This is a genomic window from Bradyrhizobium sp. BRP20, assembly GCF_020194215.1.
In the GTDB taxonomy this organism is placed as follows: domain Bacteria; phylum Pseudomonadota; class Alphaproteobacteria; order Rhizobiales; family Xanthobacteraceae; genus Bradyrhizobium; species Bradyrhizobium yuanmingense.
Map to the genome: position 1 here is coordinate 1 of NZ_JADYVY010000019.1, position 57,671 is coordinate 57,671.

Consider the following 57,671-nt stretch of genomic DNA (forward strand, 5'->3'; position numbering starts at 1 on the left):
CCGCTGTCCAGGATGCCATCGGCACCGGCGTAGCCGGCGCGAAGCGTCCTGGACAGCGGTGAGCACTGCGCTACTCTGTTGCATTAAGGCATGAAACCTCTTGACCAAGGCTAGGAGGTCCTACGGCACCGCGGATCAATTCACCCGCCGATCCTTCCCCGCCCAATACGGCTCGCGCAGCTGCCGCCGCAGGATCTTGCCTGACGGATTCCGCGGCAGCGCAGGCAGGAATTCCACGCTCTTCGGCGTCTTGTAGCCGGCGATGCGCGTCCGGGTGAAGTTGATGATCTCGGTGGCAGTCGCCTGCTTGCCCGGCTTCATCACCACGATCGCCTTCACGGCTTCGCCCCATTTGTCGTCAGGCACGCCGATCACGGCGGCTTCCGCGACATCGGGGTGGTCGCACAGAGCGCTCTCGACCTCGGCCGGATAGATGTTCTCGCCGCCGGAGATGATCATGTCCTTGATGCGGTCATGGATGTAGAGATAGCCGTCCTCGTCCATGTAGCCGGCATCGCCGGTGCGCAGCCAGCCGTCGCTGCGCAGCGTAGATGCGGTCGCCTCCGGCAGGTTCCAGTAGCCGGCCATGTTGGAGCCCGAGCGCGTTGCGATTTCGCCGACCTGCCGCGGCGGCAGCGGCTTGCCGTCCGGATCCAGGATCGCGATCTCGACGCCCGGCAGCGCCTTGCCGGCCGAGCGCATCCGCTCCAGCCCCTCGACGTGATCCTCCGGCGGCAGCGCGACGATGGTGCCGGTGGTCTCGGTCATGCCGTAGAGCTGCACGAAGCCGCATTTGAAGACCTCGATGCATTCCTTCAGCAGCGCTGCGGGAATCGGCGAGGCGCCGTACAGCATGTATTTCAGCCGCGAGAAGTCGACCGTCCTGGCGCGTGGCTGCCGCACCACGAACTGCATCGCCGCCGGCACCATGAATAGTTTCGTGATGGCGGACTGCTCGAAGAAATCCAAAACCTTGGTCGGGTCGAACTCGCGTGCGATCACCCCGCGGGCGCCGTGATAAAGTCCCATCACGCCCCAGCCGGAGCCACCGATATGGAACACCGGCATGGCCACCAGGGAGACGTCATCGGTCGACCACCGGTTCCACTCCGGCTTGTCCTCGGCATTGCCGGATTGCACCAGGTTGAGGAAGTTGGCATGCGACAACATCGCGCCCTTCGGCTTGCCCGTCGTGCCCGACGTGTAGAGCTGGATCGCGATGTCCGTGGTGTCGATCGGCACCTTCGGATCATCGCCGCTCTGCGCATCGCGCCATGCCGTAAAATCCGGCCATTCCGGCGCGCCGCCCTCGGTGGTGATGACGGTGCGCACGCTTGGTATCTGCTCCCTGATCTGGCGCACTTGAGTGATGAACTCCGGCCCGGCGAACAGCACCGGCGCCTTGCAATCTGAGACGATGAAGGCGACCTCGGGCCCTGCTAGCCGCCAGTTCACCGGCGCCATCACGACGCCTGTCTTCATCGCCCCCATCAGGAGCTCGAAATAGATGTCGCTGTTTTTGCCGAGATAGGCGATGCGGTCGCCCTTCTTTACGCCCATTGCGAGGAGCGCGTTCGCGACCTTGTTGGTCTTGATGTCGAACTCGGCGAAGCTGGTGGTGCGGCCCTCGAATTCATAGGCGATGGCGCTGCCGCGGCTCTTTGCACGCTCGCGCACCATGTCGGCGAGGTTCGCCAGTTTCTGTATGGACATGTTTCTCCCGCAGGCGTTTGTTTTTATGCCCGGGAGTGTGGCGTCATCCGCCGGTGAAGACAAGATGGGCTCCGCTGTCGTCCCGGACAAGCGCGCGCCTCAAGCGCGCGCAGATCCGGACCCATAGCCACAGGAAGTTGTTTGGCGAAGACACGCAGTTACCTGTCTCGCGCCACGACTGCTCCCTGTGGTTATGGGTCCCCGCCCCCGTGCGCTTTGCGCACTAGGCGGGGACGACAACTGGGGGCGTGGTGAAAACGTCAGCCCCTTACATGTCCGCGCATTTGCAATGCGCCGTCATCCCCGCTTCGCGCGGTCCTTCTCGTTCTGCGCCATGATGCTCTCGCGCGCGGTCTTCCAGTCGTCGTCGCTCCAGTCGCGGAGCTGGTAGAAGTTGCCGCCCATGGCGAGCGCCTGGGCGCCGTCCATGGCGATGGTCTCGCCGTTGATCCAGTCGCAGCCGCCGGAGATCAGGAACACCGCGACGTTCTGCAGTTCCTCCATGGTGCCGACCCGGCCCATCGGGTTCATCGCCCTGGTGCGCGCGCCGGCTTCGTCACCGGGCTTGATGCGCTTGCTCATGCCTTCGGTCGGGATCTCGCCCGGCGCGATGGTGTTGAGGCGGATGCCGTAGCGGCCCCATTCGGTCGCAAGCGACATCGTCATGGCATGGATCGCCGACTTGCTCATCGCCGACGGCACCACGTAGGGCGAGCCGTTGCGCACCCAGGTCACGGTAATCGAGACCACGTTGCCGGGTTGCTTGTCCGCGATCCAGCGCTTGCCGACCGCATGTGTCACGTAGAACGTGCCGTGCATGACGATGTTGGCGACCGCATCGAAGCCGCGCGGCGAGAGCTCCTCGGTCCGAGAGATGAAATTGCCCGCGGCATTGTTGATGAGGTCGGTGAGGGGGCCATCGCGGAAGATGCTCTCGATCATCTCCTCGACCGCAAGCGCGTTGCGGATGTCGACGCCGTGGCTGGTGACGCGGCCGCCATACAGATCCATCAGCTCGGTTGCGGTCTCGTCGCACACGATCTTGCGCCGACCGCAAATGTGCACCTCGGCGCCGAGCTGGAGAAAGCGCGCCGCCATCGATTTGCCGAGACCGGTGCCGCCGCCGGTCACGAGAATGCGTCGGCCGGCCAGAAGATTTTCCTTGAACATGGCTGTTTCCCCCGTAGGGATTGTCAGTTAATTGGTCGATTGACTAAATCCGGCCGCCGGCGTCCTGTAAAGCGGCACTGAACAAGAACAGGCAGGAACTAGGGGAGAATTCGTCCATGGAAGATCGCGTCTCGATCTCGATCTCGGAAGGCGTCGCCGATGTGCGCCTGGTGCGCGCCGACAAGATGAACGCGCTGGATCAGCCCATGTTCGAGGCCCTCGTCGCCGCAACCGACCGGCTGTCGAAGGCGAAGGGCGTGCGCGCCGTCGTGCTCTCGGGCGAAGGCCGCGCCTTCTGCGCCGGGCTGGACATGGGGCGTTTTGCCGCCATGAAGGAGAAGGGTGGCAACGGAATTCCGGGTGGCGAAAATCGCGATCTCACGGTGCGCACCTATGGCAAGGCCAACTTCGCGCAACAGGCGGTGTGGGGCTGGCGCCAGCTACCGATGCCTGTGATCGCGGCCGTGCACGGCGTCGCCTTCGGTGGCGGCTTCCAGCTCTCGCTCGGCGCCGACATGCGCTTTCTCAGCTCGGATGCGCGCATGTCGATCATGGAGATCAAATGGGGCCTCGTCCCCGACATGGCGGGCACGCCGATCCTGGCCTCGCTGGTACGCGACGACATCCTGCGCGATCTCACCTACACCGGGCGCATCTTCTCCGCGCAAGAGGCGATGACCTACGGCCTCGCCACGCGCATCTGCGACGATCCGCGCGCTGCGGCGCTTGATGTCGCGCGCGAGATCGCAGGGAAAAGCCCCGATGCGATCCGCGCGGCCAAGCGGATGCTGAACAATCTCTCGGTCGATCCGGGCCCGGCGCTGCTCGCCGAATCCGTCGAGCAGCAGAAGCTGATCGGCAGCCCCAACCAGACCGAGGCCGTGCGCGCCAATCTGGAAAAGCGCGCGCCGAATTTTGCGGATTAGCTTTGGGTCATTCCGGGATGCGCCGTAGGCGCAGGCCCGGAATCCATCGAGCCGCATCGTTCGCTGTGAAATGGATTCCGGGTTCGATGCTGCGCATCGACCCGGAATGACGGCACAAACAACAACAAAGAAAAACAACAATGAACCAAACGCCCCCCTTCCTCGGCATCGTCTCCGGCGAGCGCCGCCGCTCTCACGCCGAGGTCACTGAGCGCGCCGACCGCATCGCCTCCGGCCTCGCCAAGATCGGCGTCCGCCAAGGCGATTGCGTCTGCATGCTGATGCGCAACGACATCGCCTTCCTGGAAGCCGCCTACGCCGCGATGCGGCTGGGCGCCTATGGCGTGCCGATCAACTGGCACTTCAAACCGGAGGAGATCACCTACATCCTGAAGGATTCCGGCACCGCCGTCCTGATCGCTCATGCCGACATGCTGCACGGTTTGCGCGATGCGATTCCTGAGGGAGTCACCGTGCTCAGCGTGCCGACGCCGCCGGAAATCCGCTCCAACTACAAGATCGATCCGGATCATCTGACGAAGCCGGACTTCGCGATCGACTTCGAAGTCTGGCTCGCGCAACACCCGCCCTATGACGGCCCGATCGTGCCGCAGCCCATGAACATGATCTACACGTCGGGCACGACAGGCCATCCCAAGGGCGTCCGCCGCAACGCGCCGACGCCGGAACAGCAGGCTGCCGGTGAGCGCATGCGTGCGATGATCTATGGGCTCAAGCCCGGCGCCCGCGCATTGCTGCCGGGGCCGCTCTATCATTCCGCGCCGAACTCGTTCGGCATCCGCGCCGGCAAGCTCGGCGGGGTGCTGGTGCTGATGCCGCGCTTCGAGGCGGAGGAATTTCTGCAGGCGATCGAGCACTACAAGATCGACACCATCTTCATGGTGCCGACCATGTTCATCCGCCTGATGAAGCTACCCGAGGAGGTGCGCAGGACGTACGACGTCTCCTCGCTCCGCCACGTCATCCACGCCGCCGCGCCGTGCCCGGCCGACGTCAAGCGCGCCATGATCGAATGGTGGGGGCCGGTGATCTACGAGTTCTACGGCTCGACCGAATCCAGCGCCGTGACCTTCGCGACCTCCGAGGATGCGCTGAAGAAGCCCGGCACCGTCGGCAAGATCTCGCCGGGCGCCGAGCTGCGCTTCGTCGGCGACGACGGACGCGTACTCGGCGTCGGCGAGATCGGCGAGATCTATTCGCGCATGGCCGAGATGGCCGATTTCACCTATCACAACAAGCCGGAGAAGCGCGCCGAGATCGACCGCGACGGCTTCATCACCTCCGGCGACGTCGGCTATATCGATGAAGACGGCTACGTCTTCATCTGCGACCGCAAGCCCGACATGGTGATATCAGGCGGCGTCAACATCTACCCGGCCGAGATCGAATCCGTGCTGCATGCGGTGCCCGGCGTGCATGATTGCGCCGTGTTCGGCATCCCCGACGCCGAGTTCGGCGAGGCGCTGATGGCGGTGGTGGAGCCGCAACCCGGGGGCACGCTCGCTGCTTCCGATGTCCGCGCCGCGCTGAAGGCGCATCTGGCCGACTACAAGGTGCCCAAGCACATCGAGATCCGCACCGGCCTGCCGCGCGAAGATTCCGGAAAAATCTTCAAGCGCCGCCTGCGCGATCCCTATTGGGAGCAGGCGGGGCGGAAGATCTAGCTACTTCGTAGCCCGGATGGAGCGAAGCGTAATCCGGGATCTCTCGCCGTGGAAAGATCATCCCGGATTACGCTTCGCTCCATCCGGGCTACGCCCTGCGCGCTGGAAGCGTCCTAGCACGGACAAATTCCGAGCCTATATGGATGGGATCATCCACCTCCGGATCGTCCCATGGCCCCCGTTTCCATCCTGCTCAACATCCTCTGGATCCTCATCGGCGGCGCCTGGATGGCGTTCGGCTGGCTGATCGCGGCCGTTGTCATGGCGATCACCATCATCGGCCTGCCCTGGGCGCGGGCGGCGTTCAACATCGCCGTCTACACGCTGCTGCCGTTCGGCTCCCGGGCGGTCAACCGCTACGATGTCACCGGCGTCGAGGATATCGGCACCGGCCCGCTCGGGGTTATCGGCAATATCATCTGGTTCGTGCTCGCCGGCTGGTGGCTCGCACTCGGTCACCTCCTGACCGCGCTCGTCCTCGCCGTCACCATCATCGGCATCCCGTTCGCCTGGGCCCATCTGAAGCTCGCCGGCATCGCGCTCTGGCCGATCGGCAAGGTGATCGTGCCGGCTTAGGACGTTGCCTCAACATCGGCGCTCGGCGGCAGAGCGGAGCCGTGTGGCGCCGTCGCGGACTCAATCGCGCGGGCTACTTCTTTTTTGGTGTCAACCAGTCCTCGTCTTCCAGGGACGGTGCTTGTTTCTGCTGTTCCAGGATTTTTCTGTACTCCTCCGGGATCACCTGGCTGCGAGATGCTTCATGCAGCGTATGTGGGAACCAGGTCGCAATGCCGGGGAAGGCAATCATCAGGCCAACGCAGATCACCTGCAGCACCATGAACTGGAACATGCCAGCGTAGATCGTTCCGAGGCTCCAGCCCTTGACCACCTGCTTGAGATAGTACGCTGACATGGCGACGGGCGGCGACAGGAAAGCGGTCTGCAGCACCACCGCAACCAACGCTCCGAACCATATGAGGTCGATGCCCATGCCTTTCACGACAGGATAGAAGATTGGCAGAAACACCAGGATGATGGCCGGCCACTCAAACGGCCACCCCAGCAGGAAAATGAGAAGGAGCACGACAATCAGCATGAGGCTCGGCGGCAACTGCAGGCCGAGCATCGTCTCGGTGATCCAGTTCGCTGAGCCAAGGCGGGCGAACACCGCACCGAAAATGTTCGACGTGACCGCCAGCAGGAGGACCATGCTCGACGTCGCCATCGTCGAGATCAGCGCCCGTTGCAGTCCGCTGAACGAGAACCTGCGATATGCGATGGCCAGGATCAGCGCGCCGACGCTGCCGATGCCGGCGGCCTCCGTCGGCGTCGCAAGCCCCCCGATGATCGAGCCGAGCGTCGCCGTGATGAGCCCGAGCAGCGGCAGCGTGCCGACGGCCACCTCGCGTGCAATGTATCCAGCGGAGTAGATCCGCTCATCCTTTGGCACTGGCGGCCCGAGCTTGGGATTGATGAAGGAGCGGCCCATCAGATAGATGATGTAGACGCCGGCCAGCAGAAAGCCCGGTCCGAAGGCTGCAGCATAGAGATCGGCGACCGAAACCCCGAGCACCGGCCCCATCACGATCAGCATGACCGACGGGGGAATGAGAATACCGAGCGTGCCGCCCGCCGTGATGGTGCCCGCTGAAAGCTTGGCATCATAGCCCGCCTTCGTCATGATTGGCGATGCCATGATGCCAAGAACGGTGACGGCTGCGCCGACGATGCCTGTCGCCATCGCGAACACGGTCGAGGTCAGGATGACGACGAGGAAGAGTGCGCCGCGCACCGGCGCAAGCAGCATGCGGAACGCCGTAAAAAGGCGCTCCATGAGTCCCGCCTGCTCGGTGATGAAGCCCATGAAGATGAACAGCGGTACGGCGGCGAGAAGTTCTTCCTTCATCATGCCGATGGTCTGGAAGTAACCAAGCTCGAAGACCGTCCCGCCCATGCCCCAGTAGCCGAACGAGAAGGCGAGAAACAGCAACGTGAACGAGATCGGCACACCGATGAAGATCGCGCCCAGCAGCACCAGCAGCATGATGAGGCCGATGAGCGCTTCTGCGGTCATATCTCGACTTTCTCCTTATGCTCCAGCTCGACGCCGGTGCGCGCCATGTAGATGCTTTTGATCAACTCGGACACGCCCTGGACCAGCAGCAGGAGGCAGGCGAGCGGCACGACGAATTTGAACGGCCACAGCACGGGCCGCCAGGGAGTCTGGTCCGAAGTCTCGTTGATCAGCCAGGCGTAGTGAAATTCGTTCCAGCTGATCAGGAACAGCATGATCAGGCTCGGGAAGAAGAAGACGACATAGGAGATCGTATCGATCCAGCCCTTCCTACGGATCGAGAACTTCTCCCAGAAGAAGTCGGTACGGATATGAGCACCCTTGTGCAGCGCGTAAGCGGCGCCAAGCATGAAGAGCGAGCCGTACAGCATGTAGGTTGCGTCGTAGGCCCATATGGTCGGCGCGTTGAACAGGTAACGCGCTCCAACCTCATAGGCGACGGCGAGAACCAGCGGCACCGAGAGCCACGAGATGATCGTGCCGGTCCGGTCGGTGAAGCCGTCGATCATCCTGATGATAGCCAGAAGCGCCGGTGGCTGCCCGCCTGTTATCTCAGCCATGCCTCGCCCCTTTCGCCGATCATTCGTGCGGCGCAAAGCAGGCCGCCTGCGTGCGAATTGAGGGCGGTCAAATCGGCCGCCCTCGGAGGAGTCCTATTTCTCGGTTGGGAAATAGTAGTTCGCCATGAAGGAGTATGGCGGGAAGTAAGACCTCTTGTACGGCACCACAGCGCTGGCATACGCCTTCTGCGAGTCGTGCACCTTCTTGAAGAACGGGTTCCTGGCGCCCTCGGCGGCCGCGATCTCGTCCCATTTCTTGATGAAGGCCAGCAGGATCTCCGTCGGCGTGCGGAGAATCTGTACGCCGTGCTTCTGCTGCATCTCAATCAGCGCATCGGCGTTCTGGCGCTGCCACTTGGTCCACCAGACGAGGAATGTCTCGTTGGCCGCCGACTTGATGATCTCCTGATGTTGCGGGCTGAGCTCCTTCCACACATCGCCGTTGATGACGAGCTCGCCGACCGTCACGTTCTCATGCAAGCCGGGTGAATAGTGATACTTCCAGACGTTGTGGAAGCCGAGCTGCATGTCCTCGATGCCGCCGACCCATTCGGCGCAATCGATCACGCCGCGTTGCGCGGAGGGAATGATTTCTCCGCCCGGCATGTTGACCACCGTGAAGCCGAGCGCCTGCCACACTTCGCCGGCCATGCCGGTCTGGCGGCATTTCATGCCCTTCATGTCCTCGACCGTCTGGATCGGCTTCTTGAACCAGCCGAACGCCTGCGGCCCTGCAGGCAGGATTGGAAACACGACGAGGTTGAGCTTGAGCTCCTTCTGATAAAACTCGTTGTAAAGCTCGAGGCCGCCGCCGTGATAGAGCCAACCCATCACGTCCATGAAGTCCATGCCGAAGGTGCCGCCGGGACCGCCGGTGAACAGGATCGCGGTCTTGTTCTTGCCGGTCCAGTAGCCGGCCCACGCATGCGCTCCGTCGAGCACCTTCTTGTTGGTTGCGTCCAGCACCTCGAACGCCGGCACGACCTGGCCGGCGGGCATCGCCTCGATCTTCAGCGCGCCGGCTGACAGCTTGTTCACTCGATCGACGAAATAGGTGAAGTTGTCATAGAGCGTGAGCGACGCCGGCCATGTGGCCTGCATCTTCAACACCTTCGTCTGCGCCATGACTGTTGTGGTGGATACGACAAACGCCGAAGCGATCAGGGCAACGGCGACCAGTCCCAGAAACATGCGTTTCATGAGCCATCTCCTCCCTTGGACAACGTGACCGCGGCGAACTATTCTCTTCGTTGTTCTTGGTCGCCAAGTCTTCAAACCACGTCTGTCATCATTCTGCCACCATCGCCGCAAGTTGTCATCTTGCTTTCTGGCGGTAGCAAGCGCTGGAATTGGACATGGTCGAGACGTCAGCTCTTTGACCCTTCGGCGACGAACCTCCATTCGTTTGTTACGCTGGCTGTCGGTGGCAAACCAGACGCCGGGGGCGCCTTTGGCTGCGGCGGGACGCGGCCAGGCGATGCGGCGCACACCATGCCTCGCGTTGCCCGACGGGCAAAACACGCCAATGCAGGTCAAGTGGCGGGAGTGCAAATATTCTGATTGACCGAATTCGCTGTTTCGGGTAAACCGCAGCACATCCCGGCTCGTCAAAGGGACGTTTCGCGATCGTCACGATACGTAGGCCAGGATGCGATGGACGCGGCAGCGCCGGCGCGTGACGGGATGGCAGGGCGGGCAAACCCGTGAGCCATCGCGATCCGCGGCACGACACGGTGTGGTCACAACGTTGCTTTTCGGCATTGGGGGCGAGCACGCGCGAGCTTCCGACAGTCCGGGAGAGACGTCCGCGGACGGCAAAAGCGTGTGGTCCTGACGCCCGGGGTCTGTGCGTCAAGGCTTGCGGTGGTGAAGCGGCCCGACCGGGTGCGCGCATCAGTGATCCGCAAGGCGACGGGGGCAATAGTGCATCGCTCCCCGGGGAGAGCGCGCCATAAGCCGTAAAACCATTGCGCAGGGAAGGCCGGGATGTTCCGGCATCACCTGTGGTCACCCCGCGTGCGTCTTGTCGCGTGCGGACCTTGGGTGCCGGCTGGCGCCCGGCCTTCCCTGCGCCCTTGCTTCTCGATGAGGGCGAAACGGAAAGCAAAACTTCGGGCGCCTGCGCCGCGAGACCGCGAAGGCATGCTTATTATACGACTAGCTATTTTCTCGTGCCCCGGACGCAGCGCAGTGCGCCGCGCCTTCGCGGCGTGGTGCGCTGCAGAGCCGGGGCCCATTGCGGCGATGTGCTCTGAGGCTCCTGGGTCCCCGCTCGGCGCAGCAACGCTCGAAGGCGTTGCTGCTTGTCCGGGACACGAGGTCGTCGCACTCCGATCCACGGTGCGTCGCCCCAACTTCATCTTGCACTGCGGTAGAAAAGTATCGCACACTCCGCCGGACCGGGCCGCCAAGGGCGCGAGCAGGGGAGCGAGCCATGTCCCTCCAGACCGTACCATCCGACAGCACTGAGCAGCGCCCCAACCGCCCTGAGGATGTCCAGGCGATGGAGGCCGATGCCCGGCTGCGGGACGATATCCGCCTGCTCGGGCGCATTCTGGGCGACACCGTGCGCGACCAGGAGGGCGCCGACGTGTTCGACCTGGTCGAGCGCATCAGGCAGACCTCGATCAGGTTCCACCGCGACGAGGACCGGCTCGCCCGCCGCGAGCTCGAGCAGATCCTCGACAGCATGTCGACCTCCGAGACGGTGCGGATCGTCCGCGCCTTCAGCTATTTCTCGCACCTTGCCAACATCGCCGAGGACCAGAACAACATCCGTCAGATGCGCGCGCGCGCTGCGGCCAAGAATGGCGGCTCCGGCGTGCTGGCGGAGACACTGGCGCACGCCAAGGCGGCGGGCATTGGTCCCGACCAGCTCCGCAACTTCTTCAAGACCGCGCTGGTCAGCCCGGTGTTGACCGCGCATCCGACCGAGGTCCGCCGCAAGAGCACCATGGACCGCGAGATGGAGATCGCAGCCCTGCTCGATCGCCGCGAGCGGGTTGCGCTGACCGCGGAGGAGGCGGCTGCCAGCGACGAGCAGCTCCGCCGCGAGGTGCTGACGCTGTGGCAGACCAACCTCTTGCGCCGGACCAAGCTCACCGTGCTGGATGAGGTCGCCAACGGCCTGTCGTTCTACGACTACACCTTCCTGCGCGAGGTGCCGCGGCTCATCAACGCGCTGGAGGATCGGCTGGAAGAGGGCGGCGAGCAGGCGGCCGGCGAGCTTGCCTCGTTCCTGCGCATGGGCAGCTGGATCGGCGGCGACCGCGACGGCAATCCCTTCGTCACCGCCGACGTGATGCGCGGCACGCTGCGGTTGCAGTCGAGCCGGGTGATGCAGTTCTATCTCAACGAGCTGCACGTGCTCGGCGCGGAGCTGTCGATCGCAGCCCATCTCGCCGACGTCTCCGAGGAGCTGCGCACCCTGGCGGAGCGCTCCCCGGACACCTCGCCGCATCGGAGCGGCGAGCCCTATCGCCTGGCCGTTTCAGGCATCTATGCCCGCCTCACCGCGACGGCCGAAAAGCTCGAAGTCGAGATCACGCGCCGGCCTGTCGGCAAAGCGGCGCCTTACGAGAGCGTCAGGGAGCTGCTGGCCGATCTCGACGTGCTGCATCGCTCGCTGATCTCCAACAACGCCCGCGTCATCGCCCGCGGCCGGCTGCGGCTCCTGCGCCGCGCGGTGGATTGCTTCGGCTTTCACCTGGCCCGGCTCGACATTCGCCAGAACTCGGCCGTCCACGAGCGCACCATCGCCGAGTTGATCGACGCCGCCAATCCCGGCATGTCCTATCTCGCGCTTGGCGAGGACGCTCGCATCTCGCTGCTGACCAACGAATTGCGATCGACGCGCGCGCTGGTCTCGCCCTTCGTCAAATACAGCGACGAGACGATGGGCGAGCTCAACGTGTTCCATGCCGCCGCGGAAGCGCATGCGAAATTCGGCTCGGACGCCATTCCTCAATGCATCATCTCGATGTGCAAGGGCATGTCGGACATGCTCGAGGTCGCCGTGCTCCTGAAGGAGGTCGGCCTCGTCCATCCCTCCGGCCGCAGCGCCATCAACATCGTGCCGCTGTTCGAGACCATCGAGGATTTGCAGGCTTCCAGCGGCATCATGGACCGCATGCTGTCGTTGCACGATTACCGCCGGCTCGTCGACAGCCGCGGCAGCGTGCAGGAGGTCATGCTTGGGTACTCCGACAGCAACAAGGACGGCGGCTTCGTCACCTCGGGCTGGGAGCTCTACAAGGCCGAGATCGGCCTCGTCGAAGTGTTCGAGCGGCACCACGTGCGCTTACGTCTGTTCCACGGCCGCGGCGGCTCCGTGGGGCGCGGCGGCGGGCCGAGCTATGACGCCATCATCGCGCAGCCCGGCGGCGCGGTGAACGGCCAGATCCGCATCACCGAGCAGGGCGAGATCATCTCGTCGAAGTATTCCAACACCGAGGTCGGCCGCAACAATCTGGAAATCCTCGCCGCGGCGACGCTGGAGGCAAGTCTGCTGCATCCGCGCCAGAGCGCGCCGCGCCGCGAATATCTGACCGCGATGGACGAACTCTCGAACCTCGCCTTCAAGGCCTATCGCGGCCTCGTCTACGAGACCGAAGGCTTCGTCGAGTACTTCTGGTCGTCCACCGTCATCAACGAGATCGCCACGCTCAACATCGGCAGCCGTCCGGCTTCGCGCAAAAAGACCCGCGCGATCGAGGATCTGCGCGCGATTCCCTGGGTGTTCTCGTGGGCGCAATGTCGCCTGATGCTGCCGGGCTGGTACGGCTTCGGCAGCGCGGTCGAGCAGTGGATCGCGGAGCATCCAGAGCAGGGCATGCCGTTCCTGAAAGAGCTCTACCAGGAATGGCCGTTCTTCCGCATGCTGCTGTCGAACATGGACATGGTGCTGGCCAAGAGCTCGATCGCGATCGCCTCGCGCTATGCCGAACTGGTGCCGGACGAAGCCTTGCGCGAAAAAATCTTTGGCCGCATCCGCCGCGAATGGCATTCCTGCATCGAGACGCTGCTCGACATCATGGGCCAGGACAGGCTGCTCCAGGGCAACCCGCTGCTGGAGCGCTCCGTGCGCCACCGCTTCCCCTATCTCGATCCGCTCAACCACGTGCAGGTCGAGCTCTTGAGAGAGCACCGCGCGCAGAACCCCGACGAGCAGGTGCTGCGCGGGATCCAGCTGACGATCAACGGGATTTCGGCGGGCTTGCGGAATACGGGGTAGGGCGAATTGCGAATGGCGAGTAGCGAATAGAAACCCTATTCGCCATTCGCCACTCCCTATTCGCGCAATCTCACACCGGATCCCAGGTGAAGATGTCGGCCGAACGATCGAGCTTGTAGAACGAGCCCTTCAGCGCCGGCATGCCGTGGTCCGCGATCGACTGCGGAGTCCAGCCTTCGTTCCGCTGCACCGAGCGGATCGGACGGTTCTGGCTGAACAGGAAGATCTCGTTCATGCGCACGCCAAAGATCTGGCCGGTGACGTCCTTGGCGGAATCGCCGAGCAGGTAGCCGCAGAGCGGCGCGATCTTCTCCGGGCCCATCTGCTTGATCTTCTCGACGCGCGCCTTCTCGGCGTCGGTCTCGGTCGGGATGGTGCCGATCATGCGGGTCCAGGCGAACGGCGAGACGCAGTTGGAGCGGACGTTGAAGCGGCCCATGTCGAGCGCGATCGACTTCGACAGCCCGACGATGCCGAGCTTGGCCGCCGCGTAATTGGCTTGGCCGAAATTGCCGATCAGGCCGGAGGTCGAGGTGAAGTGCACGAACGAGCCCGACTCCTGCTCGCGGAAGATGCGCGCTGCGGCGTGGCTGACGTAGAACGAGCCCATCAGATGCACCTTGATGACGGCTTCGAACGCTTCCACGCTCATCTTGTGGAAGATCATGTCGCGCAGGATGCCGGCATTGTTGACGACGCCGTCGAGCCGGCCGAAATGGTCGGTCGCGGTCTTCACGATCTTGCTGGCGGGAATAGCCTCCGCCACCGACTCGAAATTGGCGACCGCCGTGCCACCGCGCTTCTTGATCTCCTCGACGACCTCCTCGGCGGGCGCCGCGTTCGCGCCGGCGCCGTCGGCGGCTCCGCCGGGATCGTTGACGACGACCTTGGCGCCCTCGGCGGCGCACAGAAGCGCAATCTCGCGCCCGATGCCACGGCCTGCGCCGGTGACGATGATGACCTTGTCTTGCAGTGATTTGCTCATGTGGGTTCTCCGCTATGCGTTCCGGCGTTTCTTACCTCGCCCCGCTTGCGGGGAGAGGTCGGATCGCATCGAAGATGCGATCCGGGTGAGGGGGTACAGGTCTCGCGGCCATCTCATCCGTGGAGAGAGGCCCCTCACCCCAACCCTCTCCCCGTAAGAACCGGGAGAGGGAGAGGCGAGCGGCGCATTACCTCTCGTTCGTAAACACGATCGTGCCACTCGCCGCGAACATGCCGCCGACGCCGTGGCACACCGAAATCTTCGCGTTCGGCACCTGCGCCGGCGCGATCCCGCGCATCTGACGCACACTCTCCTGCAGCGCGTACATGCCGTACATGCCCGAATGCATGTAGGACAGGCCGCCGCCATTGGTGTTGAGCGGCAGTTTCCCGCCGGGACGCGTGTTGCCGTCGGCGATGAACTGGCCGGTTTCCTCGTAAGGCATGAAGCCGAGGTCGCCGAGTCCGAACAACGGCAGATGCGCGAAGGCGTCGTAGATCATGAGATGGTCGACATCCCCGTGCGCGATGCCGGCTTCCTTGAACGCCAGCGGCCCGGCGGTCTTGAACGCACGCGAGGAGTTGAACGTCTCCATCTGGCTGACCATCGGCGTCTCGACGCTCTCGCCGGTGCCCATGATGTAGACCGGCTTGCGCGGAAAATCCCTGGCGCGGTCGGCCGAGGTCAGGATCAGCGCGCCGCCGCCGTCGGTGACGAGGCAGCACTGCAGAAGCCGGAACGGATAGGCGATCATGCGCGAGTTGAGGACATCGTTGACCGTGATCGGCTCCTTCATCATCGCGCGCGGATTCTTCGCCGCCCATTCCCGCTGCACCACCGCAACCGAAGCCAGCTGCTCGTGGGTGATGCCGTAGGTCTTCATGAAGCGCAGCACGGGAATAGGGAACATGCTTGGCGGGCCGTAGACGCCGAAGGGAGCCTCGAACTGGCCGTTGAGGCTGTCGGCCGGCGTCGAGCGCGGCAGTTTGCCGATCATCGACTTGCCGCTCTCGGCATGGGTGATCAGCACGGTCTTGCAGAGACCCGCCTCGATCGCCGCCGCGGCGTGGCGGACATGCAGCATGAAGGAGCAGCCGCCGACCGAGGTGCCGTCCACCCAGGTTGGCTTGATGCCGAGATAGTGGCAGACCTGCTGCGGCGTTTCGACCGCGGTGGCAAAGCCGTCGATGTCGGACAGCTTCAGCCCGGCATCGGCAATGGCGTTGAGCGCGGCATCCGCGTGCAGCTGGAGCTGCGAGGCGTTGGGGATGACACCGAGCTCGGTGGTCTCGGCCGCGCCGACGACGGCAACCTGGTTCTTGCGCATGGCCTTACCCGTTCGCCGGGCGGAAGACGGGAAGGGTGATCTTGTCGTCGAGCTCCTGGAACGCGACCTCGAGCTTCATGTCGAGCTCGAGCGCCTCGGGGGTCTGCGGGCAGTCGATGATGTTGCTCATCATCCGCGGGCCCTCGTCGAGCTCGACCACCGCGATGGCGTAAGGCGGCGTGAAGCCCGGCGCGGCCGGACGATGGTTGATCACGTAGCTGTAGAGAAAGCCCTTGCCGCTGGCCTTGAAGATGCTGACCTTGCGCGAGGCGCAGGAGGGGCAGAACGGGCGCGGCGGGAAGTAGACATGGGCACAGGCATCGCAGCGCTGCAGGCGCAATTCGCCGGCCTTGGTGCCGTCCCAAAAGTGCTGGGTCTCCGGCGTCGGTTTCGGTCGCGCGCGCTGCGGTTCGGCCATGTGGGCGGCTCCTCCCAAAAGCAGGCCTCGCGCCCGCCGGTTTCGAACTTGATGCGACAATCGACCATGGCGCGTCAACGGTCCAGCAATGCGCATGCATGCCATCATGCGCACAATGCTTGTGTCGAGCTGAGCCAGCGCTATAGATTGCGCGCGAAATATTCCGTGAGACAGACATGCCTGATTTTCCGACACTGGCGCAGCTTGCCGAAGACCTCGAAAGCGGCCGCACCACCTCCCGCAAATTGGTCGAGGCCTGCCTCGCCAGGATCGCCGACCCCGCGGGCGAGGGCCAGCGCGCCTTCATCCATGTCGACAAGGACGCCGCGCTCGCGGCGGCCGATGCGATGGATGGCTTGCGCAAGGCCAAGGCGGCGCCGTCGCGCTATGCGGGCATCCCGGTCTCGATCAAGGATCTGTTCGACATCAAGGGCCAGGTGACGCGCGCCGGCTCGCGCGCGCTGGATGACTCAGCCCCTGCCGAGCACGATGCCGCGACGGTGGCGCGGCTGCGCAAGGCCGGCTTCGTCGTGATTGGCCGCACCAACATGACCGAGTTCGCCTATTCCGGCATCGGCATCAATCCGCATTTTGGCACGCCGAAGGGGGTCTGGAACCGGTCCGAAGGCCACGTGCCGGGCGGCTCGTCCGCCGGCGCAGCGGTGTCCGTGCTCGACGGCATGGCGCATGGCGCGCTCGGCACCGACACCGGCGGCTCCTGCCGGATTCCGGCCGCCTTCAACGGCATCGTCGGCTACAAGCCGACGCAGCGCCGCGTGCCGCTCGACGGCTCGGTGCCGCTGTCGTTCTCGCTCGATAGCATCGGGCCGCTGGCACGATCGGTCAGTTGCTGTGCCATACTCGATGCCGTGCTCGCCAATGAGCCGATCGTCGCCTTGAGGCCGCGGCCGATCCAGGGCATGCGCCTCGCGGTGCCCACCACGATCGCGCTCGACGACCTCGACGCGGAGGTGGCCAAGACCTTCGAGCGCGCGCTGAAGACGCTGTCCGATCACGGTGCCATCATCGAGCGGATCGAGATGGCGGAGTTCCATGACGTCGGCCCGATGAACGCCAAGGGCGGTTTTGCGGCCTCCGAGAGCTATGCCTGGCACCGCTATCTCATCACGGCCAAGGGCGACGTCTACGATCCCAGGGTCGCTGTGCGCATCATGCGCGGCGAGGCGCAGAGCGCGGCCGACTACATCGACCTGCTCAACGAACGCCGCTCGCTGATCGCGCGCGTCAATGCGCGCATCGCGCCCTATGACGCGCTGGTGCTGCCGACCACGCCCAACACACCGCCGAAGATCGCCGACCTCGCCGACGATCAGGCGTTCACCCGCGAGAACATCCGCGCCTTGCGCAATTGCAGCCTGATCAACCTGATCGACGGTTGCGCCATCTCGCTGCCCTGTCATCGCGAGGGCGAGGTTCCCGTCGGCCTGATGCTGGCGGGCGCAGGCGGCTCGGACCGCCGTATCTTCGAGCTTGCTGCCGGCATGGAGGCCGTCATTCGTGTTTGATCTCACGTTCACCGTCGATGCCCAGGACACCACCACGCCGCTGACGCTGGCGATCGACCAGCTGGTCATCGCCGGCTGGACCGGCCGCGACACGGTCGCGCGCGACAAGCACATCGCCGAGCTGGAGGAGATGGGCATCGCCCGCCCTGCCTCGACGCCGATCTACTATCGCGCCTCGGCGCGCCGGCTGACCCAGGAGGACAGCATCGAATGCACCGGTGGCGATTCCTCCGGCGAGGTCGAATTCGTGCTCATCGGCTGGCAGGGCCGCATCTTCGTCGGCTGCGGCTCCGATCACACCGACCGCAAGGTCGAGGCCTACAGCGTCACCGTGTCCAAGCAGATGTGCGACAAGCCGATCGCCTCGACGCTGTGGGAGTTCGAGGACGTCATCGGTCATTGGGACAAGATGATCCTGCGCTCCTACGCCACCATCAAAGGCGAGCGCGTGCTCTACCAGGAGGGCACGTTGGATGCGATGCTGCCGGTCGCCGACCTCATCGCGCGCGGCTTTGACGGTGGCAAGTTCCCAGACGGCTGCGCCATGTTCGGCGGCACGTTCGCCGCCAAGGGCGGCATCCGCCCGGCCGACCGCTTCGACTTCGAGCTGGAAGACCCCGTGCTGAAGCGAACGATCAGGCACGGCTACGACGTGGCGACGTTGCCGGTGAGGGGGTAACTCGCGCCACAAGCGACGGCCTCGTAGGGTGGGCAAAGCGAAGCGTGCCCACGTATTGCGAAGACGTGGGCACGGCGCAAGAGCGCCTTTGCCCACCCTACGAAACTGCCGGTGAGGGGCTGATCTCTCTCCGCGGAACCAGTCTGGATTGCTTCGTCGCAAGGGCTCCTCGCAATGACGGGAGAGATACGGAAATCGGGTGGCCGTGGCGGTCGCCGTCTGCCACACCCCGTCATTCCGGGGCGCGCCCACTTGGGCGCGAGCCCGGAATCCATACTCCCGATCGTGGTTATGGATTCCGGGCTCGCGACTTCGTCGCGCCCCGGAATGACGGATGTGAATGGGATGATTGCTATGGCCATCGCGAAACGCGTTTCCGCACCAGACTCCGTTCCCAACCTCGCCGACCATGTCGACGCCCTCGACTGGCCGCAGATCACCGCCGAGCTCGACACCCAGGGCTGCGCCGTCCTGAAGAACCTGCTGACGCCGGACCAATGCCGCGCCATCGCCGCGCTCTACCCGGACGATGCGCACTTCCGCAGCCGCATCGTGATGGGCCGCCACGGCTTCGGCCGCGGCGAGTACAAGTACTTCGCCTATCCGCTGCCCGATCTGATCGCGCAGCTGCGCCCGGCGCTCTACGCGCATCTTCAAGCCGTCGCCAATCGCTGGAACGAGGCGATGGGAATCGACATCCGCTATCCCGCCGCACACGCGGCGTTCCTGAAGCGCTGCCACGATGCCGGGCAGGCGCGGCCGACGCCCCTGCTGCTGCAATATGAGGCCGGTGATTACAATTGCCTGCACCAGGACCTCTATGGCGAGCACGTGTTCCCGCTCCAGGTCGCGATCCTGCTCTCCGAGCCCGGACGCGATTTCACCGGTGGCGAGTTCGTGCTGACCGAGCAGCGCCCGCGCATGCAGTCCCGCGCCGAGGTGGTGCCGCTGGCACAGGGCGATGCGGTCGCCTTCGCTGTGCATCATCGTCCGGTGCAGGGGACACGCAGCACGTACCGCGTTAATCTCCGCCACGGCGTCAGCCGGATCAGGTCCGGCCGGCGCCACACGCTGGGTGTGATTTTTCACGATGCCAAATGAGCGCTGCGATTGACGGCTGATTTGTTCGATAGCGTCGCCGAAGCCCAACCGTCGCGCGAAAACATCGCCGACGGTGCCGTGCTGCTGCGCGGCTTCGTCAAGCCGATCGAGAGCGGGCTGATCGACGCCGTGCGCGCCATCGTGGCGCAGTCGCCGTTCCGGCGGATGACGACGCCGGGCGGCCATCTGATGTCGGTGGCGATGACCAATTGCGGCGAGCGCGGCTGGATCACCGATCACACCGGCTATCGCTACGACCCGATCGATCCGCGCACCGGTGCGCCATGGCCGGCGATGCCGCCGCTGCTCCGCGATCTCGCCCGCCACGCCGCGGAGCAGGGCGGCTTTGAAGGCTTTGCGCCCGATGCCTGCCTCGTCAACCGCTACGAGCCGGGCACGCGGCTGTCGCTCCATCAGGACAAGGACGAGCTGGACTATTCCGCGCCGATCGTCTCGGTCTCGCTCGGCCTGCCCGCGACCTTCCTGTTCGGCGGCCTCGCGCGCAATGACAAGCCGCGCCGCTTCCGCCTCGTCCATGGCGACGTGGTGGTCTGGGGCGGGGCCAGCAGGCTCGCCTATCACGGCGTCGCACCGCTCGCCGACGGCGAGCATCCGCTGCTCGGCCGGAAGCGGATCAATCTGACCTTCCGCAGGACGCGCTGACGCGTTTCCTCGCCGCCTTCGCTCGTCTAAGCTTCGGGCGGGGAGGCGGCGACATGACCACCACACAGAACTCGGCCGGCACGGGCACGGCGAACCGCACGGGGCTTTATCTCGCAGGCCTGCAATTGGTGTTCACGCTGGGCTGGACGACCTACGTCGTCTACCTGCCAAAGCTGGCCGCAGAGGTCGGCATCGCGCCGTCCGCCGTGATCCTCATCCTGATGCTGGATCAAGCGATCTTCACCATTGCCGACACCGCGATGGGAATCGCCGCCGACAGGCTCGCGCCCCATGTCGGCAGGCTCGGCCTGTTCGTCGCCCTCGTGACCGCAATCTCCTGCGGCGCCTTCGTCGCGCTGCCCTTCGTTGCCGGAGCCGGTGCGGCGGCGCAGGGCTGGTTCATCGCGCTGATCGTGGTCTGGTCGATCACGTCCTCCGCGTTGCGGGCGCCGCCGCTGACCTTGCTCGGCAAGTACCGCGCCAAGCCGCAGGTGCCGTTCCTCCCCGCGCTGACCATGCTCGGCTACGGCGTCGCCGGCGCGCTCTCGCCCTATCTCGGCGTGGTGCTGCGCGAGCACGATGCGCGGTTGCCGTTCGTGATCTCCAGCGTGGTGCTGCTCCTGACCGCGCTCGGGCTGTCCAGGATCGAGCACGACGTGGCGCGCGACACCGTTCCGCCCACACCGGACGAAGCGGCAGAGCCGCTCGGTCTCGTCCCGATCGCCTTCATCGTCGCGATGGTCGCGCTCGCACTCGGCTACCAGCTGCACTTTGCCATGAACAGCGCGCCGTTCTATCTGCGCTTTGCAACTCCCGGCGACCTGCAATGGCTGATGCCGGTGTTCTGGATCGGCTTCAACATCGCGATGTTTCCGGCAAGCCTCGTCGTCAAGCATCGCGGCGGCCTCGTCGTGATGGGCGCCGCCGGCCTGGTCGGTGCGGTGGCGATTGCGGCGGCCGAATTCGCCGGCAACCTCAACACGCTGATCGCCGCGCAATTTCTCGCCGGAGCTGCCTGGGGCTGCATGCTGATGAGCGCGGTCTCGGCTGCGCTCGCGATCGGCTCGACCGGCGCGGAAGGCAAGGTCACGGGCCTCGTCTTCTCCGCGCTTGCCCTCGGCACCTTCGCGCGGATGGCGGCGGTTGCCGGCGGCCTGCAGAAGATGCCGGAATACGCGCCGCTGCTGCACTGGGCGCCGGTCGCCTGCTGGTCGGTCGCGGGCGCCGGTCTGCTGGTGATTGCAGCCGCGCGGCTGCAGGGAAGGTCCGGCCTCAAGGCTTCGGCGGGTGAATGAAGGCCCATGGGCTGACTTCGGAATCCCTGGGCACCTCGACGGAAATCAGCACCGGCCCGCCGTGGCCAAGCGCCTTCTCCATCGCCGCCTTGAACTGCTCCGGCGCGGTGACGCGCGCAGCAGTCACGCCAAAGGACTCCGCGAGCTTTACGAAATCCGGATTCACGAGGTCGGACGCCACCACGCGGCCATCGAAATGCTGGCGTTGGTCGCGGCGGACATTGCCGTAGGCGTTGTTGTTGAACACCAGCGTCACCACGCCGATGTTGAACTGCACGGCGGTGGCAAGCTCCTGCACGCCGAACATGAAGCCGCCGTCCCCGGTGATGGCCACCACCGGCTTGTCGGGATTGGCGACCTTGGCGCCGAGCGCGGTCGGGAAACCCGAGCCGAGCGTGCCCTGGTAGCCCGAGGTGATGAAGGTGCGCGGCTGGTACACCGGAAAGCCGTACCAGGAGGCGAAGCCGACCTGCGATAGTTCGTCGGTGACGATCGCGTTCGCCGGCAGTACCTCGCGCAGGATGTTGAGATAGGCCATCTGCGGCTGGACCCGCTGGATCTCGGCTTGCGCGGCCGCGGTGGCCTCGCGGATCGTGCCGCGCCGTCCGGAGGTCTTGCTGTAGCCGGCCTTGCCCACGGCGGCAGCGAGATCGCGGGTCGCGGCCCTGGCGTCGGCGACGATCGCAGTGTCGGACGAGAACCGCCGCATCTCGACCGGATCGATGTCGATGCGGATGCACTTCAGGCCAGCGGGCCGATACGGCCAGCGCGACATGGTCGGCAGCTCCAGCCGCGTGCCGATGCCGATCATGAGATCGGTGTTCGGCCACAGCCTGTAGGCCGCGGCCATGGTGAGCCCGAGCTCGTGCGCATTGGAGACGATGCCGCGGCCGCTACGGAAGGCGACCACGGGCGCATCGATCATCTCGGCGAGTTCGAGGATCTCCTCACCCGCTTCGATCGCGCCGCTGCCGACGAAGATCATCGGCGCCTTGCTGGTCCTGATGAGCGCGGCGGCCTGCTTGATCATATCAGGATCGGGCTGCGGCGCCGGCAGCGGCTCCAGCACCTTCGCAGGCGCCGCGTCGGCGCGCTGCGTGAAGACGTCCCAGGGCATCTCGACCGAGGCGGGGCCGCGCCGTCCCGACATCATCTCCTGGAACGCGCGCGCGACGACCGTCGGCGCGTTGGCCGGATATTCGATGCGCTCGGCCCATTTCACGTAGGTGCGCAACGTCGCGAGCTGGTCCGGCATCTCATGCAGATGGCCGCGACCCTTGCCCAGGAACGAAGTCGGCACCTGGCCGGTGACGCACAGCACCGGCTCGTTGCAGCCGAACGCGGTGAGCAGCGCCGCGCTGGCATTGAGCACGCCCGGGCCGGGTACCACGCTGAACACGCCGGGCCGGCCGCTGGAGCGCGCATAGCCGAATGCCATGTAGCCGCAGGCCTGCTCGTGCCGCGCGCCGATCACCTTGAGCTGGGCCTGGTGGAAGGCGTCGAACAGGCCGTAGACCTGCGCGCCGGGCAGGCCGAACACGGTGTCGACGCCGTGGGCGACAAGCCCGCTTACGATCGCTTCGCCGCCGGTGAGGCTGGTCATTTGGCTATTCCATTTCGCTTGTTGTTCAGGCTTCGTCGACCACGCCGTTCCGCAAGCGTCCGATCCCCTCGGCCTCGACCTCGACGATGTCGCCGGGCTTCAGATATCGCGGCGGATCGAACCGCGCACCCGCGCCGGTCGGCGTGCCCGTGACGATGGTATCGCCGGGGACGAGGGTTGCGAAGGTCGAGATATAGTTCAGGAGATAGCGGAACGAAAACATCAGCCGGTTGGTGCGATCATCCTGTCTGAGCTCGCCGTTGACATGCGTGGTGAGCCTGATGTCGGCGACCTGCGATTCCCGCGTGTAGGGCACGAGCCACGGGCCGAGGCTGCCGCTGGAATCGAAGTTCTTGCCTTGCGTCACGTTGAACTTGGCGTGGCGCAGCCAGTCGCGCACCGAGCCCTCGTTGCACAGTGTCAGCGCCGCGATGTGATCGAGCGCTGTGCTTTCGGGGATATGCCGGCCTGGCTTGCCGATCACCAGCACGATCTCGCCCTCATAGTCGAGCTGCGCGGAGGCGCGCGGGCGCACCAGCGGCGTGTCGTGGCCGACGAAGGAGCGGGGCGAGCGCATGAACATGCTCGGATATTTCGGCGCCTCCTGGCCGTCCTTGTACTCGGCATTGCGGTCGGGATAGTTGACGCCGATGCAGATGATCTTCTCCGGCGCCGGGACCGGCGGCAGCCAGGTGATCTCAGTGAGCGCGTGATCCGGTTTGCGGCCGGCGGCCTCTTCGGCAAAGCTGATCAGCTTGCCCGCAGCGATCACCTCGCGCAGCGTGGGATAGTCTCTGGCGTGACGCGCGGAGAGATTGACGATGCCGCCCTCCAGGACGGCGCCATAGCTGACATCACCGTTGACGGAATAGGTGGCGAGACGAGGCAGCTTCATCAATCCGCCACCAGCACATCGGCCACGAATTTCGGCTCGCGCACGGCCTGCCCCGTGAACGGCGAGCCCTGCTCGAACCAGGAACGCGGGGCAGGGGCGCCCCACAGCGTCTGACGGCGCGGATCGCGCACCGACCAGCGCAGCGGCTCGTGGTCGTGGTCCCCGGTGAAATAATCGCTGGTGTAGAGCTCGAGGCGGTGTCCGTCGGGATCGCGCACATAGAGGAAGAACGCGTTCGAGATGCCGTGGCGTCCCGGACCGCGTTCGATGTTCTTCACGAAGCCCCGCGAAGCCATGACGTCGCAGAGATGGATGATGTTCATCGCCGTCGGCGTCCAATAGGCGAAATGGTGCAGCCGCGGACCCTTGCCGTTGGTGATGGCGAAATCGTGGACATTGCCCTTGCGATGCATCCAGGCCGCGGCGATGCGCCCGTCCGGCCCGTCCTCCTCGGCATATTCGGTGAGGCGAAAGCCGAGCCGGGCGTAGAATTCCATGGTGTCCTGCACTTCGGCGGCGAAGACGTTGAAATGGTCGAGCCGCTGCGGGTGGCAGCCCCGATAGAGGTCGTAGCGGCGCAAGAGATGCGGCCGCCGCTCCATCGCCGCGTAGAGCTCGATTCTAAAGCCAAAGGGATCGGTGAATTGCAGCGTGCGGCCCTGGAACGGCTGGTCGACGAAGGCGTAGGCGAGGCCGTTCTCGGACAGGAACGCGGCGGCCTTGTCGAGATCTTTGTCGTTGCCGACCTTGAAGCCGAGCCGGGCGCAAGCCGGCGCGGCGGCTTTCCGTAGCACCAGGGAGTGATGCTGGTGCTCCTCGGCCGCGCGCAGGTACACGACCTCGTCGTCCGCGTCCTCGACATGCAGGCCGACCATGCTTTCGTAGAACTCGCGGCTCAGCTTCAAATCGGTGACGTCGAGCACGACGTGGCTCGAGCGAATGATGTTGAACGGCGGCTCGAAGACGTGTTGCGGTACCGGCATGTGCGTTTCCCCTCTCTCGGCTTCGTCATTCCGGGGCGTGCGAAGCACGAATCCGGAATCCATTCATCCACCAACTCTGCTGCTCGATGGATTCCGGGTTCGGCTCTTCGAGCCGCCCCGGAATGACACCGCCGCTAAATTCCCAGCTTCTGAATCTTGTGCGTGCCCCGCGCCAGCGAGACGTGCTTGGTTTCCATGTAGAAGTCGAACGAATAATCGCCGCCGTCGCGCCCGATGCCTGAAGCCTTCATGCCGCCGAACGGCGTCGGCAGGTGGCGGACATTCTCCGAGTTCAGCCAGATCATGCCGGCCTCCAGCGCATCGGCAACGCGCAGCGCGCGTCCCATGTCATTGGTCCAGACATAGCCGGTCAGACCGTAACGGATGTCGTTGGCGATCTCGACCGCGTCCGCCTCGTCGCGGAACGGCAGCACGGTGAGGAACGGCCCGAACACCTCCTCCTGCGCCACCCGCATCTTGCCGTGCGCCCCGGTCACCAGTGTCGGCTCGACATAATGCCCGCCGCCGGGCCCGTCATAGGCCTTGCCGCCGACCGCGATCGTCGCGCCGTCCTGGCGCGCCACGTCGAAATACGAGCAGACCTTTGCCAAGTGCCGCTCGTGGATCAGCGGGCCGATCTCGGTGGCGGGATCGAGGGGATGGCCGACCTTGAGCGCCTTCACCCGCGCCGTCAGCTTCTCCACGAATTCTTTCGCGATGCTCTGCTGGATCAGCAGGCGGCTGGAAGAGGTGCAGCGCTCGCCGTTGAGCGAGTAGATCATGAACACGACGGCATCGAGCGCGCGGTCGAGATCGGCATCGTCGAACACGATCACCGGATTCTTGCCGCCGAGTTCGAAATGCACGCGTTTCAGCGTGGGCGCGCCCTGCATCATGATGGCCGAGCCGGTCGCGCTCTCGCCGACGAAGCCGATTGCCTTGATGGCGGGATGCTCGGTCAGCGCCTTGCCCGCTTCCTCGCCGAAACCGTGCACGGTGTTGAGCACGCCGTCGGGGACGCCGGCTTCCTTGACGAGCCTGGCGAGAATGGAGGCCGTCACCGGCGACCATTCGGCCGGCTTGTGCACGACCGTGCAGCCGGCCGCAAGCGCCGGGGCGATTTTCCAGGTCGAGAGCATGAATGGCGTATTCCATGGCGTGATCACGCCGACCGGGCCGATCGGGACCCGCGTGGAGACGTTCCAATGCTCGTCGCTCGGCGTGTTGAGGCCGTCGCGCGCCTCAGCGCATTTGTCGGCGAAGAAGCGGAAATTCTCGGCGGCGCGGATCGCGGCCTTGGCCATGAAGCGATAGGCCTGGCCGGTGTCGATGCATTCGAGCACGGCGATGTCGTCGGCGTTGTCCTCGATGGCGTCGGCCACCCGATGCAGCAGCTTCTTCCGCATGGCCGGACCCATGTCGCGCCAGGACTTGAAGGCGAGCGCAGCCGCAGTCGCCGCCGCGTCGATATCCTCGGCCTTGCCCCGCGCGACACTGGCGAGCACGGCACCATCGACCGGCGACCTGGTCTCGAACGTCTCGCCGGAGATCGAGGCGACGGTCTTTCCGTCGATCATGTGACCGATGCCGTCCGCGCGCAGAGTCTTCAAAAGCGGCGCGAGGCGGTCACGGTTGGCCTGGAACAGATCGGCTTTCGGCGTGGGCTTATCCATGAGCGGCCTCCGCTTTCAGGGCGTCGTGAATGTTGTTGCGCTTCCAGCTGGTGTCCTTGTCGTTGATCTGCATGTCGAACGACAGGGCGAACTTGCTGGCGGCGAAGACGGGATCGAGATGTCTTGAGAGCGCCTGGAAGACGTGCTCGCCGGCCTTCTGGCGGGTAGGCAGGTCGCGGCCCTCGCCGATGCGCAGCACCATGTCGAGAAAGCCGTAATCCTGCTTTGCATCCGCAATCGCATAGTGCTCGCAGCGGATGGCACGAACGCGGATGCCGCCGAGCGGGAAGATACCGGTCTCGCTAGCTGCCTTGCGCACGACCTCGCACACCGCGGCGATGTCGAGGCGGCCGTCGAGATTGGCCGAATATTCGATGGTGAAATGCGGCATCGCGGTTTCACTCCCTGTCTTCAGGCGAAGTAGCAGCTGACCGAGCCATAGGCGCCATAATCGGCCTGGATTGTGTCGCCCTTGCGGGTCTCGATCGGACGGATGAACGAGCCGGCGAGCACGACCTGGCCCGGCTCGAGCGCCAGCCCAAGCGGGGCGATCTTGTCGGCGAGCCAGGCGACGGCAGTCGCGGGATGGTTGAGCACGCCGGCGGCAAGGCCGGTCTCTTCCAGCTGGCCGTTCTTGAAGCACAGCGCTCCGATCCAGCGCAGGTCAGCATCCAGCGGGCGGATCGGCCGCCCCCCGAGCACGATGCCGGCATTCGCCGCATTGTCGGCGATGGTGTCGAAGATCTTTCGCGTCGCCTTGGTCTTGGGATCGACGCGCTCGATCCGTGTATCCAAAATCTCCAGCGCCGGTACCACGAAGTCGGTGGCGTTGAGCACGTCGAATAGCGTGCAGTCGGGCCCAGAAAGGCGCTTGCTCATGACGAAGGCGAGCTCGGCCTCGACGCGCGTCGCGATGAAGCGCTCGGTCGGCACCAATCCGCCATCGGCGAAGAACATGTCGTCGAGCAGCACGCCGGAATCCGGCTCGTCGATGCCAAGCGCGCTCTGCATCGCCTTCGAGGTCAGGCCGATCTTGTGGCCTTTGACCACGCGCCCCTCGGCGATCTTGACGTCGACCCAGGCCTTCTGAATCGCGTAGGCCTCCGCGATGCTGATGTCCGGGAAGTCCTGCGAGAGCTGCCGGATCTGCGTGCGGGTCTTCTCCGCCTGGTGCAGACGCCTCGCACAAGCTTGGATATCGTCGTTGGAAAGCGCCATTTGTGATCTTACAAATCGTGGTGCCGCGAGATACTTAACATGTTAAGTTAATGCGTCAAACACAAATTCGGCTTGCTGCACTGCAAACGTTTTGCGGCTTGAAAGGGCGTCATGACGAAGAAATCCGCCGATCCCGTCAACGGTCACCCGCCTGCTACGCGCCAGGTGCCGATGCGCGATTTCTCGCGTTCGCTGCCGATGTCGCTGCTGCGGGCCCGGGAAGCTGTGATGCGGCAGTTTCGTCCCTCGCTGCGCGAGCACGGCCTGACCGAGCAGCAATGGCGCATCCTGCGCGCACTGGCGGCGATCGAGGTGGTCGAGGTCACGGAACTCGCGCGCACCGCGTTCCTGCTCGGGCCGAGCCTGTCGCGCATCTTGCGAGACCTCGAGGCGCGCAACCTGATCGAGCGCAAGACGGCGAAAGCGGATCAGCGCCGCAGCATGGTCTCCATCTCGAAGGAGGGGCTGAAGCTGATGGCCTCTGTCGCGCCGACGTCAGAGGCGATCTATGCCGAGATCACGCGGCGCTTCGGCGCACGCAAGCTCGCCGAATTGCAGGAGATGCTCGGCGAGCTCGAACGGAGCCTTGCGGGGCTCGGCGGCGCGGACGAGACAATAGCCGGGGAGTGAAACCAGATATGCGTGCGTGCGCGGCGAGAGCCATGGACATTGACGCTTTTTTTCGCTCAAAGTGCGGCCCAACCCGATCCGCGGCGAAGTGAGAGCAACAGGGAAGGAAAGGCAACGTGGCCAATAAAGTCAAAGAGATCTGGAAGTCGGGCAAGGCGGTCGTCAACGCGTGGCTCGCCATCCCCTCCGGCTTCTCGGCCGAGATGATCGCGCAATGCGGCTTCGACAGCGTCACCGTCGACATGCAGCACGGCGTGCAGGACTATCTCTCGATGGTGCAGTGCTTCCAGGCCATGGACAAGCATCCGGTCACCCCGATGGTCCGCGTGCCCTGGAACGAGCCCGGCATCATCGGCAAGGTGCTCGATGGCGGCGCCTATGGCGTGATCTGCCCGATGGTCAACACGCCGCAGGAAGCCAGGAACCTGGTCTCCTATTCGAAATATCCGCCCAAGGGCGTGCGCTCCAACGGCCCGATCCGCGCCGGCATGTACGGCACCGCCGGCTCCTATCAGAAGACGGCCAACGACGAGATCGTGCTGCTGCCGATGATGGAGACGCGGACCGCCGTCGAGAACATGGAAGCGATCCTCGACGTCGAAGGCATCGACGGCGTCTATATCGGCCCGTCCGATCTCGGCTTCTCCTATGGCCTCGAGCCCAAGCTCGACCGCAGCGAGCCCGAGATTCTCGCGATCTACGAGAAGATCATCAAGGAGTGCGGCAAGCGCGGCCTCAACCCGGGCATCCATTGCAGCGGCGCCGAAGGCGCGGCGCGCGCGATCAACATGGGCTTCAAGCTGGTGACGCTGTCCAATGAGGTCGGCCTGATGACCACCTACGCCAAGATGCAGGTGAACGCGACCCGCAAGGATTCGGGCGGCAAGGCCTGATAAACTCGCGAACGGCGAATGGGGAGTAGCGAATAGGGCTACTCCCTTTTCCATTCGCCACTCGCCATTCGCTATTCGCCTCCGAAGGAGACTCCCATGACCATCAGCCCCGTCATCCGCCTGCATCCCGATGATGGCGTGGTGATCGCGCGCGCGAGCTTGCCGCCGGGCACATTGGTGGCCGACGGCGTGACCGCGGTCGATCGCATTCCCTCCGGCCACAAGGTCGCGATCAAGCCGATCGCCGAAGGCGAGCCGATCAGGCGCTACGGTCAGATCATCGGCTTTGCCACGCAAGCGATTGCGCCGGGCCAGCACGTGCACGTGCAGAATTGCGGAATGGGTGATTTCGCCAAGGACTATGCCTATTGCGCCGACGTCAAGCCCACGCCGAACTTCGACCTGCCGGCGACCTTCGAAGGCATCCGCCGTCCGGACGGCCGCGTCGCCACACGCAATTATATCGGCATCCTCACCTCGGTGAATTGCAGCGCGCATGTCGCCAGCCTCGTCGCCGACGTCTTCAAGAAGAATCCCTTCACCGGCGACAATCCGCTCGCCGATTTCCCCAACGTCGACGGCGTGGTCGCGCTGACCCACAAGACCGGCTGCGGCATGACGCAGAACGAGCCGCTTGCATTGCTCCGCCGCACCCTCGGCGGCTATGCCCGGCACGTCAATTTCTCCCACGTCATCGTGCTCGGTCTCGGCTGCGAGGTGAACCAGATCGGCGGCCTGATGGAAGAGCAGAAGCTTGCCGGCCGCCTGCGCGCGATGGACATCCAAGAGGTCGGCGGCACCCGCAAGACGGTCGAAGCCGGCATCGCCTTCGTGCGCGAGGCGCTGACTGACGCCAGCAAGGTCCAGCGCGAGACGGTGCCGGCGAGCGAGCTCACCGTGGCGCTGCAATGTGGCGGCTCGGACGGCTATTCCGGCGTATCGGCCAATCCTGCGCTCGGCGCAGCCAGCGACCTCATCGTGCGTCACGGTGGCACCGTGATCCTGTCGGAGACGCCGGAGACCTACGGCGCCGAGCATCTCTTGACGCGCCGCGCCGTCAGCCGCGAGGTCGGCGAGAAGCTGGTCGACCTGATGCGCTGGTGGGATGAGTACACCGCGCGCGAAGGCGCCGAGATGAACGCCAATCCGAGCCCCGGCAACAAGGCCGGCGGCCTTACCACCATTCTGGAGAAGTCGCTCGGCGCGATGGCGAAGGCCGGCACCACCAATCTCGTCGAGGTGCTGCGCTACGCCGAGCCCGTCACCAAGAAGGGGTTCGTGTTCATGGACACGCCCGGCTACGACCCCGTGGCCGCGACCGGGCAGGTCGCAGGAGGTGCCAACCTCGTCTGCTTCACCACGGGCCGCGGCAGTGTGTTCGGCTGCAAGCCGGCGCCGTCGATCAAGCTCGCCACCAACACGCCCATGTACAGGCGCATGGAAGAGGACATGGACGTCAATTGCGGCACCATCCTCGAAGGCGAGGAGAGCGTCGAACAATGCGGCCAGCGCATCTTCGATCTCATCCTCAAGACCGCCTCGGGCCAGCCGACCAAGAGCGAGAGCTTCGATTTCGGCGGCGCCGAGTTCGCGCCCTGGGTGCTCGGCGCGACGATGTAGTCGCGCGTCGCGCGAGCATCGCCGCGCAACCCAATCAAGCGCCGCCGGTATCCGATGATCGCAACCGGAATCGGAGCGCGTGTGGCGATCCGAAATGCAACGGCCGTTCGCTAAGTAATGATACGGAGGTGGGCGCCTCCCGTGAGAAGTTCCCGGCTTACATCTGGTTAACACTGTTGCCGTAGACAGGAGGCGATGCGGCTTCACAGCGTGGTGGGGCCGGCGTGATTTGAGGATCGAGCCGATGCAAGCGATACGTCCCACTGGGGTGGAAAATCTCCTCGGTGAGGAGGAGCTGATCGTATCGAAGACCGATCTCAAAGGCCGCATCACCTACGCCAACGACGTCTTCATCCGCATGGCGAAGTACTCGTGGAAGGAGCTGATGGGCGCGCCCCACAGCCTGATCCGCCATCCCGACATGCCGCGCGCCGTCTTCAAGCTGCTCTGGGACACGCTGCAGTCCAAGCAGGAGATCTTCGCCTACGTCGTCAACCTGGCGAAGGACGGCAGTCACTATTGGGTATTCGCCCACGTCACGCCGACATTCGACGAGCGCGGCAACATCGTCGGCTATCACTCCAACCGTCGCAAGCCGGATCCCGCGCAGATCGAGCGCATCAAGCCGATCTACAAGACGCTGTGCGCTGAGGAGGCGCGGCATGCCAACGCCAAGGAGGGCATGCAGGCGAGCTTCGAGGCGATGGTCGGGCTGCTCAAGCAACAGGGTGTCGGTTACGATGAATTTGTGCTCTCTCTCTAAGGCGCAGGGAGCAACCGCGCTCGCGTGTGGTCTTGCCGTCCTTGCATTCGTTCTCTCGCTTCTCGGTATGACCGGAATCACGAGTGCCGCTTCTCTCGGCGCGACGATCGCGCTCTCCGGCTATGCCGTCTGGTGCCAGCACCGCACCGCGGTTGCCGTCGACGAGGTCGCCGCTGTGTGCCGCAAGGCGGCGGGCGGCGATCTCGAGGCGCGCATCCTCAGTGAACGGCAGGCCGGGCGCATCGGCGCCATCCAGAAATCGGTCAACGACATGCTCGACATTACCGATGCGTTCCAGCGCGAAGCTTCGGCGTCGATGGAGTATGCCAGCCGCGGCAAGTATTTCCGCAAGATCCTGGCGCGCGGATTGCCCGGCTCGTTCCGCCGCTCGCGACCGTCATCAATGCCGGCACCGACAGTCTCGGCCGCCGCGTCGTCGAGATCGCGGACCTCGCCAGGCGGTTCGGCACGCATCTCGATCAGGTTGCGGGCACGCTGATGGGCGCCGCGACCGATCTCGAATCCGATGCCGGCCAGATGGCGGCGGCGGCGGAGAAGACCAGCCTGCAAACCTCCGGCGTGCTCTCCGCGTCCGACCAGGCCTCGCGCAACGTCGCCACTGTCGCCAGCGCCGCCGAGCAGCTCGCATCGTCGATCGCCGAGATCAATCGCCAAGTGGCCGGCTCGACCGCGAGCACGGGACGGGCGGTGAACGAAGCCAATCGCGCCGGCAGCGAGATCCGGAGCCTTGCGGACGCCGCGATGCAGATCGGCGACGTCGTCAAGCTTATCAGCGAGATCGCCTCGCAGACCAACCTGCTCGCGCTCAACGCCACCATCGAGGCGGCGCGGGCAGGGGACGCCGGCCGCGGCTTCGCGGTGGTGGCCTCCGAGGTCAAGAGCCTCGCCAACCAGACCGCCAAGGCGACCGAAGAGATCAGCGCCAAGGTTGGCGAGATGCAGCAATCGACCACCAATTCGGTCGCGGCCGTCGAGGCGATCGCGCAGACCATCGCCGAGATCAACGGCATCACTGCCTCGATTGCCGCCTCGATCGAGCAGCAGGGCGCGGCGACGCGCGAGATCGCCCGCAACGTTCACGAAGCCTCCGCCGGCACCTCGCAGGTCTCCTCCAACGTGACGGGCATCAGCGAGGCCGCCGCCGACACCGGCCGCGTCGCTGCACGCGTCAACCACGCCTCCGAACGCGTCCACGGCGAAGTCGAGACGCTCCGCCGCGAAGTGACCCAATTCCTGCAAAGGCTGACCTCGGCGGCGTAGGGCTTTCAAACCCTCTCCCCTTGTGGGAGAGGGTGGCTTCGCTGAAAGCGAAGCCGGGTGAGGGGTCTCTATCCTCACGAGCGGTTTTGCGGGTTGAGAGAGACCCCTCATCCGGCGCTTCGCGCCACCTTTTCACAAGGGGAGAAGGGAAGAGCCTCGCCGGCGCGGCCCAATAACAACCACCATCACCCGCCCCGCACCTTACCTAGGCACCCCGTGCCCGTTGTTAGTGCTTGATCGCGTTCACCTCAGGTGTTCTGCTCAAAAAAGCTGCTGGAGCACCGCAACCCGTGTCGATCTACGTCGCGCTACACCACGTCACGCACTACAAATACGACCGCCCGATCGACCTTGGCCCGCAGACGATACGGCTGCGGCCGGCGCCGCATACGCGCACGCCGATCCTGAGCTATTCGCTCAAGGTCACGCCTTCCAATCATTTCGTGAACTGGCAGCAGGACCCGCAGGGCAACTGGCTGGCGCGCTACGTCTTTCCGGAGAAGACCACCGAGCTGAAATTCGAGGTCGACTTCACGGCGCAGATGACGGTGGTCAACCCGTTCGACTTCTTCGTCGAGCCCTATGCCGACAGCTTTCCGTTCGACTATCCCAAGGATCTGAAGACGGAGCTCGCGCCTTATCTCGAGACCATCAAGCCCGATCGCCTGTTCGCCAAGTTCCTCGACACCATCCCGCACGAGGCCCCGAACACCGTCAATTTCCTGGTCGACCTCAATCGCGAGATCCAGAAGAAGGTCCGCTACATCATCCGCATGGAGCCGGGCGTGCAGACGCCGGAGGAGACGCTTGTCTCCGGCGCAGGCTCATGCCGCGACTCCGCCTGGCTCTTGATCCAGACCTTGCGCCATCTCGGGCTCGCCGCCCGCTTCGTCTCGGGCTATCTGGTCCAGATCCGTCCCGACATCGATCCGATCGAGGGGCCACCGGAAGTCGAGAACGATTTTACCGATCTGCACGCCTGGGCCGAGGTCTATCTGCCGGGTGCAGGCTGGATCGGGTTCGACGCGACCTCGGGTATGCTCGCAGGCGAGGGGCACATCCCGGTCGCAGCCACGCCGCACTACCGTTCGGCGGCGCCGATCTCTGGTGGGGCCGGCTTTGCCGAGGTCGAGTTTTCCTTCGACATGAGCGTGAGGCGCATCCGCGAGGCGCCGCGCATCACAAAGCCGTTCTCCGACGAATCCTGGACGCGCCTCGACGATCTCGGCGAGCAGGTCGATGGCGATCTCGCCAGCGCGGACGTGCGCCTCACCATGGGCGGCGAGCCGACCTTCGTCTCGGTCGACGATCTCGAGGCCGGCGAGTGGAACACGGAGGCCGTCGGTCCGACCAAGCGCACGCTCGGCGACGATCTGATCCGCCGCCTGCGCACGCGCTTCGCGCCGGGCGGGCTGCTGCATTACGGCCAGGGCAAATGGTATCCGGGCGAGAGCCTGCCGCGCTGGGCCTTCGGCCTCTATTGGCGCAAGGACGGCGTGCCGATCTGGAAGAACGCCGACCTCATCGCCAGGATCGAGAATCCCAGGAGACCGGAGGTCAAGGATGCCGAGGCCTTCATGGAAGGCACGGCGGCGCGGCTCGGCGTCGACCTCGGCTACATCATGCCGGCCTATGAGGATCCCGCCTATTGGCTGCAGAAGGAAGCGGAGCTTCCGGTCAACGTCGATCCCACCGATTCCAAGCTGTCCGATCCCGAAGCGCGCGCACGGATGGCGCGGGTGTTCGATCAGGGTCTGAATACGCCGCGCGGCTTCGTGCTGCCGATCCAGCGCTGGAATGCGCCGCCGCGCTGGCGCAGCGAACGCTGGCCGCTGCGGCGCAATCATCTGTTCCTGACGCCGGGCGATTCACCGCTCGGCCTGCGCCTGCCGATCGGCTCGCTCGGTCACGTCCCGCCCAACCAATATCCCTACATCGTCGAGCAGGACCCGATGGAGCCGCGGGGCAGGCTGCCGGTGTTCACCCGCATGGCGCGTCCGCCATCGCCGCCGCGTACGGCCCCCGAGCATCTCAACACCGCTATACCCGTGCGCACGGCGATGGCCGTGGAGATCCGCGACGGCGTAATCTGCGCCTTCATGCCGCCGGTCGAGCGCATCGAGGATTATCTCGAGCTAATCTCGGCGCTCGAGGACACCGCGGAGGAGATGCAGCTTCCGGTTCATGTCGAGGGTTATCCGCCGCCGTTCGATCCGCGGATCGAGGTGATCAAGGTGACGCCCGACCCCGGTGTCATCGAGATCAACATCCAGCCGGCCAAGAGCTGGCGCGATGCGGTCGAGATCACCACCGGCCTCTACGAGGATGCGGCCAAGGTCCGCCTCGGCGCCAACCGTTTCTTGGTCGACGGCCGTCACACCGGCACCGGGGGCGGCAATCACGTCGTGGTCGGCGGCTCCTCACCGCAGGACTCGCCGTTCCTGCGCCGGCCCGATCTTCTGAAGAGCCTGGTGCTGTATTGGCAGCGCCATCCGGCGCTGTCCTATTTCTTCTCCGGTCTTTTTATCGGCCCGACCAGCCAGGCGCCGCGCATCGACGAGGCGCGCCACGACAGCATCTACGAGCTCGAGATCGCGCTCTCGCACGTGCCGCCGCCCAGCTACCAGACGCCGCTCTGGCTGGTGGACCGGCTGTTCCGGCATCTATTGGTCGACATCACCGGCAACACCCACCGCGCCGAGATCTGCATCGACAAGCTCTATTCGCCGGAAGGAACGACAGGCAGGCTCGGCCTCGTCGAATTCCGCGCGCTCGAAATGCCGCCGGATCCACGCATGTCGCTGGCGCAGCAGCTCCTGATCCGCGCGCTGATCGCAAAGTTCTGGCGTGAGCCGCTGAGCGGCAAGTTCGTGCGCTGGGGCACCGCGCTGCACGACCGCTTCATGCTGCCGCATTTCATCTGGGAAGATTTTCTCGATGTGCTCGGCGAGCTCAAGCAATCGGGCTATCCGTTCGAGCCGGAATGGTATCTGGCCCAGCTCGAATTCCGCTTTCCCGCTTTCGGCCGCATCCACCATGGCGGCGTGACGCTGGAGCTGCGGCAGGCGCTGGAGCCCTGGCACGTGCTCGGTGAGGAGGGCTCGGCCGGCGGCACCGTGCGCTATGTCGATAGCTCGGTCGAGCGGCTCCAGGTCAAGGCCGAAGGCTTCGTCGAGGGCCGCCACGTCGTCACCTGCAACGGCCGCCGCCTGCCGATGACCCCGACCGGCCGCTCCGGCGAGGCCGTGGCCGCCGTCCGCTTCAAGGCCTGGCAGCCGGCCTCCGGCCTGCACCCGACCATCCCCGTGCACGCGCCGCTGACCTTTGACCTGATCGATACCTGGAACGGCCGCTCGCTCGGCGGCTGCGTCTACCACGTCGCCCATCCTGGCGGGCGCAACTACGACACCAAGCCGGTCAATACCTACGAGGCCGAGGCCCGGCGGCTGGCGCGCTTCCAGGACCACGGCCACACCCCGGGTCCGATGCAGCCGCCGCCTGAGGAACGCACAAATGAATTTCCGCTGACCCTCGACTTGCGGACCCCGCTCCTGCAATGAGTATGATGGTGGGGGAGGGAAAGGCCCATGGGCGAGGGCGCAGCCGAAGACAACGACCAGGCGGGCAGGGCAAATGCCCAGCAGCGGATTGCGCAGTGGGTCCGCGACTATAGCCGCCTGCCCGGCATCCCCGACGAGTTCCTGGGGCCCGACGGTGCGCCGCGCGCGGTCTGGAGCCGCTTCTTCGACGCCTTCGGCGCGCTGGCGCCCGACGAGATCGAGCGCCGCTTCGGCATGGCCGATCGCCATCTCCGCGAGGCCGGCGTCACCTACCGCGCGCCCGGCGATAGCGCCGACCGGCCCTGGTCGATCAGCCATCTGCCGCTTTTGATCGACGAGGCCGACTGGCAGCAGCTTTGCGCCGGCATCACCCAGCGCGCCGAGCTGCTCGAGCGCGTGCTGCGCGACATTTATGGCGAGGGGCGCCTCGTGGCCGAAGGCGCGCTCCCGGCCGCGGCGATCGCCGGCAGTCCCGAATATCTCCGTCCGGTCTGCGGCGTGCCGCCGCCCGGCGGACGTTATCTCTCGATCTATGCCGCCGATGTCGGCCGCGGGCCCGACGGCCGCTGGTGGGTGCTCGGCGACCGCACCCAGGCGCCATCGGGTGCGGGCTACGCGCTGGAGAACCGCCTGGTGCTGTCGCGCGCCTTCTCCGATCTCTACAAGTCGATGAACGTGCCGCGCGTCGCGCCGTTTTTCGAGGCGTTCCGCGACAGCTTGCGCGCGCGCGCCGATCGCGACGAGCCCAGGATCGGCGTGCTCACCCCCGGTAGCTTTAGCGAGACCTATTTCGAGCACGCGACGCTGGCGCGCTATCTCGGCTTCCTCCTGGTCGAGGGCGACGACCTCGCGGTCAGCGACGACCGCGTCCACATTCGCACCGTCGCCGGCCTGAAGCGGCTGGATGTGCTGTTGCGCCGGGTCGATTCCAACTCGCTCGACCCGCTCGAGCTCGATGCCTCCTCGCGGCTCGGTGTGCCCGGCCTGATCGACGTGCTGCGCAAGGACGGCGTCGTCGTCGCCAACATGCCGGGCTCGGGCGTTTTGGAGGCGCGGGCGCTGCTCGGCTTCCTGCCGGCGCTGAGCCGCCGCCTGCTCGGCGAAGACCTGAAGATGCCGCACATCGCGACCTGGTGGTGCGGCCAGCGCGTGGCGCGCGACGAGGTGCTGGCGCGGCTCGAGGAGGTCGCGATCGAAGGCGCCTATCGACGCGGCGTTCCCGGTTTCGACAGCAATGGTCCGGTGCTCGCGAGCGAGCTCGACGTCAGCGCCCGGCAGCGCTTGATCGATGCGATCAGCGCGCGCGGCATGGACTATGTCGGCCAGGAGGTGGTGCGGCTCTCGACCATGCCGGTGTGGGAGCACGGGCAGCTCACGCCGCGCCCCTTCGTGCTGCGCGTGTTCGCCGCCGCCACGCCGGACGGCTGGGCCATCATGCCCGGCGGCTTCTGCCGGATCGCCGAGCAGCCGGACGCGCGCGCGGTGTCGATGGGCGACGGCGCGCGCGCCGCCGACGTCTGGGTCGTCTCCGACAAGCAGGTCGCGACCGCGACGCTGCTGCCGGCGACCGACAAGGTGCGCATCCGCCGCATCGCCGGCGTGCTGCCGAGCCGCGCCGCCGACAATCTGTTCTGGCTCGGCCGTTATCTCGAGCGCGCCGAGGCGACGCTGCGGCTGGTGCGCGCCTTGGGCTCGCCGAGCGGGCCGAACAAGGGCACGGCGGCCTCGGTGCAATCGGCCGAACGCATCCAGCGCCTCCTTGTCGCCTGGGGCGCGGTCTCGCAATCCTCGCGCACGGCCGCGGGGCGTATCGTCGCCGAAGCGCTGCAGGGCGCGGAGCGTTTCGGCTCGGCCCTGTCGCTGGTGAGGGCGGCGCAGCGCACGGCGACCTCCTTGCGCGAGCGGCTGTCGCCCGATGCCTGGCAGGTGATCACCGAGATGGCCGAGCGCCTCGCCATCGAGGTGGAGGACGACGACAGCGTGCTGAGCGCCGCCGAGCTGACCTTGCAGGAGCTGGCGAGCTTCGCAGGCCTCGCGCAGGAGAACATGAACCGCGCCGCCGGCTGGCGCTTCCTCGACATCGGCCGCCGCATCGAGCGCGCCATCAACACCACGCGCTTCACCCGTCAGTTCGCCTATGACGAGGCCGGCGACGAGGATCTCGACATCCTGCTGACGCTGGTGGATTGCCAGATCACCTACCGCTCGCGTTATCTGCTGGCGCCCATTCTGGCGCCGGTGCGCGACCTCGCGGTGCTCGACGGCTACAATCCGCGTTCGGTGGCGTTTCAGGTGACGACGCTGAACGAGCACATTGCGGCGCTGCCGAGCCTGAAGGAGCATGGCCTGATCGAGAAACCGCAGCGTCTCGCCGTGGCGATGCAGGCGATGCTCGCGACCGCCGAGGCCGAGAAGCTCGAAGTCAAGACGCTGTTCGCCCTGGAGCAGGATCTGCTCAGCCTCGGCGAGGCGATCGGGCAGCACTACTTCCCGCACGGTCCCAATGCCAGCCGGCCGGAAAAGTTGACGGGGCTGGCGTGATCTACGACATCCGTCACGTCACCACCTACGAGTACGAGAATCCCGTCAGCTTCGCCCGCTGCACGCTGCGGCTGGAGCCCAGAATCGGCGTCGGCCAGGAACTGATCTCGCACGAGGTCGAGATCCAACCGCGCCCGGCCGAGCGCAATGTGCGGCGCGACTTCTTCGGCACGCTGACCGAGAGCGTGACGATCGAAGCCGCGCATCGCAATCTGCGCATCGACTCGCGCTCGCGGATTTCGATCTCGCGCCGACCGCCGGCGCGCGATGCGGTCAGCCCGCCCTGGGAGAGCGTCCGCGACATCGCGTTCGAAGCCACCAGCCTCGGGCCGTCCTCGCCGGTCGGTTATGTCTTTGCCAGCCCCCTGGTGCCGGTGCTGCGCCCGGTCAGCGCCTATGCCGGGGTGAGCTTTCCGCCCGGCGTGGGCATCCTCACCGGCGCCGTCGACCTGATGCGACGCATCCGCGGCGAATTCCGCTACGATCCGAAGGCGACCGTGATCTCGACGCCGCTCGACGAAGTCTTCGACAAGCGTCACGGCGTCTGCCAGGACTTTGCCCATGTCATGATTGCCGGGCTGCGCGGGCTCGGCCTGCCGGCGGCCTATGTCAGCGGCTATCTGCGCACCATTCCGCCGCCGGGCCAGCCGCGGCTGCAAGGGGCCGACGCCACCCATGCCTGGGTGTCTCTCTGGTGCGGGGCCGAGCTTGGCTGGGTCGATCTCGATCCGACCAACGATCTCCTCATCGGCAACGATCACATCGTGCTCGCAATGGGACGCGATTTTTCCGACGTCTCGCCGGTCGACGGCATCATCGTCGGCTCGCCCAAGCAGAAGCTCGGCGTCGCCGTCGACGTGCTGCTGGTGGAGTAGGGTGGGTACGTCAGCCTCTTCGATGCAGCACAACCACATGCCCAGGAGTGGCGTATGCCACCCTCTTTACAGCGCTAAGCGGTCAGCACGTCTTCGATCCGGATCGGCAGGGTGCGGACGCGCTTGCCGGTCGCATGAAAGACGGCGTTTGCGATCGCGGGGGCGATACCGACCAGGGCGATTTCGCCGAGACCCTTGACCCCGAGTTCATTGACGTGCGGATCAGCCTCCTCGACGAAGTTCGCTTCGATCTGGGGAATGTCCAGGTTGACGGGCATCAGGTAGTCGGCCATGTGAGCGTTGACCGGCCGGCCGTCGCGCGCGTCGAGAACGGTGCGCTCCATCAGCGCCATACCGATGCCGCCGACCATGCCGCCGGTGCATTGGCTGTGGGCGAGACGCGGGTTGACGACGCGGCCGATGCCATAGGCGCCGACCGCGCGGCGAACGCGGATCGTGCCGACGTCGGGATCGACGGCGACCTCGACGAAGACGGCGCCGAACGAGTGCATCGAGAACCTGGCGGCAGCCTCGGGATCCCGTTTAGACGACGCCGTGGCTTCGATCGGCCGATCGTTCCGGCTCTTCGCGGCCTGTTCTCGCACGGCGATGCAGGCAGCGCGGATCGCGGAGCCCACCGAGGCCATGGTCCAAGAGCCGCCGTGGGATGGGGCAGGCGGATAATCGGAGCGACCAAGGCTGAAGCGCACCTTTTCGACAGGGAGCCCGAGAGTCTCGGCGGCGACCTGCGTCATCGACGTATAGGTGCCCGGACCCATGTCGCTGGCCGCGATCTCGACCTCGGCTGTCCCGTCGCGAAGCAGCCGCGCCCGCGCAGTGGCCGGTGCGTGAAAGGCGGGATAGCTTGCCGAGGCTACTCCCATCCCGATCAGCAGGCGGCCGTCGCGCATCGAGCGCGGTTCGGGCGTACGGCGCGACCAGCCGAACCGTTCGGCCCCGAGATCGTAGCATTTCATCAGCGATCGGCTGGAGAAGGGCTTGTTTTCTCCCTCGTCGATCTCCGGCTCGTTCCGGCGCCGCAGATCGATCGGATCCAGGCGAAGCTTATAAGCCAACTCGTCCATGGCGCATTCGAGCGCGAAAACGCCGCTGGCCTCGCCAGGGCCACGCATGTGGTTTGGCGTTCCGGTATCGAGCGGGACCAGACGGTAGCGCGTCCGCACGTTGGGCGAGGAGTAGAGGAACGTCGTGACCGAGGTCAGAGCTTCCATGAATTCTTCGTAGCGACTGGTCTCGCCCGTGCCTTCGTGCACCACGCTGATGAGCGTTCCGTCCGCCGTGGCGCCGAGAGCGATCCTCTGCACCGTGCGCGGCCGATGTCCGGTGGTGAAGAACATCTGCTTGCGCGTCAGGACGAGCTTCACCGGGCGCCCCACGTGCCGGGCGGCCATGGCCGCGAGCGTCACATGGGGCCAGGTTCTGAGCGAGGTCCCGAAGGCCCCGCCGATGAACGGGCAGATGACCGTCACTTTTTCGGGCGACAGACCGAAGATCGCCGCGATCTCGGCCTGCTCGTTGACGACGAACTGGCTCTTGCTCCAAAGCGTCAGGCGGTCGCCGTTCCAGCTGGCGATCGTCGCATGCGGCTCCATCGGATTGTGGTTCTCGCGCGCGATGTCATAGGTCTCATCGACCTTCACCGGCGCGTCGGCCAGGGCCTTATCCGCACTTCCGCGCGCCTTGTCGGCGGGCAGCCGGGCGTCCGGCTGTTTGCCAGCCTCGGGCACGATGGGACGGGCTTCGGGACCTGCGGAATCGATGATTGGCCGCTCGGCCTTGTAGGTGAGGCGCAGCGCCGCGGCGGCGCGCTCCGCCTGCGCAATGGTTGCGGCAACGACGAGCGCCACCGGCTGTCCGTGGAAGCGCACATGGTCGTCCTGCAGCACATGCAGCCGCTCGCCCGTCGCCGGATCGATGTAGCTCTTGTGCGGGCGGTACGCCAGGCGTGGCGCGTTGAGATGCGAGAGGACGGCGAGAACGCCCGGCATCTTCTCGACCGCCGCGCTGTCCACGCCGGTCACTCGTCCAAGCCCTATTGTGGCGCTGACGATCACGGCATAGGCCTGGCCGGGCTGATTAAAATCGGCCGCGTACCGCGCGGAGCCCGTGACCTTGGCACGGCCATCCACGCGGGGCAGCGGCTGTCCGATGACGCTGATGGTCATGCAATTCCTCCCGTCATTTCGAAGGCGCGGACGATCGTCCGCGGCAGGAGTTCGAGTTTGTAATGATTGCCGGACAGCGGGCGGGCCCCTTCCAACGCCGATCGGGCGGCCGCCTCAAACACCTGCCGGCCCGGTACCTTGCCGATCAGCGCCGCTTCCACCGCGCGCATGCGCCAAGGTCGGGTGCCGACCCCGCCAACCGCGAGCCGCGCGCCGCGGATCACGCCGTCCACAACGTCGAGCGCCGCTGCCGCGGAGACCAGCGCAAATTCGTAGGACGCGCGGTCGCGCACCTTGAGATAGCGCGCCCGGCGGCTATCAGGCCCCTCGGGGACCCGCACTTCAACGATGAGCTCGCCCGGCAGCAGCGTGTGTTCGAGATGGGGAGTGTCGCCGGGCAAGCGAAACAGCTCCTCGACCGGGAAAGTGCGCTCGCCCTTCGGCCCCCTGACCCGCATAGTGGCATCGAGCGCGACCAGCGCGACCGCAACGTCCGAGGGGTGCGTCGCCACGCAGTGATCGCTGGTGCCGAGAATGGCGTGACCGGCATTCAGGCCGTCGCGTGCGGCGCAACCCGAGCCAGGGCTGCGCTTGTTGCAGGATGCGTCGAGCATCCGAAAGTAGGGGCAGCGCACGCGCTGGAGCAGGTTGCCGCCGATCGAGGCCATGTTGCGCAGTTGCGGCAAGGCGCCCTCGATCAGGCTCTCGGAGATCAGCGGGTAAAGACGCTGAACATCGGAATGGGCGGCGATGTCGGCCATCCGCGCGAGCGCGCCGATGACGAGGTCGGACCGGTCGACGCGAATACCGGACAGCGGAAGCGCGTTGATGTCGACGAGCTGCTGTGGCTGCTCCACCTCGTCGCGCATGAGATCGACCAATGTCGTGCCGCCGGCGATGAGGCGGCCTCCGGAGGATGCGGCGGCGACGGCGGCCTCGATGGAGGTCACCTTCTCGATCGTGAACGGGAGCATGGTCAGACCCTCTTGGCGGCGTCGGCAACGGCGGCGACGATCCCGGGATACGCCCCGCAGCGACAGATATTGCCGCTCATCCAGAACCGAATGTCCTCCGGCGAGCCCGCATGGCCTTCGGCGATGCAGCCGACGGCCGACATGATCTGCCCGGGGGTACAGAAGCCGCACTGCAAGCCGTCGTGCTCGACGAATGCGCTCTGGAGCGGATGAAGCTCACCATTCTTCTCGAGGCCCTCGATCGTCTCGACAATGGCCCCGTCATGCATCGCAGCCAGCGTCAGACACGACACGACCCGCCTGCCGTTGAGAAGGATGGTGCAAGCGCCGCAGGCGCCCTGATTGCAGCCCTTCTTCGTACCGGTGAGACCGAGATCTTCGCGCAGAAGGTCGAGCAGGGATTGCCGCGTATCCAAGTCGAGCTCCTGTCTCGTTCCGTTCACGTTCAGACGAACCCGTGCCGTCGATGCAGCGGGCTTGCTTTCGGATGCGGGTTGCGCGGTAACCTGGGGCACCACCGCCATGGAAGCCGCTCCGCCGACAGTCAGCAGGAGCGAACGGCGCGATACTCCGCCCCGCGTGCTTTCGGTCTCAGCAGCGCCGGCGGCGAACGGTTCTTGGTTTGTCATGGTGGTCGGGATCCCCTCGGATGATCCGGCCCAGTAGGCCATGATCCCGACGGACGCACCGTTCCGATATTGCGGCGACTATCGCAATCTTGCGACGAAGTGGCGCCCGCGCCTGTGGACTCTGCTTCTCGCCCATCGCGGCCAAGGCAGCCCAGCTGTGAGTGGTAGACCGGGCGCAATGAGATCAAGCCCAACCCACGTGCCACTTGCCATCGGAGTTGTCTCGATACCGCGAAGTCAATCATGCGCACTATTTGTGCAATCAGCCAGACATTGCGACATTTCGACCGCAGCTTCCATTCCCGCCATGTCGTGAAACATGGTATGTCGATGAAGCGCCTGTCGCGGGTGCGGCCAAATATGACATAACCAAAGCGATGCCTGATCGAAATCCTTTTCAGACGATGGTCCGGCTGCTATCGGAAGCCCCGCCGCCTTTGGCACCCATCCAGTTAAACTGCGGCACACAACTCACTCATCGTTTTGTTCGCGGCACGCGTTATGGCTATGCCCCAGGCATGCCCGGACACCTTGTCGGCACCTACTATGGAGAGCCTCAGCACAGTGCGTGGACGGTTGAGCGACGGCGGCTCTCTGCCCCGCTGCGGCCGAATTCTATCACTGTGATTCCCGACCGGCATGATGGAGATTGGGAAGTTGAAGGACCGCTCCACGTGTCCCATGTCTATCTCACCAACGAACGACTGGAGCATTGCCGAACACTCATCGGTGGGCGAGGCAAGGTAGAGCTGGCGCCACGCGTCGGCAGCGAAGACGCTGTGACCTCACAGCTTCTTGCAATCCTCAGCGACCCCGACGTCATTGTCGATCCTTCGGCAAAGTTGCTGGTCGATCGCGCGGTTGACCTACTCTGCATCCAGCTATTGCGTTCGCACAGCATAGTGCAGATGCCGCAGAGCCTCGCTTATACTCGCGGCGGGCTCGCGCGCTGGCAGCTCAGGCGTGTGACCGAATACATGCTGGCGCATCTCGACAAGCCGATCGGCCTTGACGAACTAGCGTCCCTGGTCGGCCGCAGCCGCTATCATTTTTGCTCGGCGTTCCGTCTCTCGACAGGATTGACGCCGCATGTCTGGCTAACTCGGCAACGCATGTTGCTTGCACAACGCCTGCTGAATGATCCAAATCTATCGATCAGTGAAGTTGCGCTCGCAGTCGGATATTCAACGCCGTCGGCCTTCGCCCAGACTTTCCGCAGAATTGTCGGCACGACGCCGCGAAATTTCCGCCGATCCTTGTAGCCTCACATCGGATGTCAGCTTCTGGCCCATCTCCGACCCGGGCGAGGACGCCAGCGCGCTGCTATCGAGGTGGAGCGGACTCTCCAAGGAGTGCAGCGCGGGCTTATGAATACGCGCCCCTGGAAAGGGTCGGCGCTCGCCGTCACCGCACCATGGTCTCGCGATCCCAGGCCTTGTAGTCGGGCGAACCTTGGATGCGGATCGGACCGTCGTAGCCGTATTCCACCATGTGCACGGTCACATAGTCCTCCCCGAAAAATGCGACGCCGTAGGATTGCGGCAGGTCGCAGGCGCTCAGCAGCTTCGTCTCGGAGAACAGCGGAAAGCTCGCATGGTTGGTGCCCCGCAGCGACGAGACGGGGACGCCTGCAATCGAGCCTGCAAGCGGCAAGTGACAATGCCCGAAGAATACGTGGCGGATCTTGGCCCGGTGGCGACTGACGAGATGCCGGAATGGAGCCTCGTCGATCAGGCCGATCTGGTCGAACGGGACGAGATGCACCGGCATGGGATTATGGTGCATGAACAGCAGAAACGGCCCGTCATGCTCGGTAAGCCGGGCCTCGAGCCAGCCGAGACGATCGTCGCAATAGCGGCCGGCGTGCGTTTCCGGATGGGCGGTGTCGAGGAACAGGCAGCGACCGGCAGCCGTATCGTGGATGCCCTGGACGAAGCCGTTGTCGTCGGCGAGGTCGGGGAACACGCTCAGGAAGGCGGCGCGCCGATCATGGTTGCCGATGCACAGGCGCACCGGCAGCGGATATGCGTCGAGGCGCTGCTTGAGCCATTGATAATCGGCGAGATCGCCCCAATCCGAGAGGTCGCCGGTGATCACCATCAATTCGGCGTCGTGATGATCGTGCAGCGCATGCGCCAGCGCCCGCTCGAAATTGACGCGCGGATCGCGGCCGCCGATGGTCGCACCGGGCGCCGTCAGGTGAATGTCGCTCAGATGCAGCAGTTTCATCGCCAGCTCCGGTCATCGAGGCGGCACGGGGCGCCGAGGGCGTCCCGTGCCGGGGGATGTGAGGATGGTCAGCGCGCCGCGCCTGTGGTCTTCGGCAGCAGCTTCTGCACGTCAGCCGTCATGTCGGCGAGGACGGCCTCCGGCTCCTTTGCGCGGGCGCCCGAGATGATCGAATTGAGATGATCCTTGATCACGTCGGTGATCTTCAGGCCGTTGTCGCCGGGGAAGGCGTACCATTTGGTGAGCAGCGCGAGCTGGCTGACCGCGGTGTAGTTGTTGGGGTTCTTGACGTAGAAGTCCTTCAGATAGACCTCGTTGGCAACCTTGTTCGGCGGCATGTAACCGGTGGTCTCCGCCATGATCGCGGCGCCCTTGGGGCCGGTCCAGAATTTCACCGCTTCCCAGGCGGCATCGCGCTTGGCCTTGTCCTTGGCGAGGATCAGCACGACGTTGCCGCCGGCCGGCAGCCTGCCCTTGGTGGAGGCGACGTCCGGGAACGGAATCGTCTTCAGCGCGAACTTGCCGCCGGTCATCTGCGTGACCTTGTTGAGGTCCGAGGTCGAGGTGACGTGGAAGCCGGTCTTGCCGGCCGCGAACGCCGCGCGCATCGACGGCTGGTCGAGATTGGGCATGCCGGCCTCGTTGACGAGCCGCGCGATCGTATTGATGGCGAACTTGCCTTCCGCTCCGTCGAACGCGACCTTGGTCTCGTCGGCATTGAGCATGGTGCCGCCGCGCGCGAACACCGGCGCCTGCCACAGCCAGTTGCCGGTGATGTCCCAGGCATAGGTGACGCCGTTGGTGTCGTTGCCGAGCGCCTTGATCTTCTTGGCCAGCGCGATCAGCTCGTCCCAGCTCTTCGGCAGATTGTTCACGTCGCCGCCGGCCTGCTTGACCAGGTCGAGGTTGACGTAGACGATCGGCAGCGAGATCGCGAAGGGCAGGGCGTAGACCTTGCCGCTGGCGGTGCCGATGTCGAACATCGCCTGGTGGAAGCCCTGCTTGTCGAAATCCTTCTCCGCGGCGATGTAGCCGTCGAGCTCGGCCGGGATGTTCTTCTCGACCAGGACGCGGATGCGGCTCAAGCCCTGGAACGAGACGTCAGGCATCTGATTGGTCACGGCCTCGCGCAGCACCTTCTGGGTGCCGTCCTCGTAGGATTCGTAAGGCGCCCGCATCGTGACCTTGATCTCCGGGCGCACCTTGGCGAATTCCTCGGCGATGCGCTTGTGCGTCTCGGTGAACAGCTCCGGATAGGGATATTGCATCACGATCTCGGTCTGGGCCTGCGCGAGCGCAGATCCGGCCGCAAGCGACAGAGCCGCCGCGGCGATGATGGTCTTCAGCATGATAGACTCCTTGGTTGAGGTGACGTGGCTACTTGATCCCGGTCAGGGTGATGCCCTCGATGAAACGGCGCTGGGCAAAGAGGAAAGCGATGACGAGCGGCGCGATGATCACGATCGCCGCCGCCATCAGCGGGCCGTAGCTGGTGCCGGCCTCGCTGTTGCGGAAATGGGCGACCGCGAGCGGCGGCGTGCGCAAGTGCTCGCTGTTGAGCACGATCAGCGGCCAGAAATAGTCGTTCCAATGCGCGACCACGGAGAAGATGCCGAAGGCGGTCACTGCGGGAATCGCGGCCGGCAGCATCACCCGCCAGACGATGCCGAATTCGGAGATGCCGTCCATGCGCGCGGCGTCGACGAGATCGTCGGGCACCGTCTTGAAGAACTGGCGCATCAGGAAGATGCCGAACACCGAGATGGTGAAGGGCAGGACCAGCGCGGCATAGCTGTCCAGCAGCCCGGCCTTGTGCAGCAGCAGGAAGACCGGGACCGCGGTCGCCTGTGGCGGGATCAGGATCCCGAACAGCACGAGCGCGAACATCGTCTCACGGCCGAGGAAGCGAAGCTTTGCGAGCGCGTACGCCGCGGGCAGCGCCACCATCACCTGCAGCACGAAGATCGAGACCGTGACGATGATTCCGTTGAGGAGGAAGCGCAGCAGATTGGCCTTGGCGAAGGCCTCGCGCAGGTTCTCGACAAGCGCGAATTGGTGCGGGATCAGGTGCAATTCGCTGGAGAAGATCTCGGTCTGCGGCTTGGATGCGGTCGAGATCATCCAGATGAAGGGGGCCAGCATGAGCGCGGCGCCCCCGATCAGGAGCACGTGGCGGAGGATCGCCCGGACTGGGATGGGATGCGCGTTGCTCATGTGTAGTGCACGCCGCGATCGGCGAGCCTCGATTTGATCAGGGTGAGCGCGAGGACGAAGACCAGGAAGACGACGGTGATGGCCGCGGCATAGCCCGAGCGGAAGAATTCGAAGCCTTCCGTGTACATCGTGTGGATCAGAACCTCGGTGGATTTCGACGGGCCGCCCTTGGTCAAGACGTGCACGGTGTCGAACACCTGGAACGAGCGGATGCCGGAGATCACGACGACGAAGGTCGTGACCGGCCCCAGCATCGGCCAGGTCACGAGGCGGAAGCGTGCCCAGCCGCTCGAGGCGCCGTCGATCTCGGCCGCCTCGTAGAGCTGCTTGGGAATGGAGACGAGGCCGGCGAGGAACAGCACCATGTTGAAGCCGACGGCCTGCCAGATGCCGATCGCGCACAGCGCATAGAGGGCGGTGCTGCGGTCCTGGAGCCATGCGAAGGCCGGCAGGCCCGCGCCGCGGAGAAGCCCGTTCACCAGGCCGAATTGCGGATGCAGCATGAATTCCCACACCACCGCCATCGCGATCAGGGTCGCCATGACTGGCAGGAAATAGATCGTCCGGTAGAGGCTGCGCAGGCTGGTGCCGCTCTGGATCAGCAGCGCGATCGCAAGGCCGGCGATCACGGCGCCGGGCACCACGATCACGACGTAAGTCAGCGTGTTGCGCAGCGCGGTCCAGAACACCTTGTCGGCGAACAGGTCCTGGTAGTTGGCGAGCCCGATCCAGGAGAAATGCGGCGCGCCGAGCTGATAGTCGGTGAAGGAGAGGGCGATCACGCCGGCGAGCGGACCGAGCAGCATGACCAGCATGAGCGCGACGGCCGGCGTCACCAGCGCGTAGGCGGCATGGCTCCGCCTGCTGCCATGAGCCGGCAGCGCGCGCCTCGTCGTGCCCGCGGGAGCGATGGCCGCGCCGATGGTCATCGAGCCGTCAGACATGAGCGGGCTCACGGATGCGCTCGGCCTGCTCCATTCTGAGCTCGATCCGTTTCCCGGCCGGATCGAACATCCGCACCGCGTCTGGTGCGAAGCCGAAGGCGACGGAGCTTGCCATCGCCGGCAAATGCTTGACGTCCGCGAGCCGCGCGATCAGGCGCGACCCGGTGCCTTCGACCGCGAGATGCACGAAGGCCTCGGCGCCGAGATTCTCCAGATGGACGACGGTTCCGGAGAACGGCCCGGTGCCGAGCTCGATCCGCTCCGGACGGACCCCGATGCGGCAATCGCCGGCCGCCGCATTGCACGTAAGTTTCAAGGCGGTCCCCAGCACATCGACGCCGCCGTCCTTGCGGATCCGGCCGGGGAGAACGTTGATCTTGGGGCTGCCGATGAATTCGGCAACGCGGATGTCGCCGGGCTCGTTGTAGATCTCGGCCGGCGTGCCGGCCTGGATCAGCTCACCGCCCATCATGACGGCGATCCGGCTCGACATCGTCATCGCCTCGGCCTGGTCGTGCGTGACGTAGACGAACGTTGCCTTGAGGCGGCGATGCAGCTCGGCGAGTTCTGCGCGCATGTGGACGCGCAGCTTGGCGTCGAGATTGGAGAGCGGTTCGTCGAACAGGAAGGCCACCGGCTCGCGCACCATGGCGCGTCCGACCGCGACGCGCTGCCGCTGTCCGCCGGACAATTGTCCGGGCTTGCGCCGCAGCAATGGGGTGATGTCGAGCTGTTCGGCGATGCCTTCGATGTCGGTGCGAATGTGCCGTTCCTTGGCGCGCCGGCCCGGCAGCAGCGCAGCCAGCAGTGGCAGTCGCTCGATCGCGGAGAGGCGCCGCATCCGCAGCGGCACCGCGATATTGTCGAAGGCGCTCAAATGCGGATAAAGCGCATAGGATTGGAACACCATCGCGAGGTTTCGCGCGCTCGGGCGAATGCCGTCCACGGGGCAGCCGTCGATGCGGACCTCGCCGGAATCTTGCGGCTCGAGCCCGGCAATGATGCGAAGCAGGGTCGACTTGCCGCAGCCGGACGGGCCGACCAGCGAGATGAATTCGCCGTCGGCGATGCGGAAATCGATGCCTTTCAGGACGTCGGTGCCGTCAAAGGACTTGCGGATTGCGGAAAGTTCGATTTGCGCCATGCGCGCTGATCCCTGCTGGCCCGTTTGCGGCGCATGAGGAGTAGGAAGCGCGTCTGACATTCACATAACGGTCAATGGCCTTCCTTATGGTCATCCCAGGTTTTGCTTTCGCCCGGTCCGACGGGGAATATCGATCTGGGGTTGTTGTCGTGGCGTTGACGTCGTCGCGCGTCCGTGCGGTCAATGCGGTGTTCGAAACCGGCAGCTTTGCCGCTGCGGGAAGGCGGCTCGGGGTGTCGCAGCCGGCCGTTGCGCAGCTGGTGCGCGACCTGGAGGCCGAGTTCGGGGTGGCGCTGTTCGACCGGCACGGCCAGACCCTGATCGCGACGTCGCTGTGTCGGCGGCTCTATGCCGCAACGAGCCGCATGCAAGCGGTCGAGGCGGATGCGCTCGCCATCCTGCAGCAGCGCGACGAGCTCACGGGGGGTGAGCTTCGCATCGGGCTCGGCAACGCCATGCCCGGCATGGCGTTGATCGCGGCGTTCCGCAACCTCTATCCGAAGATCCAGATCAACATCGAGATCGGCAGCTGGTCGACGATCATGGCCGCGGTGGTCGACCAGCGCGTCGACGTCGCCGTATTGCCGGAGGTGCCGCAGGACAACCGCTTCCGGCGCGAGCCCTGCGTGCAGCAGCGCGTCGTTGCGATCTGCCATCCCGTTCACGACCTCAGCCGCCAGTCGCGCGTGTCCATCGCCGGCCTCGTGCAATATCCGCTGGTGTTCCGGACCCGGGATTCCGCGACCCAGCGCGCCGTCGACCGGGCGTTTCGCGCCCTCAACCTGCGCGTCAGTCCGGCGATCATCGTCAATACGCGCGAGGGGATGCTGGAGGCGGTCGCCAACCGGCTTGGCGTCGGCTTCGTCTGGGAGCACGGCTCGAGCCGCATCGACCGGATCGCGAAGGTGGCGATCGCGGAAATCGAGGCGGAGTCGCCCGAATACATCTTCTCGCTGGCGGGCAAGCGCGGCAAGCTGGTCGAGCTGTTCTACCTGGCCCGAAGCCTTTCGCGCCCGGCCGACGGCGCCGATATCCTGGCCGCGCCCTGAGCGGCGGCCGCCTTCCCGCCGCTTTGGGTTGTGCTGAACTGTGACGGCAACCGTGATGTTGCGTAGCGGGACGGTAAGGTATTTGCGTATTTTCCGTCCCCGAAGTTTGGTTACCCGGCCCAAGATGGGCTATGCTCCCCGCTGCGTCGACGACAAGAATGAGACGTCGGGAGATGGCATGGGATACCAGCGGCGGACGGGGCTGCGTCCATGATAACCTTACCCAGACTGGCAGCTGAATCGCTGGAGCAGTTCCTCGGCAACTTCATGCGCCGCCGGTACGATGAGACTTCCGCAAGCATCGTTGCCAGCGCAACCCGTACCGCGATGGAATGCATCGGCAACAGCGATGCGCTCTACCACAATATCGAGCATACGATGCTGGTGACCCTGGCCGCCCAGGCGATCCTCCGCGGCCGAAGCCTTCATACCCATCTTTCGGCGGAAGATTACGTTCATGTCCTGATCGCCTGCCTCGCCCACGACATCGGCTATGTCCGCGGCCTGTTCGAGGAGGACGACGCCGACGGTTTCGTCATCGATGCGGCCGAAACCAAGATCTCGTTGCCGCGCGGCGCGTCGGACGCGAGCCTGATGATGTACCACGTCGACCGTTCGAAGCTGTATGTGACGCGGCGGCTCCGCCATATCCCGGGAGTCGATCCGGAGCGCGTTGCCCGCGCCATCGAGGGGACGCGCTTTCCCGCCCGTGAAGGCCAGGAATACGACGACGAAGCCTCGATCCTGCGTGCGGCCGACTTCATCGGCCAGCTCGGCGATCCCAACTATCTGCGCAAGGCCAACGCGCTCTATTACGAGTTCGAGGAGGTCGGCATCAACCGCCAGCTCGGCTACGACTCGCCCGCCGACATCGTGAACCGCTACCCGCAATTCTATTGGAACAGCGTTGCTCCGCACATCCAGACCGAGATCGGTTATCTCAACAAGACCGAGATCGGCCGGCAATGGATCGCCAACCTCTACAGCAACGTGTTCCGCGCCGAACGTGACATCTCGCTGTCCGGTCCGCAGAAATAGACCCCTTGTAGCCCGTAGCCCGGATGGAGCGTAAGCGAAATCCGGGATTCGCGGATACAGGCGTCCCCGCATTGCGCTTCGCTCCATGCGGGCTACAAGAGCTCTGCGCAACGAGATCATCCGCAAATCATGCAACAAAAAACCATCACCACTGATATCCTCGACATCGCTTATCGCGAATACGGTGCGCCGGACGGCTGGCCCTGCGTCATGGGGCATGGCTTTCCCTATGACGCGAACGCCTATGCCGAGACCGCGCCGATCCTCGCCGAGGCCGGCGCACGCGTGCTGGTGCCCTGGCTGCGCGGGTACGGGCCGACGCGGTTTCGCTTCGCTGAGACGCTGCGCTCCGGCGAGCAGGCGGCGTTAGGTGCCGATCTCCTGGCCTTCATGGATGCGCTCGGTATCAGGCGCGCCGTCGTCGGCGGCTACGATTGGGGCGGGCGTGCCGCCTGTGTGGTCTCGGCGCTCTATCCGGAGCGCGTGGTCGGTCTCGTCTCCGGCAATTCCTACAATATCCAGAACATCGCCCTCGCCATGGAGCCGGCTTCGCCGCCGGAGGAGGCGGCGTTCTGGTATCAATATTTATTCCACAACGAGCGCGGCCGCCGCGCGCTGCAGCGCAACCGCCGCGGCTTTGCCCGTCAGCTCTGGACGATGTGGTCGCCGAAATGGGTCTTCGACGACGCAACGTTCGACACGAGCGCCGTGTCGTTCGACAATCCTGATTTCGTCGACGTCGTGATCCATTCCTACCGCCATCGCTACGCGCTGGTGGCCGGCGATCCCGCCTATGCGGGGATCGAGGCAAAGCTCGCCGCGCAGCCGACGATCCGTGTCCCGACGATCGCGGTCGACGGCGACAGCGACGGCGTCAATTCCGGCACCGCCCACCACGCGCGCAAGTTCGAGGCATTTTTCGAGCGGCGCGTCTTCATCGATGCCGGTCATAATCTGCCGCAGGAGCGGCCGGCCGAATGGGCTCAGGCCGTGATCGACGTGCGGAAAGCGGCTGCGTCATAGGCGGCCCCGAGGCGCCCTCGGGGCACCTCATCATGAGGGGATTGGCGGGTCGGCACTAGGCCATCCATCCGTTCCCCAAATTTCCCCGACTTTCGGGAACCTTTTCCGATTGCGGCCGTCCAAGCTGTGGGCCCGCTTCCATATGCGGGCTCGTTGCAGGGGAGAAGCTTGATGAAGTCACAAGTGCGCAAGCTGGAACGTGTCGCCGTGGCGCAGACGCCGACCGATCGGCCTGACAGGGCGGAGGTCGAAGAGGCGATCCGGACCATGATCCGCTGGGCCGGCGATGATCCCGCGCGCGACGGTCTGCGCGAGACACCTGATCGCGTCGCACGCGCTTTCGAGGAGTATTTTTCGGGGTACGCGCAGGACCCGACCGAAATTCTGCAGAAGACTTTCGAGGAAATCGAAGGCTATGACGAGATGATCGTGCTGCGCGGCGTTCGCTTCGAGAGCCATTGCGAGCACCACATGGCGCCGATCGTCGGCCGCGCCTGGGTCGCCTATATTCCGCAAGGGCGCGTGGTCGGCATCTCCAAGCTCGCACGCGTGGTGGACGTCTACGCAAAACGGCTCCAGATCCAGGAGAAGATGACCGCGCAAATCGCCAATACCATCAACGATGTGCTCAAGCCTGAAGGCGTCGGGGTCATCATCAAGGCGACACATCACTGCATGACCACGCGCGGCGCGCACAAGCCCGGGACCGATCTCGTCACCAGCCGCATGCTGGGCGTATTCCGCGACAATGCACTGACGCGCCAGGAACTGCTGGGGCTCGCCAGTTCGGACGATTGACCTGCGCTCGGCGCTGACCCGCCGCATTCGATCTTGATTTGCGTCAAGGTTGCGGCAGGCGAGGTCTGCTCTGCTGGGTGTTGTCTCGGTCGGGTGCGTGCTATCATGGCGTGTGCCCGGGGGCTTCGCATGCAGGAGTGGCCCATGACAACTGCGTCAGATACGTCTCATCCGTCCGGTCTCGGCTCGGGAATGGCTGCGCTACACGCCAAATGGGGCTGGATCGTCGCGCTCGGCGTCGTCTACCTGATTGCCGGCTTCGTCGCGCTCGGCAGCATGGTGATGGCAACGGTGGCGAGCGTGATCGTGGTCGGCGCAATGATGATCGTCGCCGGCGTCACCGAGGTGATCGGCGCATTCCAGATGAAGAGCTGGGGAAAGTTCCTGATCTGGGCCTTGCTCGGTGTGCTCTACATCGTTGCCGGCTTCCTCACCTTCGCGAACCCGCTCTTCGCCGCGGTTCTGCTCACGCTGTTCCTCGGCGCCTCGCTGCTGGCCTCCGGCGCGGTCAGGCTGTTTCTCGCCTTCAGCATGAAGCGCGAAAGCCCGTGGGGCTGGGTGGCGGTGTCGGCCGTCGTCACGCTGCTGCTCGGGCTGCTGATCCTGGTGCGCTGGCCGGTGAACAGCGTCTACATCCTCGGCCTGTTCCTCGGCATCGACCTGATCATGGCCGGTGCCGGATGGGTCAGCTTGGGCTTCGCCTTGAAGCGGCGCGGCTAAAGCATGATCCGGAAAAGTGCCGAAGCGGTTTTCCGGAAAGCTCATGCGTCAAGAACAACCTGACGCACGATGACGATTCATCAAAATCTCGTCGCGCTTCAGGCGATGCCATCAGCAACTCGACGCAAGACCATCTTGATGAACTCCGCTGATCTGACGCGCTGACAAGAAGCAGCGCGCCGCGCGGTCGTTTCGCCGCGGCGACAATCATTGGGGAGAAACCATGAAAGCCGCTTTGGCCCTGGCCGCAGCGCTGGCTGCCGCCTGCTTGTCCGCTCCTGTCTCCGCGCAAAAATCCTACGGTCCTGGAGTTAGCGACACCGAGATCAAGATCGGCAACACTATGCCCTATAGCGGCCCGGCATCGCCGCTCAGCATCACGGGACGGGTGATCTCCGCCTATTTCGACGAGATCAACGAGAAGGGCGGCGTTGGCGGCCGCAAGCTCAACCTGATCTCGCTCGACGATGCCTTCTCGCCGCCCAAGACCATGGAAGCCGCGCGGCGCCTCGTCGAAGGCGACGGCGTCGCCTTCATCTTCGCCACCATGGGCACGGCGCCGAGCTCGGCGATCGCAAAATATCTCAACAGCAACAAGGTGCCGCAGATCTTCCTGATCAGCTCGGCCTCGAAGTGGAACGATCCCGCCAACATGCCTTGGTCGATCGCGCTGCCCTGGGCGCCGAACTACACCAGCGAGGCTGCGATCGACGTCGCCTATGCCCGCGCCAGGAACCCGAATGCGCGCTTTGCGGTGCTCTACCAGAACGACGACGCCGGCAAGGAATATCTTCGCGGCGTCAAGGAGGCGCTCGGTGCCGACGCCGACAAGGCGATCGCGATGGCCTCGAGCTTCGAGGTCGCCGATCCCACCGTCGATTCCCAGGTCCTGACGCTCGCCAATACCAAGGCCGACGTCTTCATGATCTATTCGGTGACGCCGCGCGCCTGCGCGCAGGCGATCCGCAAGGCGCACGAGGTCGGCTGGCAGCCGACGCGCTTTCTGGCTTCCGGCTGCGCCAACAAGGCTACCGTGATGGCGCCCGCTGGCCTGGAGGCCGGCAAGGGCGTGCTGTCGCTTGGCGCGCTCAAGCCGTTCGTCGAGGCGCCGAAGGACGATCCGGCGATGACGGCCTATATCGACTTCATGAAGAAGCGCCTGCCCAATGCCGACATCAACAACGTCGCCGGCCTCTATGGCTACACCGTCGCCGAGGCGCTGGTGGCGCTGCTGAAGCAGTGCAAGGACAATCTGACGCGCGAGAACATCATGGCGCAGGCCGCGAATCTGAAGAACGTGCCGCTGTCGCTCCTGATGCCCGGCATCACCCTCAACACCACGCCGCAGGATTTCCGCCCGATCAAGGACGGCTACATGCTCCAGTTCGACGGCAACGACTGGGTTATCGCGAGCGAGCTGTTGCGCGGAACGTGAGGGACGGAGAAGTCATCGCGGTCGACAGGCATCGTTTGCGGCGCATCCTTCGAGACGCGCGCAAGGGCGCGCTCCTCAGGATGAGGGCGGAGTGCGCGGCAGCAGTATCAACAAGCGCCGGTGTTGCTTAGCCTCACCCTGAGGAGACCGCGAAGCGGTCGTCTCGAAGGGCGAGGCGCGCGCTCCGCTTTCTACGAACAGGAGACCACCATGGACTTTCACCACTCCGCCCGTTCGCTGGAGCTCCAGGACCGCGTTCGCCAGTTCATGCAGGCCCATGTCGAGCCGGTCGAGGAGCTCTACTACGAGCAGGTCAAGCCGGAAGCTTCACGCTACAAGACTCCGCAAATCCTTCAGGATCTGAAGCGGCGGGCGCGCGAGCAGGGGCTCTGGAACCTGTTCCTGTCCGGCGAGCACGGGCCGGGTCTGACCAATCTCGAATACGCGCCGGTGAAGGAGATCATGGGCCGCATCCTCTGGGCGCCCGAGGTCTTCAACTGCTCCGCGCCCGATGTCGGCAACATGGAGGTGCTCGCAAACTACGGCACCAAGGCGCAGCAGGAGCGCTGGCTGAAGCCGCTCCTCGAGGGGCGCATCCGCTCCGGCTTCTCGATGACGGAGCCGCAGGTCGCCTCCAGCGACGCCACCAACATCCAGTGCGAGATCCGGCGTGACGGCGACGACTACGTGATCAACGGCCGCAAATGGTTCACCTCGGGCGCGATGAACGAGGATTGCGAGATCCTGATCGTGATGGGCAAGACCGCACCCGACCATCCCGACCGCCATCGCCAGCAATCCATGATCCTGGTGCCGAAGAATACGCGTGGGGTGCGCATCCTCCGCGACATGCTCACCTACGGCTATGACGATGCGCCGGTCGGCCATCCCGAGATCGTCTATGACAACGTCCGCGTCCCCGCCGAGAACATTCTGCTCGGCGAGGGCCGCGGCTTCGAGATCGCGCAAGGCCGGCTCGGCCCCGGCCGCATTCACCACTGCATGCGCCTGATCGGCTGCGCCCAGCGGGCGCTGGAATTGATGTGCCAGCGCGCGGTCTCGCGCGTCGCCTTCGGCAAGCCGCTCGCAGAGCAGGGCTCGGTACGCGAGGACATCGCGCACTCCTTCTGCGAGATCGCGCAAGCCCGCCTGCTCACCTTGCAAGCCGCCGACAAGATGGACCGCGAGGGCAACAAGGCCGCGCGCGACCTGATCGCCGCGGCCAAGATCGTGGTCCCGAGCATGGCCGCCCGCGTCATCGACCGCGCCATTCAGATCCACGGCGCCGCCGGGGTCTCGCAGGACACGTTCCTCGCGCGCGCTTACGTCTATGCCCGCTTCATCCGCATCGGCGACGGGCCGGACCAAGTGCATCTCGCGGCCGTCGGCAAGGAGCTG

The 57,671-nt window shown here is 65.2% G+C and carries 46 protein-coding genes and 1 pseudogene (1 of these 47 running past the window's edge); 25 read left to right on the top strand and 22 right to left on the bottom strand.

Annotated features, from left to right (window positions below):
- Positions 1-135: 135 nt before the first annotated feature.
- Positions 136-1,713, bottom strand: a complete 1,578-nt coding sequence (locus I6F33_RS31355; RefSeq protein WP_225145119.1) for a fatty acid--CoA ligase — start codon at positions 1,711-1,713, stop codon at positions 136-138.
- Positions 1,714-2,010: 297 nt separating this feature from the next.
- Positions 2,011-2,883: an SDR family oxidoreductase gene (locus I6F33_RS31360; protein WP_225145120.1), complete on the bottom strand. Its 873-nt coding sequence runs from the start codon at positions 2,881-2,883 to the stop codon at positions 2,011-2,013.
- Between the two features lie 116 nt (positions 2,884-2,999).
- Between I6F33_RS31360 and I6F33_RS31365 the strand changes: the two genes are divergently transcribed.
- The 3 genes from I6F33_RS31365 (at position 3,000) to I6F33_RS31375 (ending at position 6,070) form a co-directional block, all read left to right on the top strand.
- Positions 3,000-3,809 carry a crotonase/enoyl-CoA hydratase family protein gene (locus I6F33_RS31365; protein ID WP_036023014.1) on the top strand — a complete coding sequence of 270 codons (810 nt, stop codon included), beginning with the start codon at positions 3,000-3,002 and terminating at the stop codon, positions 3,807-3,809.
- A 140-nt stretch (positions 3,810-3,949) separates the two neighbouring features.
- Positions 3,950-5,494 carry an acyl-CoA synthetase gene (locus I6F33_RS31370; RefSeq protein ID WP_225145121.1) on the top strand — a complete coding sequence of 515 codons (1,545 nt, stop codon included), beginning with the start codon at positions 3,950-3,952 and terminating at the stop codon, positions 5,492-5,494.
- A gap of 171 nt (positions 5,495-5,665) precedes the next feature.
- Positions 5,666-6,070 (top strand): YccF domain-containing protein, encoded by a 405-nt coding sequence (locus tag I6F33_RS31375; protein WP_036023017.1) that lies wholly within the window; start codon positions 5,666-5,668, stop codon positions 6,068-6,070.
- 73 nt (positions 6,071-6,143) lie between these two features.
- Here I6F33_RS31375 and I6F33_RS31380 read toward each other — a convergent pair whose 3' ends face one another.
- The 3 genes from I6F33_RS31380 to I6F33_RS31390 all read right to left on the bottom strand — a co-directional run bounded on the left by I6F33_RS31380 (position 6,144) and on the right by I6F33_RS31390 (position 9,328).
- Positions 6,144-7,538, bottom strand: coding sequence for a TRAP transporter large permease subunit (locus tag I6F33_RS31380; RefSeq protein WP_225145122.1), 1,395 nt, complete (start codon positions 7,536-7,538; stop codon positions 6,144-6,146).
- 26 nt (positions 7,539-7,564) lie between these two features.
- Complete coding sequence (locus I6F33_RS31385; RefSeq protein ID WP_085968941.1) at positions 7,565-8,128, bottom strand: TRAP transporter small permease subunit; 564 nt, start codon at positions 8,126-8,128, stop codon at positions 7,565-7,567.
- Between the two features lie 93 nt (positions 8,129-8,221).
- Entirely contained in the window at positions 8,222-9,328 is a 1,107-nt protein-coding gene (locus I6F33_RS31390) for a TRAP transporter substrate-binding protein (RefSeq protein ID WP_036006206.1), read from the bottom strand.
- A gap of 1,234 nt (positions 9,329-10,562) precedes the next feature.
- Here I6F33_RS31390 and ppc point away from each other — a divergent pair.
- Positions 10,563-13,361 carry a phosphoenolpyruvate carboxylase gene (gene ppc / locus I6F33_RS31395; protein WP_225145123.1) on the top strand — a complete coding sequence of 933 codons (2,799 nt, stop codon included), beginning with the start codon at positions 10,563-10,565 and terminating at the stop codon, positions 13,359-13,361.
- 70 nt (positions 13,362-13,431) lie between these two features.
- On the opposite strand, the gene I6F33_RS31400 is transcribed toward ppc, so the two are convergent.
- The 3 genes from I6F33_RS31400 to I6F33_RS31410 form a co-directional block, all read right to left on the bottom strand.
- Entirely contained in the window at positions 13,432-14,346 is a 915-nt protein-coding gene (locus tag I6F33_RS31400) for an SDR family NAD(P)-dependent oxidoreductase (RefSeq protein ID WP_225127313.1), read from the bottom strand.
- 187 nt (positions 14,347-14,533) lie between these two features.
- Positions 14,534-15,673, bottom strand: a complete 1,140-nt coding sequence (locus I6F33_RS31405; protein ID WP_225145124.1) for a thiolase — start codon at positions 15,671-15,673, stop codon at positions 14,534-14,536.
- A 4-nt stretch (positions 15,674-15,677) separates the two neighbouring features.
- Complete coding sequence (locus I6F33_RS31410) at positions 15,678-16,091, bottom strand: Zn-ribbon domain-containing OB-fold protein (protein WP_225145125.1); 414 nt, start codon at positions 16,089-16,091, stop codon at positions 15,678-15,680.
- Between the two features lie 176 nt (positions 16,092-16,267).
- Between I6F33_RS31410 and I6F33_RS31415 the strand changes: the two genes are divergently transcribed.
- The 5 genes from I6F33_RS31415 to I6F33_RS31435 all read left to right on the top strand — a co-directional run bounded on the left by I6F33_RS31415 (position 16,268) and on the right by I6F33_RS31435 (position 21,355).
- Positions 16,268-17,617, top strand: a complete 1,350-nt coding sequence (locus I6F33_RS31415; protein WP_225145126.1) for an amidase — start codon at positions 16,268-16,270, stop codon at positions 17,615-17,617.
- Positions 17,610-18,296: a DUF2848 domain-containing protein gene (locus I6F33_RS31420; protein WP_036023028.1), complete on the top strand. Its 687-nt coding sequence runs from the start codon at positions 17,610-17,612 to the stop codon at positions 18,294-18,296. Before I6F33_RS31415 ends, I6F33_RS31420 begins: the two co-directional genes overlap by 8 nt.
- A gap of 354 nt (positions 18,297-18,650) precedes the next feature.
- Positions 18,651-19,397 carry a 2OG-Fe(II) oxygenase gene (locus I6F33_RS31425; RefSeq protein WP_225145127.1) on the top strand — a complete coding sequence of 249 codons (747 nt, stop codon included), beginning with the start codon at positions 18,651-18,653 and terminating at the stop codon, positions 19,395-19,397.
- A gap of 9 nt (positions 19,398-19,406) precedes the next feature.
- Positions 19,407-20,060: a DNA oxidative demethylase AlkB gene (alkB, locus tag I6F33_RS31430; RefSeq protein WP_225145128.1), complete on the top strand. Its 654-nt coding sequence runs from the start codon at positions 19,407-19,409 to the stop codon at positions 20,058-20,060.
- A gap of 53 nt (positions 20,061-20,113) precedes the next feature.
- Positions 20,114-21,355: an MFS transporter gene (locus I6F33_RS31435; protein WP_225145129.1), complete on the top strand. Its 1,242-nt coding sequence runs from the start codon at positions 20,114-20,116 to the stop codon at positions 21,353-21,355.
- Here I6F33_RS31435 and I6F33_RS31440 read toward each other — a convergent pair.
- The 6 genes from I6F33_RS31440 to hpaH all read right to left on the bottom strand — a co-directional run bounded on the left by I6F33_RS31440 (position 21,333) and on the right by hpaH (position 27,727).
- The gene (locus tag I6F33_RS31440) at positions 21,333-22,958 is read right to left on the bottom strand and encodes a thiamine pyrophosphate-dependent enzyme (RefSeq protein ID WP_225145130.1); all 1,626 of its coding nucleotides are present in this window, start codon (positions 22,956-22,958) and stop codon (positions 21,333-21,335) included. The genes I6F33_RS31435 and I6F33_RS31440 overlap by 23 nt on opposite strands.
- Positions 22,959-22,983: 25 nt before the next feature.
- On the bottom strand, positions 22,984-23,853 hold the full coding sequence (locus tag I6F33_RS31445) for a fumarylacetoacetate hydrolase family protein (protein WP_225145131.1): 870 nt from the start codon (positions 23,851-23,853) through the stop codon (positions 22,984-22,986).
- A complete protein-coding gene (hpaD, locus tag I6F33_RS31450) occupies positions 23,853-24,836 on the bottom strand; it encodes a 3,4-dihydroxyphenylacetate 2,3-dioxygenase (RefSeq protein ID WP_225145132.1) in 984 nt (327 codons plus the stop codon). The genes I6F33_RS31445 and hpaD overlap by 1 nt, the downstream gene beginning before the upstream one ends.
- 134 nt (positions 24,837-24,970) lie before the next feature.
- Positions 24,971-26,509 (bottom strand): 5-carboxymethyl-2-hydroxymuconate semialdehyde dehydrogenase, encoded by a 1,539-nt coding sequence (gene hpaE, locus I6F33_RS31455; RefSeq protein ID WP_036023037.1) that lies wholly within the window; start codon positions 26,507-26,509, stop codon positions 24,971-24,973.
- Positions 26,502-26,900 (bottom strand): 5-carboxymethyl-2-hydroxymuconate Delta-isomerase, encoded by a 399-nt coding sequence (locus tag I6F33_RS31460; protein ID WP_036023039.1) that lies wholly within the window; start codon positions 26,898-26,900, stop codon positions 26,502-26,504. The genes hpaE and I6F33_RS31460 overlap by 8 nt, the downstream gene beginning before the upstream one ends.
- Before the next feature lie 20 nt (positions 26,901-26,920).
- Positions 26,921-27,727 (bottom strand): 2-oxo-hept-4-ene-1,7-dioate hydratase, encoded by an 807-nt coding sequence (gene hpaH / locus I6F33_RS31465; protein WP_225145133.1) that lies wholly within the window; start codon positions 27,725-27,727, stop codon positions 26,921-26,923.
- 111 nt (positions 27,728-27,838) lie between these two features.
- Between hpaH and hpaR the strand changes: the two genes are divergently transcribed.
- The 8 genes and pseudogenes from hpaR to I6F33_RS31505 all read left to right on the top strand — a co-directional run bounded on the left by hpaR (position 27,839) and on the right by I6F33_RS31505 (position 39,890).
- The gene (hpaR, locus tag I6F33_RS31470; RefSeq protein ID WP_225145134.1) at positions 27,839-28,357 is read left to right on the top strand and encodes a homoprotocatechuate degradation operon regulator HpaR; all 519 of its coding nucleotides are present in this window, start codon (positions 27,839-27,841) and stop codon (positions 28,355-28,357) included.
- Between the two features lie 116 nt (positions 28,358-28,473).
- Positions 28,474-29,250: an HpcH/HpaI aldolase/citrate lyase family protein gene (locus I6F33_RS31475; protein ID WP_036006167.1), complete on the top strand. Its 777-nt coding sequence runs from the start codon at positions 28,474-28,476 to the stop codon at positions 29,248-29,250.
- Positions 29,251-29,346: 96 nt separating this feature from the next.
- Positions 29,347-30,870, top strand: a complete 1,524-nt coding sequence (locus I6F33_RS31480) for a UxaA family hydrolase (RefSeq protein WP_225145135.1) — start codon at positions 29,347-29,349, stop codon at positions 30,868-30,870.
- A 244-nt stretch (positions 30,871-31,114) separates the two neighbouring features.
- Positions 31,115-31,633 carry a PAS domain-containing protein gene (locus I6F33_RS31485; protein WP_025034977.1) on the top strand — a complete coding sequence of 173 codons (519 nt, stop codon included), beginning with the start codon at positions 31,115-31,117 and terminating at the stop codon, positions 31,631-31,633.
- Positions 31,611-32,914 (top strand): annotated as a pseudogene (locus I6F33_RS31490) (methyl-accepting chemotaxis protein). The gene I6F33_RS31485 and the pseudogene I6F33_RS31490 overlap by 23 nt, the downstream one beginning before the upstream one ends.
- A 290-nt stretch (positions 32,915-33,204) precedes the next feature.
- On the top strand, positions 33,205-36,474 hold the full coding sequence (locus I6F33_RS31495) for a transglutaminase family protein (RefSeq protein ID WP_225145136.1): 3,270 nt from the start codon (positions 33,205-33,207) through the stop codon (positions 36,472-36,474).
- A gap of 27 nt (positions 36,475-36,501) precedes the next feature.
- On the top strand, positions 36,502-39,015 hold the full coding sequence (locus tag I6F33_RS31500) for a circularly permuted type 2 ATP-grasp protein (RefSeq protein ID WP_036006154.1): 2,514 nt from the start codon (positions 36,502-36,504) through the stop codon (positions 39,013-39,015).
- Positions 39,012-39,890: a transglutaminase family protein gene (locus I6F33_RS31505; RefSeq protein ID WP_225145137.1), complete on the top strand. Its 879-nt coding sequence runs from the start codon at positions 39,012-39,014 to the stop codon at positions 39,888-39,890. Before I6F33_RS31500 ends, I6F33_RS31505 begins: the two co-directional genes overlap by 4 nt.
- A 74-nt stretch (positions 39,891-39,964) precedes the next feature.
- On the opposite strand, the gene I6F33_RS31510 is transcribed toward I6F33_RS31505, so the two are convergent.
- From I6F33_RS31510 to I6F33_RS31520, 3 genes are read right to left on the bottom strand one after another with little or no spacing between them, the layout of a single operon-like run.
- Positions 39,965-42,076, bottom strand: a complete 2,112-nt coding sequence (locus I6F33_RS31510) for a xanthine dehydrogenase family protein molybdopterin-binding subunit (RefSeq protein WP_225145138.1) — start codon at positions 42,074-42,076, stop codon at positions 39,965-39,967.
- The gene (locus I6F33_RS31515) at positions 42,073-43,050 is read right to left on the bottom strand and encodes a xanthine dehydrogenase family protein subunit M (protein ID WP_225145139.1); all 978 of its coding nucleotides are present in this window, start codon (positions 43,048-43,050) and stop codon (positions 42,073-42,075) included. Before I6F33_RS31515 ends, I6F33_RS31510 begins: the two co-directional genes overlap by 4 nt.
- A gap of 2 nt (positions 43,051-43,052) precedes the next feature.
- On the bottom strand, positions 43,053-43,574 hold the full coding sequence (locus tag I6F33_RS31520) for a (2Fe-2S)-binding protein (protein ID WP_085968940.1): 522 nt from the start codon (positions 43,572-43,574) through the stop codon (positions 43,053-43,055).
- A 779-nt stretch (positions 43,575-44,353) separates the two neighbouring features.
- Between I6F33_RS31520 and I6F33_RS38535 the strand changes: the two genes are divergently transcribed.
- The gene (locus I6F33_RS38535; RefSeq protein ID WP_158284419.1) at positions 44,354-44,941 is read left to right on the top strand and encodes a helix-turn-helix domain-containing protein; all 588 of its coding nucleotides are present in this window, start codon (positions 44,354-44,356) and stop codon (positions 44,939-44,941) included.
- Between the two features lie 142 nt (positions 44,942-45,083).
- Here I6F33_RS38535 and I6F33_RS31530 read toward each other — a convergent pair whose 3' ends face one another.
- The 5 genes from I6F33_RS31530 to I6F33_RS31550 all read right to left on the bottom strand — a co-directional run bounded on the left by I6F33_RS31530 (position 45,084) and on the right by I6F33_RS31550 (position 50,210).
- Positions 45,084-45,908, bottom strand: coding sequence for a phosphodiesterase (locus I6F33_RS31530; protein ID WP_225145140.1), 825 nt, complete (start codon positions 45,906-45,908; stop codon positions 45,084-45,086).
- A gap of 68 nt (positions 45,909-45,976) precedes the next feature.
- Positions 45,977-47,257, bottom strand: coding sequence for an ABC transporter substrate-binding protein (locus I6F33_RS31535; RefSeq protein ID WP_225145141.1), 1,281 nt, complete (start codon positions 47,255-47,257; stop codon positions 45,977-45,979).
- Positions 47,258-47,285: 28 nt separating this feature from the next.
- Positions 47,286-48,122 carry a carbohydrate ABC transporter permease gene (locus I6F33_RS31540; protein ID WP_225145142.1) on the bottom strand — a complete coding sequence of 279 codons (837 nt, stop codon included), beginning with the start codon at positions 48,120-48,122 and terminating at the stop codon, positions 47,286-47,288.
- Positions 48,119-49,066, bottom strand: coding sequence for a carbohydrate ABC transporter permease (locus I6F33_RS31545; RefSeq protein WP_225145143.1), 948 nt, complete (start codon positions 49,064-49,066; stop codon positions 48,119-48,121). Before I6F33_RS31545 ends, I6F33_RS31540 begins: the two co-directional genes overlap by 4 nt.
- Positions 49,059-50,210 (bottom strand): ABC transporter ATP-binding protein, encoded by a 1,152-nt coding sequence (locus I6F33_RS31550; RefSeq protein ID WP_225145144.1) that lies wholly within the window; start codon positions 50,208-50,210, stop codon positions 49,059-49,061. Before I6F33_RS31550 ends, I6F33_RS31545 begins: the two co-directional genes overlap by 8 nt.
- 149 nt (positions 50,211-50,359) lie before the next feature.
- Between I6F33_RS31550 and I6F33_RS31555 the strand changes: the two genes are divergently transcribed.
- The 7 genes from I6F33_RS31555 to I6F33_RS31585 form a co-directional block, all read left to right on the top strand.
- Entirely contained in the window at positions 50,360-51,259 is a 900-nt protein-coding gene (locus tag I6F33_RS31555) for a LysR family transcriptional regulator (protein ID WP_225145145.1), read from the top strand.
- A 210-nt stretch (positions 51,260-51,469) separates the two neighbouring features.
- A complete protein-coding gene (locus tag I6F33_RS31560) occupies positions 51,470-52,297 on the top strand; it encodes an HD domain-containing protein (protein WP_036006127.1) in 828 nt (275 codons plus the stop codon).
- A 129-nt stretch (positions 52,298-52,426) separates the two neighbouring features.
- Positions 52,427-53,320 carry an alpha/beta fold hydrolase gene (locus tag I6F33_RS31565; protein ID WP_225145146.1) on the top strand — a complete coding sequence of 298 codons (894 nt, stop codon included), beginning with the start codon at positions 52,427-52,429 and terminating at the stop codon, positions 53,318-53,320.
- A 171-nt stretch (positions 53,321-53,491) separates the two neighbouring features.
- The gene (gene folE, locus I6F33_RS31570; RefSeq protein ID WP_225134050.1) at positions 53,492-54,118 is read left to right on the top strand and encodes a GTP cyclohydrolase I FolE; all 627 of its coding nucleotides are present in this window, start codon (positions 53,492-53,494) and stop codon (positions 54,116-54,118) included.
- A 144-nt stretch (positions 54,119-54,262) separates the two neighbouring features.
- Positions 54,263-54,838 (top strand): HdeD family acid-resistance protein, encoded by a 576-nt coding sequence (locus I6F33_RS31575; RefSeq protein WP_036006124.1) that lies wholly within the window; start codon positions 54,263-54,265, stop codon positions 54,836-54,838.
- A 223-nt stretch (positions 54,839-55,061) separates the two neighbouring features.
- Positions 55,062-56,273, top strand: coding sequence for an ABC transporter substrate-binding protein (locus I6F33_RS31580; RefSeq protein ID WP_036023074.1), 1,212 nt, complete (start codon positions 55,062-55,064; stop codon positions 56,271-56,273).
- A gap of 210 nt (positions 56,274-56,483) precedes the next feature.
- Positions 56,484-57,671, top strand: the 5' portion of a protein-coding gene (locus I6F33_RS31585) for an acyl-CoA dehydrogenase family protein (protein ID WP_225145147.1). 27 nt of this gene lie beyond the right edge of the window; the window shows 1,188 of its 1,215 coding nt (coding positions 1-1,188); its start codon is at positions 56,484-56,486; its stop codon lies off the right edge, out of view.

Excerpts from the sequence above, each read along its gene's own strand:
- I6F33_RS31480 (WP_225145135.1), top strand. The coding sequence starts at position 29,347 with ATGACCATCAGCCCCGTCATCCGCCTGCATCCCGATGATGGCGTGGTG.
- I6F33_RS31405 (WP_225145124.1), bottom strand. The coding sequence starts at position 15,673 with ATGCGCAAGAACCAGGTTGCCGTCGTCGGCGCGGCCGAGACCACCGAG.
- I6F33_RS31530 (WP_225145140.1), bottom strand. The coding sequence starts at position 45,908 with ATGAAACTGCTGCATCTGAGCGACATTCACCTGACGGCGCCCGGTGCG.
- ppc (WP_225145123.1), top strand. The coding sequence starts at position 10,563 with ATGTCCCTCCAGACCGTACCATCCGACAGCACTGAGCAGCGCCCCAAC.
- I6F33_RS31545 (WP_225145143.1), bottom strand. The coding sequence starts at position 49,066 with ATGTCTGACGGCTCGATGACCATCGGCGCGGCCATCGCTCCCGCGGGC.
- hpaR (WP_225145134.1), top strand. The coding sequence starts at position 27,839 with ATGACGAAGAAATCCGCCGATCCCGTCAACGGTCACCCGCCTGCTACG.
- I6F33_RS31485 (WP_025034977.1), top strand. The coding sequence starts at position 31,115 with ATGCAAGCGATACGTCCCACTGGGGTGGAAAATCTCCTCGGTGAGGAG.
- I6F33_RS31515 (WP_225145139.1), bottom strand. The coding sequence starts at position 43,050 with ATGCTCCCGTTCACGATCGAGAAGGTGACCTCCATCGAGGCCGCCGTC.
- I6F33_RS31500 (WP_036006154.1), top strand. The coding sequence starts at position 36,502 with ATGGGCGAGGGCGCAGCCGAAGACAACGACCAGGCGGGCAGGGCAAAT.
- I6F33_RS31385 (WP_085968941.1), bottom strand. The coding sequence starts at position 8,128 with ATGGCTGAGATAACAGGCGGGCAGCCACCGGCGCTTCTGGCTATCATC.
- I6F33_RS31370 (WP_225145121.1), top strand. The coding sequence starts at position 3,950 with ATGAACCAAACGCCCCCCTTCCTCGGCATCGTCTCCGGCGAGCGCCGC.
- I6F33_RS31375 (WP_036023017.1), top strand. The coding sequence starts at position 5,666 with ATGGCCCCCGTTTCCATCCTGCTCAACATCCTCTGGATCCTCATCGGC.
- I6F33_RS31435 (WP_225145129.1), top strand. The coding sequence starts at position 20,114 with ATGACCACCACACAGAACTCGGCCGGCACGGGCACGGCGAACCGCACG.
- hpaE (WP_036023037.1), bottom strand. The coding sequence starts at position 26,509 with ATGGATAAGCCCACGCCGAAAGCCGATCTGTTCCAGGCCAACCGTGAC.
- I6F33_RS31360 (WP_225145120.1), bottom strand. The coding sequence starts at position 2,883 with ATGTTCAAGGAAAATCTTCTGGCCGGCCGACGCATTCTCGTGACCGGC.
- I6F33_RS31445 (WP_225145131.1), bottom strand. The coding sequence starts at position 23,853 with ATGAAGCTGCCTCGTCTCGCCACCTATTCCGTCAACGGTGATGTCAGC.
- I6F33_RS31575 (WP_036006124.1), top strand. The coding sequence starts at position 54,263 with ATGACAACTGCGTCAGATACGTCTCATCCGTCCGGTCTCGGCTCGGGA.
- I6F33_RS31425 (WP_225145127.1), top strand. The coding sequence starts at position 18,651 with ATGGCCATCGCGAAACGCGTTTCCGCACCAGACTCCGTTCCCAACCTC.
- I6F33_RS31520 (WP_085968940.1), bottom strand. The coding sequence starts at position 43,574 with ATGGCGGTGGTGCCCCAGGTTACCGCGCAACCCGCATCCGAAAGCAAG.
- I6F33_RS31535 (WP_225145141.1), bottom strand. The coding sequence starts at position 47,257 with ATGCTGAAGACCATCATCGCCGCGGCGGCTCTGTCGCTTGCGGCCGGA.
- I6F33_RS31460 (WP_036023039.1), bottom strand. The coding sequence starts at position 26,900 with ATGCCGCATTTCACCATCGAATATTCGGCCAATCTCGACGGCCGCCTC.
- I6F33_RS31565 (WP_225145146.1), top strand. The coding sequence starts at position 52,427 with ATGCAACAAAAAACCATCACCACTGATATCCTCGACATCGCTTATCGC.
- I6F33_RS31550 (WP_225145144.1), bottom strand. The coding sequence starts at position 50,210 with ATGGCGCAAATCGAACTTTCCGCAATCCGCAAGTCCTTTGACGGCACC.
- I6F33_RS31410 (WP_225145125.1), bottom strand. The coding sequence starts at position 16,091 with ATGGCCGAACCGCAGCGCGCGCGACCGAAACCGACGCCGGAGACCCAG.
- I6F33_RS31390 (WP_036006206.1), bottom strand. The coding sequence starts at position 9,328 with ATGAAACGCATGTTTCTGGGACTGGTCGCCGTTGCCCTGATCGCTTCG.
- I6F33_RS31510 (WP_225145138.1), bottom strand. The coding sequence starts at position 42,076 with ATGACCATCAGCGTCATCGGACAGCCGCTGCCCCGCGTGGATGGCCGT.
- hpaH (WP_225145133.1), bottom strand. The coding sequence starts at position 27,727 with ATGGCGCTTTCCAACGACGATATCCAAGCTTGTGCGAGGCGTCTGCAC.
- I6F33_RS31540 (WP_225145142.1), bottom strand. The coding sequence starts at position 48,122 with ATGAGCAACGCGCATCCCATCCCAGTCCGGGCGATCCTCCGCCACGTG.
- I6F33_RS31365 (WP_036023014.1), top strand. The coding sequence starts at position 3,000 with ATGGAAGATCGCGTCTCGATCTCGATCTCGGAAGGCGTCGCCGATGTG.
- I6F33_RS31415 (WP_225145126.1), top strand. The coding sequence starts at position 16,268 with ATGCCTGATTTTCCGACACTGGCGCAGCTTGCCGAAGACCTCGAAAGC.
- I6F33_RS31580 (WP_036023074.1), top strand. The coding sequence starts at position 55,062 with ATGAAAGCCGCTTTGGCCCTGGCCGCAGCGCTGGCTGCCGCCTGCTTG.
- I6F33_RS31560 (WP_036006127.1), top strand. The coding sequence starts at position 51,470 with ATGATAACCTTACCCAGACTGGCAGCTGAATCGCTGGAGCAGTTCCTC.
- I6F33_RS31440 (WP_225145130.1), bottom strand. The coding sequence starts at position 22,958 with ATGACCAGCCTCACCGGCGGCGAAGCGATCGTAAGCGGGCTTGTCGCC.
- I6F33_RS31400 (WP_225127313.1), bottom strand. The coding sequence starts at position 14,346 with ATGAGCAAATCACTGCAAGACAAGGTCATCATCGTCACCGGCGCAGGC.
- hpaD (WP_225145132.1), bottom strand. The coding sequence starts at position 24,836 with ATGCCGGTACCGCAACACGTCTTCGAGCCGCCGTTCAACATCATTCGC.
- folE (WP_225134050.1), top strand. The coding sequence starts at position 53,492 with ATGAAGTCACAAGTGCGCAAGCTGGAACGTGTCGCCGTGGCGCAGACG.
- I6F33_RS31380 (WP_225145122.1), bottom strand. The coding sequence starts at position 7,538 with ATGCTGCTGGTGCTGCTGGGCGCGATCTTCATCGGTGTGCCGATCTCG.
- I6F33_RS31355 (WP_225145119.1), bottom strand. The coding sequence starts at position 1,713 with ATGTCCATACAGAAACTGGCGAACCTCGCCGACATGGTGCGCGAGCGT.